We start from the raw sequence: 53652 nt of genomic DNA, 5'->3' as shown, positions 1-53652 counted from the left end.
GGGATGGAGCAGTCTGGTAGCTCGTCGGGCTCATAACCCGAAGGTCGTCGGTTCAAATCCGGCTCCCGCAACCAATTCTACTAGTAGGTATTACCTTACTAATTTATATCGCGCATTCTAAGTAATGCGCGTTTTGCGTTTTAGACTATGTAGTTTAATTAGGTCAGTTTACTGACTCGCAACCAAGCTTGGCCCTAGGCCACACAGTTTTATGCTTTATTGGTGTGACGCCCCGCTTGGTTCGGGGCGTTGTTGTATCTGCACCTTGCGATTTGTGGCAATTGTCATCAAATTAAAACTTAAACTCAGTATTTTAGGGCTATAAGCCCTTTTTTTGTTTGTATGGAGGATTTTCGTGACAAAACTTGAACAAGATTTAGTAACCATGTTAACGCCTGCGGTAGAAATGTTAGGCTTTGAATTGCATGGTCTTGAATTTGTGCAAGCGGGTCGCCATTCTACCTTAAGAGTATATATTGCTCATGAGGATGGGATCTCAGTTGATAACTGTGCGGATGCAAGTCGCCAAATTAGTGCGATTTTAGACGTCGAAGACCCAATTACAAATGAATATGATTTGGAAGTATCGTCTCCTGGTGTTGATCGTCTATTATTCAAACAAGATCACTACGAGCAGGCGCAAGGAGAGGAAGTACGCGTGCGTACTAAACTTCCACAGGATGGTCGTCGTAATTTTAAAGGCGACTTAGTAGCAGTTAGCAGCGATATGATCACACTATCTAGCGATGGTGCAGAGCATCTGATCATGCTTAGTAACATCGAACGTGCGAATTTAATCGCGAAGTTTTAAATTCGAGTGCGAAGGAATAGGGCAAGCGAGGCATTACCCATGGCAAAAGAGATATTATTGGTTGCTGAAGCCGTTTCCAATGAGAAAGCGGTTCCAAAAGAAAAGATTTTTGAAGCTCTAGAGTTCGCTTTAGCGACAGCTACAAAGAAAAAACACGATGGCGAAATTGAAGTACGCGTAGCAATTGACCGTAAAACCGGTGATTACGATACGTTCCGTCGTTGGCAGATTGCCGCTGTATTAGAAGATGGTTCTTTAGAGAACCCATACAGCGAAATCACTCTAGAAGCAGCACAGGTTGAAGAACCTGATTTGCAAATGGGTGATTATGTTGAAGAGCAAATCGACTCAATCAAATTTGACCGTATTACAACACAAATGGCTAAGCAAGTTATCGTACAAAAAGTACGTGAAGCTGAGCGCGCTTTAGTTGTTGAAGCATACAAAGATCAAGAAGGCGAGCTGGTAACGGGTGTTGTTAAAAAAGCAACTCGCGATGCAATCGTACTTGATTTAGGTAACAACGCAGAAGCGGTAATTTATCGTGATGACATGTTACCACGTGAAAACTTCCGCCCGGGTGACCGTATCCGTGGTCTTTTATATGAAGTTAAGCCTGAAGCACGCGGTGCACAATTATTTGTAACGCGCTCTAAACCTGAAATGCTAATGGAATTATTCCGCATTGAGGTGCCAGAAATTGGCGAAGAGATGATTGAATTACGTGCAGCAGCACGTGATCCAGGTTCACGCGCTAAAATTGCTGTTAAATCTAACGACAAACGCATTGACCCAATTGGTGCATGTGTTGGTATGCGTGGCGCACGAGTTCAGGCTGTATCGTCAGAACTTGGCGGTGAGCGTGTTGATATCGTACTTTACGATGACAACCCGGCACAATTTGTTATCAATGCAATGGCGCCAGCAGAAGTTGCTTCAATCGTAATGGATGAAGACACTCACTCAATGGATATCGCTGTAGAAGCAGATAACCTAGCGCAAGCAATTGGTCGTAATGGTCAAAACGTTCGTTTAGCAAGTCAGTTAACTGGCTGGGAACTAAACGTAATGACTGTTGAAGACATGCGTACTAAAAATGAAGCTGAATCTGATAAGTTACTTAACTTATTCACTGAAAATTTAGAAATTGATGATGAGTTTGCATCATTACTTATCAACGAAGGTTTCTCGACACTTGAAGAAGTGGCGTATGTACCAGCGTCTGAATTTTTAGAAATTGATGGTCTTGATGAAGAGACTGTAGATTTACTGCGCTCACGCGCAAAAGATGCATTGACAACTAAAGCACTTAAAACGGAAGAAAGCTTAGATGGCGCAGAGCCAGCTGAAGACTTACTTGCGCTTGAAGGTTTAGAGCGTCACTTAGCATTTGTTATGGCAAGCAAGGGTGTTGTTACACTTGAAGACTTGGCAGAGCAAGGTATTGACGAATTAGTTGATATCACAGAACTTTCATCTGAAAAAGCGGGTGAACTGATTATGGCTGCACGAAACATTTGTTGGTTTGCAGACGAGTAATTTATTAACGGAGGTATTACACACTATGGCAGAAGTAAATGTTGAAAAACTAGCCGGCGATATAGGTACGACTGTTGATAAATTGCTACAGCAGTTTTCACAAGCAGGTATCACTAAGCAAGCAACTGATAACGTAACAGAAGCTGAAAAAGCAACGTTACTTGATCATTTAAGCAAGCATCATGGCGGTACAGGTTCAGATGGCCCAGCGCGTATGACTTTACAACGTAAGAGCAAAAGCACTTTAAGTGTTACGGGCTCTACTGGTAAAGCAAAAGATGTTCAAGTTGAAGTTCGCAAAACACGTACTTACGTGAAGAAAAGCGCAATGGAACAAGAACAAGAGCAAGCTCGCTTAGCTGCTGAAGAAAAAGTGCGTCTTGAAGAGCAGCAAAAAGCTGACCAAGAAGCCGCAGAATTAAAAGCGAAACAAGAGGCAGAACGCAAAGCGAAAGAAGAAGCCGACCGTAAAGCCAAAGAAGAAGCTAAACGCAAAGCTGATGCAGAGCGTAAAGCGAAACAAAAGCAGATGACCCCAGAGCAAAGTGCTAAGTCTGAGAAAGATCGCATAGAAGCTGAGCGTCTGCAAAAAGAAGCAGAAGAGGCCGCATTGAAGAAAGCTGAAGAAGAAGCGAAACGTCAAGCAGAAGAAGCAAGAAAGCTAGCTGAAGAAAACTCGGCACGCTGGAAGAAAGAAGAAGAAGAACGTAAGAAACGCGAAGAAACAGCGGATCACCATCTTACGACTTCTACTTATGCACGTGAAGCAGAAGATGTTGCCGATGCTCGTGATGAGCAAGGTACACGCCGTGCTAAGAAAAAGAAAAAAGCGCCAGCAAAAGATAAATTTGCAGCGTCAAGAGGCCGTAACAAGTCTAAGTTAAAAGCACCTGCATCATTACAACATGGTTTCCAAAAACCAACTGTTGATGTTAAAAATGAAGTGCGTATTAGCGAAACAATTACAGTAGCTGAGCTTGCATCACGCATGGCCGTTAAAGGCGCTGAAGTTGTTAAAACAATGATGAAAATGGGTGACATGGTTACTATTAACCAAGTGATTGACCAAGAAGCTGCACAATTAGTTGCAGAAGAAATGGGTCACAAGGTTATCATTGTTAAAGAAAACGAATTAGAGCAAACAGTACTTAATGACCGCCACGAAGATGGTAAGTCAGAGCCACGTGCTCCAGTAGTAACTGTAATGGGTCACGTTGACCATGGTAAAACATCAACTCTTGATTACATTCGTTCTGCGAAGGTTGCTTCTGGCGAAGCCGGTGGTATTACACAGCATATTGGTGCATACCATGTTGATGTAAACGGTCACATGATCACCTTCTTAGATACACCAGGACATGCTGCATTTACTTCAATGCGTGCTCGTGGTGCTAAAGCGACTGATATCGTAATCCTAGTAGTTGCAGCAGATGATGGCGTTATGCCACAAACTAAAGAAGCGGTACAGCATGCTCGTGCAGCTGGCGTTCCTTTAATCATCGCAGTAAACAAAATGGATAAAGAAGGCGCAGATCCAGATCGTGTTAAAAACGAACTTGCTGTACTAGACGTTATTCCAGAAGAATGGGGCGGCGATACGCAGTACGTTCATATCTCAGCTAAAACTGGCTTAGGTATTGACGACCTTCTTGAAGCAGTATTGAACCAATCTGAACTTCTAGAGCTTTCTGCACCTACTGAAGGTATGGCGGCTGGTGTTGTTATTGAATCTCGTCTTGATAAAGGCCGTGGTCCAGTAGCATCAGTACTTGTTCAATCTGGTACGCTTAACCAAGGTGACATTGTATTATGTGGTCTTGAGTATGGCCGTGTTCGTGCAATGCGCGATGAAAACGGTAAAGACATTAAGTCAGCTGGTCCATCTATTCCAGTTGAGATTTTAGGTCTTTCTGGTATTCCAGCTGCAGGCGACGAAGCGACTGTAGTTAAAGATGAGCGTAAAGCGCGTGAAGTTGCTTTATACCGTCAAGGTAAGTTCCGCGATGTTAAACTAGCACGTCAGCAAAAAGCTAAGCTTGAAAACATGTTTACTAACATGACTGAAGGCGATGTTTCTGAAGTTAACGTGGTACTTAAAGCAGACGTTCAAGGTTCTATCGAAGCAATCTCTGATTCACTAACTAAACTTTCTACTGATGAAGTGAAAGTGAAGATTGTTGGTTCAGGTGTTGGTGGTATTACCGAAACTGATGCAACACTAGCTGCAGCGTCTAACGCAATTGTAGTTGGCTTTAACGTTCGTGCTGATGCTTCAGCTCGTAAAGTTATCGAGACTGAAAACTTAGACCTACGTTACTACAGCGTAATCTACAGCTTGATTGACGAAGTTAAACAAGCAATGTCAGGTATGCTAGCGCCAGAGTTTAAACAAGAAATCATTGGTCTTGCTCAAGTTCGTGACGTATTCAAGTCTCCAAAAATTGGCGCAATCGCTGGTTGTATGGTTACTGAAGGTGTTATTAAACGTAGCGCTCCAATCCGTGTACTACGTGAAAACGTTGTTATCTATGAAGGTGAACTTGAGTCACTTCGTCGCTTTAAAGACGATGTTGCTGATGTTCGTAACGGCATGGAATGTGGTATCGGCGTTAAGAACTACAATGACGTACGTGTTGGTGACCAAATCGAAGTATTCGAAACAGTTGAAGTACAACGTACTCTATAATTGTTACTAGGGAGTATTGAACGCTCAGGTTAACGCCGGACGTTCTACACACCCTACGCTAAGATTTTAAATGGGGGCTTAGCCCCCATTTGCATATCCATTATTTAGTTAACTTATTATTTAATTTCAATAAGTTATTATTTTAGGACAAGTATAATGAGAGAATTTTCTCGCACTGATCGTGTTGCACAGCAAATCCAAAAAGAGATTGCTGTAATTTTACAACGCGAAATTAAAGATCCACGCTTAGGTATGGTGACAGTGTCAGCGGTAGAAGTATCGCGCGATTTATCTTATGCCAAAATTTTCATTACTGTGTTTAACACACAAGATGAAGACGCAGCAAAGCAAAGCGCAAAAGTACTTAATGAAGCAACGGGCTATATTCGCTCGTTACTTGGTAAGCGTATCCGTGCACGTATAATGCCTGAGTTAAAGTTTGTAGTTGATAACTCATTAATGGAAGGTATGCGTATTTCTAACTTAGTGGATTCTATTATCCGCGAAGATAACGCAAAGCATGTAGATGAAGACGTAGAAAGTGTTGATGCTGCTGATGTTTCAGATAGCGAAGAAGGTACTGATCACGTAGACGATACAGATAGCGAAGAAGGCACTGATACAGATGGCAAAGCGCAGTAAAGGCCGTGCAGTTGACGGTATTTTGTTGTTAAACAAACCTGAAGGCATTTCATCAAATAAAGCATTACAGCAAGCAAAAAGTGTTTATTTTGCGCAAAAAGCTGGGCACACAGGTGCTTTAGATCCACTTGCTACAGGTATGCTGCCAATTTGTTTTGGTGAAGCGACTAAGTTTACGCAGTTTTTACTCGATACAGATAAAACCTATATAGTTCGTGCACAACTGGGTGAGCGTACAACAACATCAGATTCTGATGGCGAAATTGTTAGCACTAAAGATGTGAACGTTACGCGTGAACAGCTAACAAAAGAAATAGCTGCTTTTGTTGGTGAGTCTGAACAATATCCGTCAATGTACTCAGCTCTTAAGTACCAAGGTAGACCGTTATATAAGTACGCGCGCGAAGGTATTGAAGTTCCTCGTAAATGCAGAAAAATAAACGTGTTTAGCTTATCGTTTGACGAATTTGATGAGCAAAGCAATGTATTACAAATGACGGCCCATGTATCTAAAGGGACCTACATTCGTACTATCGTTGATGATTTAGGCGAAAATCTAGGCTGTGGCGCACACGTTATTATGCTCCACAGAACCGCTGTTGGTCAGTATCCGGCAGATAAAATGGTCTCGCTTGATGAGATTGAAACGTTGCTTGCTAAAGCGAAAGAAGAAGAGCTTGCGCCTTCAACTTATTTAGACTCGCTATTGCTACCAATTGATACTGCTTTAACTGATTTACCCGTTGTTGAAATTACAAAAGAACAAGGGGGAATTTTTAGTCACGGGCAAGCTGTAGAATTATCAATCGCTTTACCTGATGGTGCAATTAAAGTTGTTGCGGATAATATATTTATTGGTACTGGTGAGCGCAACTCAAACGGTCATTTAAAGGTTAAACGTGGTCTTGCTAGTCAGCAAGACGATTACGTGAAGCCTGAATAAGCAACTAATGTGCCTAACGGTGGCTTATTAGTTGTAGTTGGGGATAATTAGCTTGTAGTTATTCCTACAGTTGGTAGAATACGCCCGCTTAATCGTTTTGGCTGAATTAGTGATCGGCTAAGACACCTTTTAAATTTAATTTTTGGAGTTACTATGTCACTAAGCAATCAAGAAAAAATCGATATCATTGCTAAATTTGCACGTGCAGAAGGCGATACAGGTTCATCAGAAGTACAAGTAGCATTACTTACTTTTGACATCAACAAGCTTCAAGGTCACTTTGCTGATCACAAGCATGACTTCCACTCACGTCGTGGTCTGCTTCGTAAAGTAAGCACTCGCCGTAAACTACTTGATTACCTTAAAGGTAAAGACATCACTAGTTATACTGCGTTAATCAAAGAACTTGGCCTACGTCGCTAAGAACTAGATTATAGAAAAAGGAGCTTTTTAGCTCCTTTTTTTGTGCCTAAAATTTGTGTTTGAAAATAAAACAAATATATAAACCTATTGAATTATATTGTAAAACTCCTATTTCATAGCTTATCAAGCATCGTTGTATTTACCCACTCATTAGCCCAGCTTAAATCTAGTAGCTAGACTCGCATTTTGAAGCAGCTTTGGTATATACTATGCGCGTAGGTAAAAAGGTTTATCTACGCTTATTCACATCATTGCCAATTGTAGTACTTAATTGATTTCCAACTGAATACAATTATGTACTGTAATTGGTACTTTGATGACAACTTATTAGAATACATTTAAGGAATATTTTAAGTGCAAGCAATTATTAAAGAATTCAAACTAGGTCAACATACAGTGACTCTAGAAACTGGTGCAATCGCTCGTCAAGCAGACGGCGCTGTACTTGCAAGCATTGGCGACACTTCAGTTTTAGTAACTGTTGTTGGTAAGCGTGAAGCACAACCTGGCCAAGACTTTTTTCCACTAACAGTTAACTACCAAGAGCGTATGTATGCTGCTGGTCGTATCCCAGGTGGTTTCTTAAAGCGTGAAGGTCGTCCTAACGATGGCGAAACACTTATTGCACGTCTTATTGACCGTCCAATTCGTCCACTTTTCCCAAGCGGTTTTGTAAACGAAGTACAAGTTATTGCTACTGTTGTTTCTGTTAACCCTGAAATCCAACCTGATATGGTTGCGATGATTGGTACTTCAGCAGCACTTGCTATCTCTGGTATCCCGTTCAGTGGTCCAATTGGTGCATCTCGCGTTGGTTACATCAACGGCGAATACGTACTTAACCCTACATTAAAAGAGCTTGAAGAAAGCCAACTTGATTTAGTGGTAGCCGGTACTGATAAAGCGGTACTTATGGTTGAATCAGAAGCTAACGTACTTGCAGAAGACGTAATGCTTGGCGCTGTTGTATATGGTCATGAGCAATCTCAAGCGATCATCACTGCAATCGAAGAATTTAAAGCAGAAGCAGGCAAGCCTACTTGGGATTGGACTGCACCAGCTAAAAACGTTGCACTAGAAGATAAAGTTGCAGCAATTGCTGCTGATAAAGTAGGCGCAGCTTACTTAATCACTGATAAAGTAGCGCGTAAAGAAGCACTTGGCGTAGCTAAAGATGAAGTTGTTGCAGTGTTAACAGCTGAACTTGCTGAAGGCGAGTCTTTAGATAAGCAAGAAATTGGTAAAATCTTCGGTTCACTTGAGAAGAAAATCGTTCGTGGCCGTATCGCTTCTGGCGAAAAACGTATCGATGGTCGTGAACCAGATATGATTCGTGCACTAGATGTAATGACTGGCGTATTACCGCGTACTCACGGTTCTGCTATCTTTACTCGTGGCGAAACTCAAGCGTTAGTAACAGCTACACTTGGTACAGAACGTGATTCACAGTTAATCGACGATTTAACTGGTACTCATAAAAACCACTTTATGCTTAACTACAACTTCCCTCCATTCTGTGTAGGTGAAACTGGTTTTGTTGGTTCTCCTAAGCGTCGTGAAATCGGCCATGGTAACCTTGCTAAGCGTGGTATTGCTGCTGTAATGCCAACATTGACTGAATTCCCATATTCAATCCGTGTAGTATCTGAAATCACTGAATCAAACGGTTCATCTTCAATGGCTTCTGTATGTGGTACTTCACTTGCACTTATGAATGCCGGTGTACCAATTAAAGCGTCTGTTGCCGGTATTGCGATGGGTCTAGTTAAAGAAGACGATAAATTCGTTGTTCTTTCTGACATCTTAGGTGATGAAGATCACTTAGGTGACATGGACTTTAAAGTTGCTGGTACAGCTGCAGGTATCACTGCACTTCAAATGGATATCAAAATCGAAGGTATCACTCAAGAAATCATGCAAATTGCGCTTAAACAAGCAAAAGCTGCACGTTTACATATCTTAGAAGTGATGGACGAAGCAATTTCTGCTCCTTCTGAAGAGCTATCAATGTTTGCTCCTCGCATATACACAATGAAAATCCCACAGAAGAAAATCGCTGAAGTTATCGGTAAAGGTGGCGCAACTATTCGTCAGCTTACTGAAGAAACTGGTACAACGATTGAAATCGGTGACGACGGTACAATTAAAATTGCCGCTACTGATGGCGAAAGTGCAGCTAATGCAATTAGCCGTATTGAGCAATTAACAGCTGAACTTGAAGTAGGTACTATCTACGAAGGTAAAGTTGTACGTATTGTTGATTTCGGTGCGTTTGTAAACATTCTTCCTGGTAAAGATGGTCTAGTACATATTTCTCAAATTAGTACTGAGCGCGTTAATAACGTGGCTGATCACCTTTCTGAAGGTCAAGAAGTTAAAGTTAAAGTACTAGAAGTAGATCGCCAAGGCCGTGTACGTCTAAGTATTAAAGAAGCAATGGAATCAGCAGCACCTGCAGCTGACGCGCCAACTGACGCGTAATTGTTAACTTATTAATCTAGTTATATTAGCTAGATGATAAAAAAAGGGGCTGTTTAGCCCCTTTTTTTATGCTTTAATGAAACCTTATTGGACAAGGTCTGTCTTATATTAATCGCGATATATCTTGGTATTAAGGATTTTAATGATACTCAAACATTTAGCTTTGGCATCTTTTGCTATTTTGTCTTTAAGCGCTTGCCAAACTACAACAGAATCAGAACCAACCCCGATTGTTAATGTGCCATTTACTGCACCTTTAGCCTCTGACTTTAGAAGTGAAATTGCTATTGCACGCTACTCAGAGTTATTGAATAGGGCTGACTTAAGCGAAGAGCAACAAGCTAAGCTTTATTACGACCGTGGTGTACTTTTTGATAGTCTAGGTATGACCACTCTTTCGCGTATTGATTTTAACCGCGCAGTAAAACTTAAGCCTGATTTAGCTGAAGTGTATAATTTTTTAGGTATTCAACATACGCTTATGCAGCAGTATGAAAAAGCCTATGAGTTTTTCGATTCAGCTCTAGAACTTGATGAAGAGCATGAATACGCCTATTTAAATCGAGGAATTGCACTGTATTACGGCGATAGAGCTGGCCTTGCTAAAAATGACTTTAACGAGTTTTTAGCCCGTTCTCCTAACGATCCGTACCGTGTTTTATGGGTTTATTTAGCCCAGGCACACGAGGATAAAGTAACCGCACTTGATGCACTTAAACAAAATGCGACTGCGCTTGATGATTCGCAATGGGCGTATCAGTTAATTTCTCTTTATACGGGCGATATGAGTGAACATGCATTTTTATCAGGCATTAGTGATGGTGTTAGAACTGAGCAAGAATATGCGCAGCGTTTATGTGAAGCTTATTTTTACCTAGCTAAAATGCATCAAGCAGCGGGTGAGCTTTATTTAGCATCCGATTATTTTAGGCTTGCGCTTGCGACTAACGTGCACGAGTTTATTGAATATAAATATGCGCGTTTAGAACTTGAGTTGATGGAAGGTGTTGACGCAAGTTAAGCGTTTTAAATTAATAGGTGTATTACTATGTTGTTTGTTAATTACAGGCTCGAGTAATCACCTTGGCGCTATTGGCTTTTGGCATGTTTTAAATACAAAAGCCAATGTTCTACAAAGTTATTGGAATTCACCAGCTTATTTTTCTGATCACCTAGAGCAGTTACCAAAGACCTCTTTAGCTATACTTGCTCGCAGTAAAATTTCCTCAGCACAATATATGTATTCTCTTAAACTTATTAAAAGCAGTCAGAGTGATACTGCAAAACAATTTTGGCTCTCAGCTATAAATGACTTAACAATCCCAGAGCGTAAAATATTAGCAACAAAGTTACTTGAGCAATCACGTTGGAGCGATTTAGAGTTACTCGCTAGTAAAAACAAATTACCAGCAGGGGATGTGCTAAATCATCTAAAACTTCAGTTAAAAACACCACAGAGTAAAATATCTACCGCGTTTATCCACGATCTTGGTTTTTCATCTTTAAAAAATATAAGTAAGCCTAATAAGCAATGTATGTTTAACGTGCTGACTATGAGCGATCATCGTAGTGGCTTATATAAACTTACAGAGTTTATTAATGCTTATAATAAACAACCAGAGCCCCGTGAAAATATTTTTTGCTTTTCAAAACCAGTTTACGTTGCAGGTATGCTTGAGTGCAAAAGTAGTACTAGTCAAATAGCAAAGTGTGACTGGCAATTATCTAAACTTAATAGCCAGCTTCCTAACAATTTTGATTTTATAGTGATGATGCCTAAAGATGGAACGGCTAATGTCACGAAGGGAACAATGCTAATAAACTCAAAAGCAAAATACAGTATATTTTTGCATGAGCTGATGCATTTTAACGGTTTTGAAGATGAATACGCTTTGCCTAAAACTAAGCAAGCATGGTTGTGTGCAAAAACGGGTTTTGTTGCACCTAATTTATTTATTTCTCATGGTGAGTCGCCGCCAACAGGTTGGCATAAAGCAAAGAGTTGCCAGGTAGGGGGTATTGCTTATAAACCTAGTGAAAATTGGTCTATTATGCAATATCAGCAGTTAGGGCTCTCAGCGCAGTATAGACAACTTTGGTTGAAACATTTAGATATGACCAATGGTAACTTTCATCATCACCCTGGCGCGCTTACATTTGCAAATAAGGCCATATTAAATTAACAATTATCAGTATTAATTAATTGTTTTTTTAGGCTTAATAAATTGTTAGTTCTTGTTTAAAAAACACCCATATAGAACCGCTTTTTATAGACAAAATCAGTGTTTTTCAGTATAACTATAGTCATTAATGTCGTTTAAAAACAGGCAGTAAAAGCATCACTTAGTATTAAAAAGAGATGCCCTGATAAACTTATGATAATAAAAGGCCCTACATTATGACTTTGCTCTGGATACCCTTGTTATCCTTAATTGGCAGTGTTATTTCTGCATGCACAGGTAAGTTATCTCGCAATTTAAGCACTAGTTTAACGGCTCTTGCGCCTTTGACGGCTTTGGGGATTACTCTATACCATGCACCTGCCGTTTTAGCGGGCGAAACCATTCGTTATTCTTTAGCTTGGATCCCGTCAATAGGACTCGATTTATCTCTGCGGTTAGACGGCCTCAGTTTATTGTTTATGTTTATGATTTTAGGCATAGGCTTGCTCGTTATCCTCTACACGCGTTACTACCTAAGCGCTAATGACTCAATGGCTAAGTTATATAGTTACTTAATGCTATTTATGACTGCAATGCTTGGTATTGTTATGTCTAACAACGTCATTCAACTGTGGTTGTTTTGGGAATTAACGAGCATCAGCTCATTTTTATTAATTAGTTTTTGGTGGCATAAATCAGAAGCGCGAAAAGGCGCACGTATGGCGCTTGCTGTAACAGGCGCGGGCGGCTTAGCGTTACTTGCTGGATTGATGCTATTAGGTGATATTGTTGGTAGTTACGACCTAGATGTTATTCTAGCGAGTAAAGCAATAATTCAATCTCATGATTTATACGAAGTAGCATTGGTATTGGTGCTACTGGGTGCGTTTACTAAATCGGCACAATTTCCATTTCACTTTTGGCTTCCTCATGCAATGGCAGCGCCTACGCCAGTAAGCGCGTATTTACACTCTGCGACGATGGTAAAAGCCGGTATATTTTTGTTAGCACGTTTTCATCCTGCTTTAGCTGGCACCGATACGTGGTTCTTGCTCGTTGGGTTAACGGGTTTAGCTACGTTGTTGTTTGGTGCTTATATAGCATTATTCAAACACGACTTAAAAGGCTTGTTAGCCTATTCAACAATAAGCCATTTGGGTTTAATAACGCTATTACTCGGACTTGATACTGAGCTTGCGACTGTTGCTGCTATTTTTCATATAATTAACCATGCAACGTTTAAAGCGTCGTTATTTATGGCCGTTGGTATTATTGATCACGAAACGGGCACGCGCGATATGCGTAAATTAAATGGTATGTGGCGATACTTACCATACACTGCAACGCTTGCGATGGTCGCGGCGGCTGCAATGGCAGGAGTTCCTTTACTAAATGGCTTCTTGTCTAAAGAAATGTTTTTTGCAGAAACGCTACACCAGCAAGTGCTTGGTTCTATGTCGTGGTTAATTCCAGTACTGGCAACTGTTGCAGGTGCATTAGCTGTTGCGTACTCAGCACGCTTTATTCATGACGTGTTTTTTAATGGTGAACCAATTGATTTACCTCGTACGCCGCATGAGCCACCGCGCTATATGCGTGTACCAATAGAAATACTCGTTGTGATTTGTTTGTTAGTGGGTATGTTCCCGCACTTTACAATTGATGGCATTTTATCTGCGGCGTCTTTAGCTGTACTTGGAAAAGAAATGCCAGTGTACGAATTGGCTATCTGGCATGGGTTTAACTTGCCTCTACTAATGAGTGCGATGGCGATTGCTGGCGGCTTATTTATTTATATTAATCGTAAATATCTATTTCAATTTCAAGCATCGTTACCACCTTTAAACGCTAAAAAAACGTTTGAACGTGTGATATTAAGCGTTATTGCTTGGTGTCAGTCAAAGGTAAGCAGTACAGAAAATGGATCGCTGCAGCGCTACCTTGTAATTATGTTAGCGGTGGTATTACTGTGTGCGGGTTGGCCATTATTTGAAATGCAACAACTTGCCGGAAGCATGCCACTTACCCCTGTTGATGTGCACAATGCAATTGGTGCAGGCTTATTGATTATTGGTGCTCTTGCTACCGTTATTTGGCATCGCTCTCGCATGGTGTCGCTATTAATGCTCTCAATTGTAGGATTAATGGTGTCGGTTGTATTTACACGCTTTTCTGCTCCAGATTTAGCGCTTACGCAGCTAACTGTTGAGGTTGTTACTATTATTTTACTTATGCTGGCATTGTTTTTCTTGCCTCAGCATACGCCAAAAGAATCAAGTTCATTACGCGTACTTCGAGACTTAGCAATAGCCTCTACACTAGGTGTAGTGATAGCGAGTATTTGTTATGCATTACTTACACGCCCGCTAGATTCAATCTCAGACTTCTTTATTGCTAACGCTAAAATTGGTGGCGGTGGTACTAACGTAGTTAACGTTATTTTAGTCGACTTTAGGGGCTTTGATACGCTTGGTGAAATTACCGTATTAGGCATTGCCGCATTAGGTATATTTAAAGTACTTTCTCGAATCCCATTATTTATGCCAGCGAGCGACAGCGAAGGGCGCCCATGGGCTAAAGAACGTCATCCAATATTACTGGCGAGTATTTCACAAAGTTTATTACCGCTTGCGTTATTAGTTTCTGCATATATTTTCTTACGTGGACATAACTTACCTGGTGGTGGCTTTATTGCAGGACTGGTAACGTCAATCGCGTTTATTTTGCAATACATGGCGCATGGTACAGCATGGATAAACGAACGCTTTGATGTTAATTATCGCAAAATTATAGCTTCAGGCATTGGTATTTCTTTGTTTACAGGTGTGGGTAGTTGGTTCTTCGATAAGCCATTTTTAACAACTTGGTTTGACTACTTTGATATTCCGTTTGTCGGTAAAACAGAGCTTGCCAGCGCGATTGCATTTGACCTAGGTGTTTACTTAACTGTTGTAGGCGCTACGTTAATGATTTTAGCAAGCTTAGGTAATATGACAGCAGATACCCAGAAAAAAGAGGTAAATATTTAATGGAATTATTGTACGCATCTTGCGTTGGAGTATTGGTCAGTTGCGGTGTGTTTTTACTGCTAAGAGCTCGTACGTTCCCTGTAGTACTTGGGCTTACTATGATTTCATACGCTGTTAACTTATTTTTGTTTTCAGCAGGTCGCCTTACTATTAATAAAGCGGTAGTACTTGGTACTGGCACAGAATACGCCGATCCTCTACCTCAAGCATTAGTACTAACTGCAATAGTGATTGGTTTTGCGATGACCGCATTTGTGGTTATTTTGGCAATACGTGGGCGCGCCGATTTAGGTAGTGACCATGTTGATGGTTATGTGCCTAACACCTCTGCAGATAATAAGGAGCAAAAATGATCCAACATTTAGCTTCGCTACCTATTTTATTACCTATGTTGACGGCAGTTATTTTATTGCTGCCGCCATGTGGTAAAAGCGTCAAAATTCGCCGCTTAGTTTCAATTGTAATGGCAATAGCTACTTTTGCCATTAGTGTGCTTTTACTTGTACATATTAATAATACGGGTATTAATGTTTACGCTATTGGTAATTGGTCTGCACCATTTGGGATAGTCTTAGTCGCTGATATGCTATCTACCTTATTGGTTACGTTAACTTCACTTTTAGGTTTGGGCGCTATTTTATATGGTAGTGCTGGCGATGATGAAAAGGGCAGCTTTTATCATCCACTTGTTCATTTTTTAATATTGGGTGTAAATGGCGCGTTTTTAACTGGCGATTTATTTAACCTATTTGTATTTTTTGAAGTGTTACTGATTGCATCATATGCACTGTTAATGCACGCAGGTGATAAACAAAACACTCGTGCGGCACTGCAATATGTAATATTAAATTTAGTTGGCTCAAGCGTATTTTTAATCGGTTTGGGTATTTTGTACGGTGTACTTGGTACGCTTAATATTGCAGATATGGCGCAAAAAGTATCACAGCTTTCGGGAGATGATGTATACCTAGCAAAAGCAGGTGGTTTATTACTATTAATTGTATTTGCTTTAAAGGCCGCACTATTACCTCTGCATTTATGGCTTCCAAATACGTATTCAAGCGCTAAACCTGTGGTTGCTGCATTGTTTGCGATTATGACCAAAGTAGGCGTTTACGCCATGCTTCGTGTTTACACGGTGATATTTGGCGAACAAGCAGGAGCGCTTGAACATATGGCGCAGCCTTGGCTTTGGGGCTTAGCAATTGCCACCATTATAGTGGGTGCCATTGGTGTTATGGCAGCGCAAGACTTACGTAAACTCACCTCTAACTTAGTATTAGTATCGGTAGGTACGTTAGTTGCGCTAATTGCATTGCAAAATGTAAATGCCACTGCTGCACTTTTATATTATTTAGTGCATTCAACACTTGTTAGTGCTGCACTGTTTTTACTAGCAGACTTAGTTTCAATCCAGCGCGGTAAAGTTGGTGATAGGCTAGTAGCGGGTCGCTCTGTTAAACAACCATTTTTATTAGGTGTGTGCTTTATTGTTGCGGCATTAACTGTAGTTGGTATGCCGCCACTATCAGGCTTTGTAGGTAAAATTTGGATACTTAAAGCCACATTAAATAGTGAGCAAGCTTTACTATTTTGGCCTGTATATTTAGTAACAAGCTTTGCGTTATTGGTAGCGCTTTCGCGTGCTGGCACGACCTTGTTTTGGGAGCATAAAAGTAAAAATAGCGAAAACGCAGATTGTGCAAATGCACACCCGTTGCAGGTAATTGTAATTATAGGTTTACTTGCGTGTTCGCCATTGCTCGTTATTTTTGGCGGACCAATAAGTGAATACATGCTAGGTGCTGCTACTCAGTTACATGATATAAGCGGCGGTATTAATGCTGTACTTAAAGGAGGCATGTGATGAGATTACAAGCCCGTTTTCGTTGGTTACCAACGCCATTTCGTAGCTTATTTTTGTTTATGGTTTGGCTATTGTTAAATAATAGCGTGTCGGTAGGGCACTTAGTATTAGCGACTATTTTTGCAATACTTATCCCAATATTAAGTTTTTCGCTTCGCGAGCCTCAGCCACTAATTTTAAAGCCGGGCTTGGCTCTTAAGCAGTTGCTTATTGTGCTGTACGATATTGTCGTAGCAAATTTACAAGTGGCTTTACTTATACTTGGGCCATCTAAAAATTTGCGTCCGGCATTTATAAAAGTACCGATAGATTTAACTCATGATATGCCAATTACCATATTGGCCAGTAGTGTATCGCTTACACCCGGTACAGTGAGTGCAGAGGTTTACCCAATTGCTGAATCGTTACCTGAGGGTGAAGAGCCAACACAACGCTACTTATTAATACATGTGCTTGACCTTAAAGATGAAGAAGCACTTATCAAACAAATAAAACAACGCTACGAAGCTCCACTAAAGGAGATATTTCAATGTTAGACACCGTATTACTCATTGTTTTTTCGATGATTGGCTTATCATTATTGCTTAATTTATGGCGATTGATCATTGGTCCATCAGTGCCTGATCGTGTTTTAGCGCTCGATACAATGTACATTAACGTCATTGCACTGATTATTTTATATAGCATTAGTATGGATACAGGGCTTTATTTTGAAGCTGCACTGCTTATTGCCATGCTAGGTTTCATAAGTACAGTTGCAGTGTGTAAGTATTTACTACGTGGCGATATAATTGAATAAGGTGAAAACATGATCAGCGAATGGGTTGTATCAATATTATTGTTATTTGGTGGTACGTTTATTTTAATTGGCTCAATAGGCTTAGTTAAACTACCTGACTTTTTTATGCGTTTGCATGGGCCAACTAAAGCAACAACGTTGGGTATGGCAAGTATGCTAATTGCAGCTATGGTTTATTTTGCAAATTCAGGGCATGGCCTAAGTGTTAAAGAAATACTCATTACTATATTTTTACTAATTACGGCACCGATTAGTGGCTACATGCTAATAAAGTCAGCTATTCATCATAAGCTAAAAGCCAAAGAAGGCACTAAAGGCCTAGATAATGTAGAAGACGATTAACATAAAAATATATTTATAAAAGGCCGAATAAATTCATTTTATTCGGCCTTTTTAGTGACTGCTTGTACCCTTTACAAGACTAATTAATAATGTAACTATAAAACGATTATTTATATGAAAGGATATTATTATGGGTAAGGTACTACTTTTATCATTACTGATTTTTTCTAGTAGTTTGTATGCTGAACAAAATATTAAGCAGCAAAAAATAGATGAACTTATTAGTGTAATGAATTTAGATTCAATGGTTGACTCTATGTACGGCCAGGTTGAAGGTATGATGAAAGGCATGTCAGACCAAATGGGCGTTAAGCCTTCTGAACAGGCAATTTTTGATAAGTACTACAGCGACATGACGACGGTATTAAAAACCGAAATGAGCTGGGCCAAAATGCAGCCGATGATGATTAGCGTGTACGACAAACATTTTAGTGAGCAAGAAATTGCCGATATGTTAGCGTTTTATAAAACAGATACAGGGCAAAAAATACTTGAAAAAATGCCTGTTGTAATGCAAGAGTCTATGCAAATGTCACAAAGCTTAATGAAAGATGCTATGCCTAAAATACAAACTTTAGCGCAGCAACTAAGCGACGAATTAGAGCAAAGCCGTAGCGAATCAAACTAGGGCAGCGCATGTTTGGTATTTATGCTGCGTTATCGCCTATTTATGGGGAATAACCACACTACATAGGCTCTGCCTTGCCTAAAGACCAAACAGTCTGCTGTAAATTAAACCACCAATGATCAACACGCCCTTAGATTAATACGCGCCTTACTTAGGCGCTTCTCTCCTGAATTACACCCCCTCCAGATAATACACGCCCGATATCAGCTTAAGTTAATTATGTTTGTGTCATTATATCAATGAGCAACAATACTTAATCAATTTGAGGGATTAAATTCTGCGTTAACAGCGTTAAAAAATTTCTGATATACGAATGCATGGATGCAGAAGCAATTAGTGATAGCAACTAAATAACGAAACCTTTGCCTTGTTATCAACACTATTTTCTTGTCTTAAATTGGTTACTTAATTAAGCGAATTGGTATTATTTTATTAGTTTTAAAATAGTCATTGACCTATGTGTTGCACCTAGGTTTATTATGAAGCTACTGAAACACGACGGAGCTAAATTATGTATGTTAAACAACTCGCCAAGTTAATGGGCGTGACTGCCGATACTGTTCGTCATTACACACGTGTTGGGTTACTTTATCCAATACGCAGTGAAGAAAATGGCTATCAAGAGTATACAAAGCAAGACCAGCAGCGTTTAAAGTTTATTATTAGCTCTCGTCAACTTGGTTTTTCACTCAAAGATATTCAACACATTATAGGCGAGTCAGAGCAGGGGAATTGTCCTTGTCCGTTAACGCGTAAACTCATTACTAAACGCCTAGAAGAAACCGAAGCACTATTTCAAGAAACATTAAAATTACGAAACAGAATGCATGCAGCTCTGGAGCAATGGGATACATCAGCCGATGGTGCAAATGCCAGTGACGTGTGTAGTTTAATAGAATCTTTTGTTGATCCAATAAACGATTCTGCAAATAAGGAGCAGCGTAATGACGACTAATACAAAAGACACCGCGCAAAACTTTATTATTGAAGGCGCTAATTGCGGCAGTTGTGTGGCTAAAATTGAAAAAGCCCTTAATAGCGTGCAAGGCGCGCAAAACGTGGAAATGAACTTTGCTGAGCGTACTGTCCGTGTAGAAGGTAAAGCCCGCGAAAGCACGCTTATTAAAGCAGTCGAAAACATTGGTTATTCAGCTAAGCCAATGAGTAACGAGTCTGATCAAGATGCACTTGATGAAAAAGCAAAGTCGGACGAGGCACATTACAAAAAGCTAATGCGTAATATGATATTAGCGTTAGGGGTCGGTGCACCGTTAATGATATACGGGCTTATTTTTGACATGAGTGTGACCACCGACACACAACGAATAGCATGGTTTTTAGTGGGTATAGTCACGCTTGTGGTTATGGCTATATCAGGTAAACAATTTTACAACGGTGCATGGCAGGCATTCAAAAACCATGCTGCCAATATGGATACATTAATAGCGCTTGGTACAGGTACTGCGTGGTTGTATTCAATGTTTGTGGTAATAGCACCAAACTTATTACCACAAGTCGCAAGACACGTATATTTTGAAGCGTCATCGATGATCATCGGTTTAATTAGTTTAGGGCTCGCTTTTGAAGTAAAAGCACGTGGGCGCACCTCACAAGCAATTAAACGCTTAATTGGCCTGCAACCAAAAACTGCACGCGTAATTCGCGATGGGCAAGAGCAAGACATCGACATTAGTGATGTGGTAAAAAATGATGAAGTACGCGTACGCCCGGGTGAAAAAATCCCTGTGGATGGCGATGTTATTGAAGGCAGCAGTACGGTTGATGAGTCAATGCTTACTGGTGAGCCAATGGCCGTCCGCAAAAAAACGGGCGATAAAGTTGTTGCCGGAAGTATTAACAAAAGTGGCACTTTATTATTTAAAGCCACGCACATTGGTAGCGAAACCACACTTGCCAATATTATCAATATGGTAAAGCGTGCACAAAACTCTAAGCCATCAATAGGGCGCTTAGCTGATGTTATATCAGGAATATTTGTACCAACAGTTATGATTATTGCAGTACTTGCGGGCCTTGCATGGTTAAACTTTGGACCTGAGCCATCAATTGCCTATGCCGTTGTTGCGGTAACCACTGTACTTATTATTGCTTGTCCTTGTGCGCTAGGACTCGCAACCCCTATGTCGGTTATGGTGGGTATTGGTAAAGCCGCAGAGTCAGGAATATTAATTCGAAATGGTGAGTCGCTGCAAACAACATCTAAAATTACCACCATGATTTTAGATAAAACAGGCACTATTACTCAAGGCACACCGCAAGTTACCGATGTAGTTACGTTTAATAACAGTGATGAAAATACAGTAATGCAACTTGTTGCAAGCCTTGAAAGTAGCTCAGAGCATCCACTGGCAGAAGCAATTACGGCATACGCTAAAAAGCAGGGCTTAGCTTTAAGTAAAGTAGCCGACTTTGATGCCATTACAGGTAAAGGTGTAACTGGCAGTGTTGACGGGCAAACATTGTTGTTTGGCAATAAAGCGCTAATGGATAAATACGATGTAGCCGTTGATGATGCAACCGAGCAAGCTCAAACACTTGCCAGTGATGCTAAAACGCCCATGTATTTTGCAAGTAATAATAAGCTTCAAGCTATTATTGCAGTAGCAGATCCTATTAAAGAGGATTCAGTTGAAGCTATTAAACGCTTGCAAGATAAAGGTATCCACCTAGTTATGCTAACAGGTGACAACAAAGTCACTGCACAAGCCGTTGCTAAACAAGTTGGTATTGATGACTTTATTGCAGAAGTAATGCCCGATGATAAAGTAAACGAAGTAACAAAACGCCAAGCAAACGGTGAAATAGTGGGTATGACAGGTGACGGTATTAACGATGCCCCCGCACTTGCGCAAGCAGATGTAGGGTTTGCAATTGGCACTGGTACCGATGTTGCAATAGAAAGTGCAGACATTACCTTAATGCGTGGTTCGTTACATGGCCTTGCTGATGCAATTGCAGTGAGTAATGCAACTATTTCAAATATTAAACAGAACCTATTTGGTGCCTTTATTTATAACGTGGCGGGTATTCCGATTGCAGCCGGCGTGTTGTATCCATTTTTTGGAATACTACTTAACCCTGTTGTTGCCGGTGCAGCTATGGCACTTTCATCGCTTACAGTGGTAAGTAACGCTAATCGCTTACGTTTTTTCAAACCAAATAAATCGTAATTTAAGCTAAGGAGTACATTATGTTGATGATTAATATAGGTGGTGCACTGTTAATAGCCGCAATTATTTATTGGTTTTGGCTATACAAACCAGAGCAAACACAAAGTGATGACAACAAAGTAACGATAGTCGTTGATAACGGTGTTTATAAGCCAGGACACATTAAAGTGGCAGCCAACAAAGAGGTTGTACTTACCTTTGATAGAAAAGACAGCGCGCCGTGCGCCGAAACAGTGGTATTTCCACAGCTTGATATAAGTAAAACTCTGGCAATGGGTGATGGCAATACAGTTAAACTACCCGCGCTTGAAGCCGGTGAGTATGACTTTCATTGCCAAATGCAAATGTATAAGGGCAAGCTAGTTGCTCAGTAACCTGAACTAAGTAGGTGTTGGGGTCGTATAGTTGCCTTATAAAAGTTACGAGTAAGAGTCGCTATATTAAATGAATAAATTAAACCCTAAAAAATTATTGAATAGTAAATGGACCGCAACACCTTCTATAAATAAAGAAAAACACTTCATTATTGTTGAGGTAGAATTTGATGAAGATGGCAATGTAATTGAGTGTATTACCGAGGCTGTTATGTCAAAAAATCAATATCCAATTAGTTGGCGAGATTTAAAAGATAACCAAAAGTGGCTACAAGGGTGGAAGTAGTTCAAATCTATATACTTTACCTCCCACTAGGGCGTGTTGATCTTTGTGGATTGAAATTTGTTCAAACTAGGGGCGATTAAATCGCGGCGCGAGGTTTGTAACCTAGTGGGCTAAGTAAAAACCGAGCAACAAAGAGTTGATCGTCCCTAGAAAGAACCCAAAGGGCAGTGCATGTTTGGTATTTATGCTGCGTTATCGCCTATTTATGGGGAATAACCACACTACATAGGCTCTGCCTTGCCTAAAAACCAAACATACTGCTGCAAATTCACCCACCAAAGATCAACACGCCCTAATAGCGGCACATTTGCAGATAGCTGGAACACGATATAGGTTTGCTTAACTCAAGCGAACCTATATTTTACGGTGCATTAAGTTATGAACTCAATGCTATAACTTAGCTCATATATCACATTCTTTCTGAGTAATTCGCCATTTGGCAACAAAACAGTTAATTTCAAAATATCCTTTAAAAATTTTTATAATAAATCTCAAAAATAATGTAACTGACTAATTATAAATGAATTAATTTTTTAATAGCCGCGAATAAATCCTATGCTACTTCCATGTTCATATTCAGTTTATTTTGAAGACTAACCCAAACGCCCCCCTTATTGGCTTTTTAGCAAAAGTGTGTCTTTTTAATTAAATTTAACTAATTGATTTATAATGGCTTATTGTTTTTAGTTAAATGGCTGTTGCTAAATAGCAACAATAAGACCTCCCCAAATTAAGCTTCTCTCGTTTTATGTCGTTTAACTCATTGTTTTTAAATAATAAATAAAAAGTGGCACCGAAGTTGTTATACCTAGAGTGTATTAAGCAAAACGTGATGAAAGCCAAAGGCCTTAGTCGCAACAACCCAATGAAGGAATACTATTATGAAAACATTTCAATCAACACTAGTACTAATGGCGCTAGCTTCTTCATCAGCGGCTTTTGCAGCAACAGATTTTGATACGCTAGACGTAGATGGTAATGGCGCAATCAGCCAAGCCGAAGCATCAGTGGATGCTGAGCTTTTAAGCAAGTTTGAAGAACTCGATACAAACCAAGATGGTGAGCTATCTGAAGATGAGTTTTCTAAGGCCTAAAATTAAAGCCTTAAGCAGTTAATGCTCTGTAATGTTATCTAAATTCTGAGTTGCCAAAGACAACCTAAGTAGGCAAGGGAGCCTACTAAAAAGAATAACCAGGAAGTGACTAGAGAGCACTATAGAGCAAATTTATTTGGGACACCGCATACTATTGAAGGATTAAATTATGAAAAAGCTATAATCAACATTTGTACTTATGGCTATTGTTTCTTCGTCAGTAGTATTTGCAAACACAGACTTTGAAACACTCGACGCAGACGACAACGCTTCAATTAGTCGCTCTGAGGAATCGGCGCAAGTGATAGAGCAATTTGACGAGCTGAATGTTCAAAGTAGCGGTGGTCCGACAGAAAATGATTTTTTTGAATATTAATTTATAAACACTTTACTCCTAAAGGATCTTTGAAAAGGACTTCTTACCTCTAATCAGGTCACCCCTAATCAGGCTCAAAGCCTAAGGAAACGATTATGAAAACACTACACAAAACTTTAGGGCGTATTGATCTTTGTGGATTGAAATTTGTTCAATCTAGGGGAGATTAAATCGCGGCGCGAGGTTTGTAACCTAGTGGGCTAAGTAAAAACCGAGCAACAAAGAGTTAATCGTCCCTAGAAAGAACCCAAAGGGCAGCGCATGTTTGGTATTTATGCTGCGTTATCGCCTATTTATGGGGAATAACCACACTACATAGGCTCTGCCTTGCCTAAAAACCAAACATACTGCTGCAAATTCACCCGCCAAAGATCAACACGCCCTACCACTTGTAGCCCTTGCTTCTTCTTCAGCGGCGTTTGCTGCGGTAGATTTTGATTCTTTTGATACTGATGGCGACGGCGTAATTAGTAAAACAGAAGCCCAAGTAAACTCGCAACTAGTACAGCTTTTTGATCAATTAGATGCAGATGGAAATGGCGAATTATCTAAAGAAGAGTTTTCGAAGGTTCAGTAACAGGCTCTATATTTAAGTTAGTCGTAAAGCCTTACCAGTCATACTCACAAAGCAGCTAAGTAATTAATACTTAGCTGCTTTTTTGTGCATTTAATTTAATATATTACTTTTTAGTCACCAAAGTAGTGCAAAACTCGAGTTTGAATATCATTAAATTGCTGATTGTTAAGTTATTTTATTATTGGTTTTAAACTTGCAAATCTATTTATAACTTAGGTTAATGAGTATTTAAAATGGCGCGAATGAGTTATATCAGTAGTGTTGAGCGCTACCACGAATATGAGCATGTAATACACAGCTTACTTGAATCTATTTTGATGAGTATTGAGGATGGGTTAACTAAAGAGCGTGATACCCGCTACCTGATTAAGCAGTACCCATTTTTAGAATTACAATATTGTTTAAATGCAGAAGGTTTGCAGCAGGGTAATAATGTCTGCTTTAAACGGGCATATAGCAAAAAACTAGGTGAAAGTGGTAATCAACAAGACTTAAGCGAGCGACCCTATTTTTTGAACGCTAAAACAAGTGATAGAGTGTGCTTTACTGATCCCTACATTTCTATAGCGACTAACCATTTATGTATATCGGCGATTAAAGAACTAAAAAAACCAATTAATAATCAACATTACTTGGTTGTCGATGTGAGCTTAACGCAGCTTATTGAGTTTGTAATGGGTGATACTGCGCGCGCTAATATGTCGCCTTACTTTAAAGCGGGTTACGGTATTATTGTGGCGTGCTTATTTTGCTTAGTATTATTTTTACTGAATATCGTTTTTAATGATATATACGCGCTATTAACCCATGTAGATACCTCATCAGATCCACTTGAACCCTTTAGTATCATTATTTACATCACCTTGGCATTAGCAGTATTCGATTTAGGTAAAACAATACTCGAAGAAGAAATCCTTATGCATAAGGATATTTTTAGGCACTCGTCTACGCGGCGCACTATTACACGGTTTATATCTACTGTGTTGATTGCTATATCAATTGAGGCGTTGTTAACTATGTTTAAAGCGGCGCTGGGGCAATCGGAATATTTAATGCCTGCAATAGCGATGATGCTTGCAGTAGTGGGGCTTTTAATTGCACTAGCTATTTATGTTTATTTAGGAGCAAAGGCCGAAACGCTATTAATGCGGGCTCGTTTAAAACAAAAATCCTCCAAGTAGGAGGATTTTTATATTACATAACTATTAATAGTTATTTATTGCTTATCTTGCGCGCGTTTGGCTTTAAAGTCAGACTCGCTCGTCCACTTTGGCCAATCGCCATTGTTTGCAAGTTGAGTGGCTATATCAACAATAAGATCTATATCTTGCTTAACACCACCTAACGACCAATCAGCTGAGTAGTCGTCTGCTTCTTTATGGTACTTATGCGCAATGTACTCAGGATCGGTATCGCCCAGGCTCATAAATAATAAACTAGGGACGCCTTGCTTAGAAAGTGAGAAATGATCTGATCTAAAAAATAAGCCATTTTGCGCTCGAGGATCCATTTTAACAACACGGCCTTGTGATTTTGCAGCCTTTGCTAAATAGCTTTCCATTGTCGATAAATCTTTACCGTATTGTAAAATGTAGTCAGTGCCATCAAGCACGTTCATGCCATCAATATTTAATAGACCGACCATTTGTTTTGTAGGTACAACCGCACCCGATGCAAATTCTTCAGAACCAATTAACCCCGTTTCTTCTGCTGTAAAGTTAGCAAAAATAATTGAGCGTTTAAATGGTTTTTGCTTGTTCATTTTGTTCATGATGCGTGCTATTTCAAGCGTGGCTGCAGTGCCTGAAGCGTTATCTACTGCGCCGTTATAAATCTTAGGGCCAGTATCGGTTTGTTTAGTACCAAAGTGGTCCCAGTGGGCGCTAATAACAACGTATTCGTCAGGTGATTCGCTACCTGTAATTTGTGCAACTACGTTATGCGATTTTGCATGGGATACTTCGTTTTTAAAGGCAAGGTTTGCTTTTAAGTTAAGTGGCGTCGCTTTAAAGTCATCATTTAATGCTGCTTGTTTTAAATCTTGATAGTTAAGCTTTGCGGCGTTAAACATTTTCTCAGTCGCATCAAGTGTTAGCCAGCCCATAACCGGTAATTTAGACGCGTTTAAATTGTTATCCATTAACGTGTATTTGGTGCCGGTGTTTGAACTTTCAACTACGCCCCAAGGGTATGCCGCAGGTGCTGTTTCATGAACAATAAATACAGCCTTTGCACCTTGGCGAGCGGCTTCTTCATATTTATAAGTCCAGCGACCGTAGTAGGTCATTGCATTGCCAGTAAAAAGGGCATCGTTTTGAGTAGCAAAGCCTGGATCGTTAACTAGCACAACTACTGTTTTACCAGTTACATCAATATTTTTATAGTCATTCCAGCTATATTCTGGCGCATTAATACCGTAGCCCGCAAATACAACGTCAGAGCTTCTTACATCAATTAATGGCTGAAGTTGCTCGGTACGTGCGGTAAAGTCTTTGCCTGATTCAAAGCTCAAATCACCTACCTTTAACTGCATGTCCTGATTAGCTGTCACCATTGCCATTTTTACAGGCTGTAAGTATTTACCTTTATAAGCACCGGTTAAACCCAGCGCTTTATATTGCTCGCTTAAGTAGCCTACTGTTTTCACTTCGCCATGAGTAAGCGGGCCTCGGCCTTGAAAGTCATCAGAGGCTAGCGTTTTAATATGCTGTTTAATATTGCTAAGGCTTACACCTGCTGTATTTTCTAATGGGGTTTGTTGGCTTGCGGGCTCTGAGCAGCCAAAGAGTGCAACTAGCAGGCTTAGGCTAGCGCTTTTTAAAAGAGTAGATGCCATAGTCTTCATATTGTTATTTAATTAGGCTTTCAATATAAAGGAAGCACCGCAGCGATGTCGAATTTTTATAGAGAACTTTTCATTCAATTGCAGATTGATTTTATAAGGTGTATAAATAACGAACAACCTAAAGGAGCACATAATGAGCCAATGTAAAAAAAGTGGGTATTTATTTATAGCTAGTGGCATTGCATTTTTTGCTGCTGCAATATTAGCTGAGCAGGAGACATTTTTTGTGCTGTCTGCTTCTTTTATAATATTGGGCACTATAAGTATAAAAAAAGCGGCTTAATAACCGCTTAGTTTTTTTAGCTAAATATAAAGCTTAAATACAATACTTGGCACTAAAAGCAAAAAACCAGCATTAGCTGGTTTTTTAGTATAAGTTGCAGTTAGCTTTATGCGTCTGCAAGCTTTACGCGGATCTTACTTTTATCAACAGTAGATTGGTTAAGTGCTTTAATGGCGCTTTTACTTTCTATGTCGTTTGGCATTTCTAAAAAGGCAAAGCCTTTAGATTGGCCAGTTTCTTTATCAAGTACCAAGTTGCAGGTAGTCACTTTACCGTGCTCTGCAAATAAAGTACGAAGCTCATGCTCAGTGGTAGCACGAGACAAGTTACGAACTAATAGTTTCATAATGAACCTAAATAATTATGTCAGTACTAATTATCTCAAGTAACTCAGCTTTAACCTAATTTTATTTTAAAACATATATAAATAAACGTTCTATAGGAATAATTGTTTGTATCACACTGAAAAAACATAGCTTTTATAATTTTAAATAGATTGCCATCAAATTGGTCATGTTAATTGGTAATTGAGTTGTGGTTATTTGCATAGTTAATTGGTAAGTTTATATTTTATTAACTTACTATTAACTATAAAGCTAACAATGCCTAAATATAATCTTAAACTGTGTAATGTAATTACAACCGCACTTCTATCTTGTTTAGTTGTTGGTTGTGGCAGCTCTGGCTCTGATTCTACGGTGCAAAATAATGAAGCGATTACTTTACAAACTCCTGCAATAATTGGTGGTAATAGCCGAGGCGAAGTTATTAGTGATAGTAATGATGCAATAACAGGCTCATTAACCATTACTGATCAACAATCCGGTGAGGCTGCTTTTATAGCACAAGAAAATAGCGCTACAAGCTATGGTTTTTTTAGCTTAAATGCTGGTGGAGATTGGTCATACACACTTGATGATTTAAACGCTTCAATAACATCTTTAAGTGAAGATGAAACACTGCAAGACACAATAACAGTAAACTCTTTAGATGGTACTGGCGCACAAATTATCATAACAATTGTTGGTGCACCAATAACTCAAGCTGATGGCTTTGAGAGCATCTCGCACGTGTTATTGCAATCAGATGGCGTAGATTCGGGACTTGACGCATACACACTTATTGAAAATGCATTCGGCGAAGGGTCAATTGAATCTCCAGACTTATACGCTGGTAATCATGAAAGTGTTGTCCATATTATCGAAGATACCGATACGATAATTGGTAGCCATTTTGTATTTTTAGCCCACCGAGATGATGACCAAGATAAAGACAAAGGTGCAAGTGACAGACAACGCAACGAAATAAAAACCTACGATAAATCACCACAAGAAACACTGGCGTTTGAGGGGGAGACATTTCAATACAGCTGGAAATTTAAAGTAAGTAGCGAGCTTGAGCTTACGAGTAAGTTTAGCCATTTTTTTCAAATAAAAGCCCGTAACGAAAGTAACGACAACACCAATGGTAATGACGATCAGCCTATTATTACGCTCTCGGGTGCGCAAAAAAACAGTACAGGCAATCAACTGCAAGTGCGGTATAGCGCAGGCTTTGACGAAAACGGTAACAGCACGGGTCTTGATAAAAACTTAATTGAAACCGACTGGTCTTTAATAACAGATGAATGGGTCGAGGTATTTGTACAAGCTACATTTAGTGAAAGTGGTAAGCTTGATATGACATTAACGCGCTTAAGCGACAACGCAGAGATATTTAATATAAGCGAGCAAAACATAGATATGTGGCGCGGCTTTAATGATGATGATTTTGCTCGTCCTAAGTGGGGAATATACCGCTCAATTGTTGAAACCGACAGCCTTCGAGTTGATGAAGAACGTGTTAGGTTTGCTGATTTTTCTATCACAAGAGGTAAGTTAGCGCAGTAAACTATTTTATCAATTAGCATGAAAAAGCCGTTAATAATTATGCATTATTAACGGCTTTTTTTATTCTTTGATAAAAGTGGTTATTTTACTTCTTTGCCCGCTGCTTGTTGATCAGCATGGTAGCTTGAACGCACGAACGGGCCAGAAGCCGCGTGAGTAAAGCCAATTTCGTCTGCATACGCTTTTAAGCCGTCAAACTCTACTGGTGGCACGTAGCGTTTAACCGGTAAGTGATGCTTAGAAGGTTGTAGATATTGGCCTACAGTTAGCATGTCAACGTTGTGTGCACGTAAATCGCGAAGTACTTCTTCAATTTCGCTAATTTCTTCACCTAAACCAACCATTAGGCCTGATTTAGTTTTTACTTCTGGGTGAGCTTCTTTAAAGCGACGTAGTAATTCTAATGACCATTTGTAGTCAGCACCTGGACGAGCTAGTTTGTATAAACGTGGCGCAGTTTCAAGATTGTGGTTAAACACATCTGGTGGCGTCTCGATTAATATCTCTAGTGCGCGGTCCATACGACCACGAAAATCAGGTACTAAAATTTCGATAGTGATAGTTGGATTATGTTTACGAATCTCGCGAATACAATCGGCAAAATGCTGTGCACCACCATCACGTAAATCATCACGGTCAACTGAAGTGATTACAACGTAGCTTAGCTTCATATCTTTAATAGTAAGTGCTAGCTTTTCAGGTTCAGTGGCATCAGGTTTTAATGGGCGACCATGAGCAACATCACAAAATGGGCAACGACGAGTACAAATAGCACCTAAAATCATAAAGGTAGCTGTACCGTGGTTAAAACATTCAGACAGGTTAGGGCACGAAGCCTCTTCACATACCGAGTGTAAGCCATGCTTACGTAGCGCTTTTTTAATGCCGTCAATGCGAACGGTTGATTTAGGTAAGCGAATTTTTAACCATTCTGGCTTACGCAACATTTCAGTTTTTTCTGTAGGTAAAACTTTTACTGGGATCAACGCCATTTTTTCTGCGTCGCGTAGTTTTACACCTGGTTCCATTTTGACTGGTTTATTCATTCGTTTTCAAACCCTTCAGTATGCTTAACCTGTGTTGCATTAAGCTTCTTGATCATGTGTTTCACCAATCCTTCACCTGCACTTTCTAGGTTTTGAGGACCATCTAATTCTTTAGTTTGCACCATATTCATGCCCGCATAACCACATGGGTTAATGCGTAAAAATGGACTTAGGTCCATGTTAACATTTAATGCTAAGCCATGAAACGAGCAACCACGACGAACCCTTAACCCAAGGGATGCAATTTTGCTGTCGTTAACGTAAACACCGGGTGCATCAGCTTTAGCATAAGCTTCAATACCATACTCGGCGAGTGATTCAATAATGCACTCTTCAAGCCATGTAACCAGTTCACGTACACCAATCTTTAAACGACGTAGATTAAATAATACATACATCATTTGCTGGCCAGGGCCGTGATAAGTTACTTGTCCGCCACGGTCAACTTTAATCACCTCAATGTCGCCAGGAGCTAGTAAGTGTTCGTCCTTACCAGCCTGACCTTGGGTGAATACACTCTCGTGCTCTACAAGCCAAATTTCATCTGGCGTATTTTCATCACGGGTGTCGGTAAAGTCCTGCATTTTTTGCCAAATTGGCATATAACGCTGACGACCCAGTTGGCGTACGATCAAAGTGTTTTCGTTCACAACAAATCTCAACTATGGCTTAAAGCATGTGGCGTACGTCATCAATATTGCTGATCACGTTGTAAATTTCTTCAATGTGTTTGCCACTAGTAACCGTTGCTACAAGGCTTACTGACTCGTAATTACCTTTGCTGCTTGGTTTTACTTTAGGGGCGTAATCGCCAGGTGCTATTGGTTGTAACTTAGCTAAAATTTGATCAGTTAAGTTTACATTAGCTAAACCCATTATTCTGAATGTAAATGGGCAAGGGTACTCTAGGTACTCATCAAATTTAGTATCTTTAACAGGTTGAACCACGACGGTGACTCCTCATACAAAAGTGTGGACTCTATGCAAGCTCGAAGCTTAATACAGATAGGCAATTAGCAGTCTTGCTTATATGGGGCACATTCTAACATTTTTCAAGCAAAAAAAAACGCCTCACAGTGGAGACGTTTAAATTAGTTACCCTAGTTAATAGGGGAGCTATAAATTACTGCATGATCTGTAAACGTAAGTAATCATAAATTTTGCTAAAGAAGCTGCCTTCTTCCACTTCTTCAAGTGTTACTAGTGGGTATTGAGCAATATCTTCGCCCTCTAGTTGTAAGAATAACGTACCGACTTTAGTACCTTTAGCAAGTGGTGCTTCAAGTGTGTTATCTAGCTCAAAGTTAGCTTTAAGGTTTTTATGCTGACCACGTGGGATAGTAATCGGTGTATCTTCTAAAATACCTAAAGATACATTTTCTTTGTTACCCATCCAAATACGTTGTTCTGCAAAGCTATCGCCTGCTTTGTACGGAGTAATTGTTTCATAAAAACGAAAACCATAGTTAAGTAGTTTTTTACTTTCTACTTTACGAGCTCGTTCGCTGGTAGTACCCATAACAACAGCAATTAAACGCATATCGTTTTTAGTTGCTGAGGTAACTAGGCTGTAGCCAGCTTCTGATGTATGACCAGTTTTAATACCGTCAACATCTAAGCTTTCGTCCCACAATAATGAGTTACGGTTATATTGCTTAATGCCGTTATAAGTAAACGATTTTTGCTTATAAAGTGCATATTCATCTGGCACATCACGAATAAGTGCAGCACCAAGTGTCGCCATATCGCGAGGCGTTGTGAAGTGCTCGTCAGTATCAAGGCCGTGGCTGTTGATAAAGTGGCTGTTGCTCATACCTAATTTAGCAGCATGGGCATTCATTAAATCAGCAAATGCGCTTTCGCTTCCAGCAATATGCTCAGCCATTGCAACACATGCATCATTGCCTGATTGGATAATAATACCGTGGTTAAGCTGATCAACGCTAATTTGTTTACCTACTTCAATAAACATCTTTGAAGATTCTGGAAAGTTTTTAGCCCATGCTTTTTCGCTTACCGTTACCATATCGGTAGTGGCAATATTACCTGCTTTAATTTCAGTACCAATTACATAACTGGTCATCATTTTAGTTAAACTTGCAGGTGCTAGCTGTGTATCGGCTTCACCTTCAGCAATAACTTTACCTGTTGTAAAGTCGACTAAAAAATAACCTTTTGCATTAACTTGAGGTGGTGCCGGAATAATTTGGGCGCTGGCTGAAAATACGGCGGCTGTACAAACTAGGCCGCATACACCTTTGAGGATTTTATGTTTAATAGATTTCATCATACTCATTAATGGTTAAAGTTAAAGATTCGCGTTACGCCATTCTAAAGGTCTTACTGAGTGTAAAGCAAGAACGCGTTTTGAAATTGATTTTGTTTTAATTTTTTTAATACTTCGTCTGCATGAGGGGTGTCTTTTATTGGCCCTAAATGCAGTCTGTAAATGTCGTCTTTTTGAACGATATTTGTTGGTAATTTGTATTGATCTCGCAATGTACTGGCAAGTGCTTCAATATTGGCAAGTGTACTACCTGCAGCTACTTGAATATAGGTTTGACGCGCAGTTGCGCCGGCAAGAGTAACGGCCTCTAGCTTAACCTTTGCTGTACCATGAGTGTAGTAGCCAAGCTTATAAGCGGCTGCGTACGAAAGGTCAATCACTCTATCGTCATGAAACGGGCCCCGGTCGTTCACGCGAACGATTACCGATTTACCATTTGCTGTATTGGTTACTTTAACAAAGCTAGGTAGCGGCAGCGTTTTATGCGCTGCGGTCATGGCAAACATATCGTACGTTTCACCATTTGAGGTGTGATAACCATGAAATTTACGACCATACCAAGAGGCAATGCCTTCATCACTAAAGCCTGTCTCATCAAGCATGGGCGAATAACTTTTACCAAGCACTGTATATGGGCGACTAGCGCTGGCACTTTTAGTTACTTCGGTAACTATAGCGTCTTGCATCTCAAGTGTAGTCGGGGCTCTAAGTGGTGCTGCATCGTGGCGCATGCTATAGCGACTACCAGAGCCACTGCTACAAGCACTTAAAAGTAAAATTAATAATGTAGTAAATATAAGCTGATTAGTGTGTCGCATTATTTTAAAAGCATCCTTTTATCTGTCGCGATTGACATAATAATGCCAAATCCTGCCATTAACGTTACCATCGATGTGCCACCATAACTAATCAGTGGTAAAGGTACGCCTACAACAGGTAATAAACCCGATACCATGCCTATGTTTACAAATACGTACACAAAAAAGGTGAGGGTGAGTGCGCCTGCGAGCAATTTACCAAATGCATCTTGTGCATTAACAGCAATGTATAAACCACGGCCAATAATAAATAAATAGAGACTAAGTAAAACACATACGCCAAATAAACCAAATTCTTCGCTTAAAACCGAAAATATAAAGTCGGTGTGGCGCTCTGGCAAAAATTCTAATTGCGATTGCGTACCAAGCAGCCAGCCTTTACCTTCTATACCGCCTGAGCCAATAGCAATTTTAGATTGAATAATATGATAACCCGAACCGAGCGGATCGCTCTCAGGGTCTAAAAAGGTGAGTACACGCTGCTTTTGATAATCGTGCATACCGTAGTGCCAAAATGGCCATGCGGCAAGCGCTACAATAGAGCTTAAAAAGCCGATTAAACGCCAACTTAATCCAGACAAAAACAAAACAAATATACCTGAACTTGCAATAAGTATAGCGGTACCTAAATCGGGTTGTTCTTTAATTAATAATGTAGGGAGCATTACAATCATAAAGCCAATAATTAAGTGCATTGGCCGAGGAGGTAAGTGATTTCGCCCTATATACCAAGCTACCATCATGGGGACTGCCAGCTTCATTAATTCTGCAGGTTGAAACCGTGTCACCCCTAAATCGAGCCATCGCTGTGCGCCTTTTGAGCTTACGCCAAATAAAAGTACACCCACTAGCATTAATAAACCAACGCAATAAAGTGGGATCACTAAACGCTTTAATGTGGCAGGCGAAAACTGGGCCAAAACAACCATAGCAACAACCGCACCGCCCATACGAGTCATGTGCCTAATCATCATTGAAGAGTCTTGGCCGCTTGCGCTGTAAACAACCATTATGCTACCAGCCATCATTATGAGTAATGCAATAAGCAGTGGTAGGTCTAGATGCATACGCATCCAAATAGAGCGTTTATCGTGCAAAGCGGTCATGGTGTATCGTTCCTTGCAAGATTAACTGGATTGGCTGCAAAGTAGTAATCCATAAGTTGGCGAGCAATTTGAATACCACCGTGGTTGTTTTCTAATACAACAGAAACCACAATTTTAGGATCGTTGTAAGGTGCAAACCCTACGTAAATTGTGTTGTCACGCTGGCGCTCTTTAAGCGATTCTGCATCGTAGCGTTCACCTTGGGCAATACTAACTACCTGTGCAGTACCCGTTTTACCAGCCGAGTCGTAGTTAGTGCCTTTAAATGCTTTGTGCGCTGTGCCTGATATTTTTTGAACTGTATTATGCATTGCATCTAACGATACTTGCCAATGGCGTGGATCTTTTAAAATAACAGGGGGTTTTTCTTCGTTGTTAATTTGCGTTATGTCGCTATCTTTTTTTATTACTTGCACCAAATGAGGTGGATGATTAATACCACGATTAACTAATATGTTAGTCGCATTTGCAATTTGAATTGGTGTAGCAGTCCAGTAACCTTGACCAATACCTACCGAAATAGTATCACCACGCCACCAAGACTCTTTAAAGCGTCCTTCTTTCCATTCTTTTGAAGGTAGAATAGCAGTAGTTTCTTCATGAATATCAATACCTGACAAATCGCCGTAGCCAAAACGGGCCATAAAATCACTGATTTTAGTAATGCCTAATCGATAAGCCGCATCGTAAAAATAGGTATCGCACGACTCTTCAATCGCCTTGTATACATCCACATGACCATGGCCCCAACGTTTCCAATCTCGCCATTTGTGTTCAACATTTGGAATTTGAAAAAAACCAGGATCCCACATTGATGTTGATTCATTTACTATATTTTCTTCAAGCGCTAATACAGCCATTAAGGGCTTTACCGTAGAGGCAGGCGCATAACGACCTTGCGTAGTGCGGTTTATTAGCGGACGGTCTTGGTTAAGTAACGCTTTATAATTTTTGCTGCTAATGCCGTGTACAAATAAATTTGGGTCATAACTTGGGTTTGAATAAAGTGCCAGCACGCCACCATCTTTTGCATCCATAACTACAACAGCGCCACGCATATCTTTAAGCCCATGCTGTGCAATTTGTTGCAAGCCAATGTCTAAGGTAAGTACTAAATCGCTACCAGGTTGTGGCTGGGTCATGCTTAGAGTGCGAATTACACGGCCACGGTTATTAACTTCTACCCGTTGTGAGCCCACTTTACCGTGCAATGTCTCTTCATAGTATTTTTCTAATCCGAGCTTGCCAATATCATATGTAGCACGGTAATTGGTTGCACGATCTTCTTGTTCTAATTGGTTTAGCTCTTTTCTATTAAGCTTGGCAACATATCCAAGCGCATGCGTTAGCGTGTCGCCAAATGGGTAGTAGCGAGCCAGACGTGCCTCAATACTAAAACCAGGAAATTTATGCTGATTAACCGAAAATTTCGCCACTTCTGTTTCGTCTAAGCGGGCTTTTAGTACTTGCGATTTAAAACGACGGGTGTGTTTTATATCTTTTAAAAAGTCTTGTTTGTCTTGCTCTGTAATCGCAATTATTTTACTTATTTTATCAAGCGATTCGTCAAGGTCGTCTACTTCTTCGGGGATGACTTCAAGGTTGTAAACAGGTTTGTTTTCAGCAAGTAGCACACCGTTACGGTCGTAAATTAAACCACGGTTGGGTGCAATAGGAATAACTTTAATGCGGTTATCGTTGGAGCGGGTTTGGTAGTCTTGGTGATCTTCTACCTGAATAGTATAAAGATTAGAAAGTAGTACAGCGACTAATCCTAATACAAAAACAAAACCCACGAATGCTCGCCTAGCAAATAAGTTTGCTTCTGCGGAGTGGTCACGAATAGTGGGTCTATGTTTTAGCATGGCAAGGGGTTACTCGCGATGATAAGGATGGTTGTTATTTAAGCTCCAGCCTCGATAAAGGCTCTCTGCAACAATTATACGCACCAAAGGGTGCGGCAATGTTAAATTAGATAACGACCATTTTTGCTCAGAAGCTGCAATGCACTCTGGAGCAAGTCCTTCAGGTCCGCCAATAAGTAAACTTACATCGCGGCCATCGAGTTGCCATTTTTCCATATTTTTAGCAAGTTGGTGAGTATCCAGCGCTTTCCCTGTTACCTCTAACGTTACAATACGATTGCCTTTTGGAATAGCCGCTAATGTTTTTTCACCTTCAATGTGTAAAATACGTTTTATATCTGCATTTTTACCACGTTTTCCGGCTTGAATTTCAATTAACTCTAGGGCCATATCTTTAGGGAAGCGGCGCTGATATTCTGCAAATCCCGTTTCTACCCATGCTGGCATTTTAGTACCAACAGCAATCATTTGTATTTTCACGTATTACTTCCAAGCATTGTCTAAAATGAGTGAGCGTTTAGCCCCACAGTTTTTCTAGATCGTAATAGCTACGTGCTTCGTTTTGCATCACGTGTACAACCACATCACCTAAATCAACCAGTGCCCATTCGCCGTCGCCTTCACCTTCATAACCTAATGGCTCTGAATCTGCATGACGCGCTTCTTTTGCTAAGTGATCGGCAATTGACTGTACGTGGCGTTTAGAAGTACCAGAACAAATTACCATGTAATCTGTGATATCTGATGTTCCAGTAACGTCAATATGAACGATGTCACGCGCTTTCATATCGTCAATTTTGTCCATAGCAAAGGCGAGTAGTTGTTTTGAATCCAAGGTTTTGTCTCAATTTAAAAATTTAATGGCGCGCATTTTAACACGCTAGGAGTTTTTAAGCATCAATTTGATAGAGCTGATGCACTTCTATGTAATGACTCACTGCATCGGGCAATAGTTCATTCTTTTTATTACTTTTTTTCAGTTGTTCGCGAATGGTGCTTGAGGCCGCATCGAGCATTTCGCCCGGTAAAAAATAAAGTTTACCTGCAAGTGAGTGTTTAAGTGCCGCTACTTCGCCGGCATTTGCGCGTTGCATATAGCTTTTGAGCTCACCTGTTACAGTGCAATGTTGAGCAGGGCGCTGGTACACCACAATATGGCAAAGCTGCGTTATTGCCTTCCACTCAAACCACTTATCTAGGTTGTTAAATGAGTCCATACCAATTAAAAATAAAATAGGTGTAGTGGGGTGCTCTTTACGAAGTTCTTGTAAACTCAGCAACGAATACGATGGACCGGTTCGATTGAGTTCTCTTAAATCGAGTTCAAAATGAGGATAATGAGCAATAGCTGCGTTGAGCATATTAATTCGGTGCTTCGTACTAATACCCGGAGCTGCTTTATGTGCAGGTAATGCACAGGGCATAAAATAAAGCGTATCTAAATTAAACGCATTTACGCATTGCTGCGCCATATTTAGATGGCCTAAATGGACTGGGTCGAAAGTGCCACCAAAAATTGCGATCATTTAACACCCATTAGCTATTTATTAATTAACCGCGTGGCACGGCATAGGAATGTTGAGCGGCTGGCAAAATTTAATACAAATATGAGCAAGCGCTTGGTAAGGTGCAATTAAATTACCTTGCTTGTAACTGGCATCAAACAACGCAACATCACTGTTTATTTGTTCTAGTGTGTGCATGTTTAAACGGTTAATAGCATTTTGAACTGGACCTTGTTGGTTTTTCCAAATTGCTTTTTGTTTAAATAAATTAGCGATAGGTTCGCCATTTAATAAACCAAGTTGCACACTTATAAGTGTATTAAGCTCTTTGGTTATAGCCCACAATATGCTCACGACTTCGGTGTTATCACTGGCAAGTTTGTTTAATACTTTTATAGCTTGTTTGGCGTGACCATTTAATAGCGCATCGCTTAAATCAAAAATATCAAACTTGGCTTGGTTTAACAGACCTTGCATTACTAATTGCTGAGTAATTAATGCATTGCCGTGCAGTAGCGAGAGCTTCTCAAGTTCCTGAAAACAGGCTAACAAGTTGCCTTCGGTGGCATTTATTAAGCTTACTTTGGCGTCGCTTTGCATATTAAGTGATAAACGTTGGCATTGCTCATCAAGCCATCGTTTTACATGAGAGCCCGTAAGCGGGTAGCAAGGTACAAATACACCTTGCTTATCAAGAGCTTTAAACCATGCTCCACGTTGTACTTCTTGGCTGGCTTTAGCGCCTTTAACAATTAAAATAGTATCGGGATTAACCAGCTCAACTACTTTTTTAAAGGTGTTGCTGCCAATAACGCCTGGCTTTTGTTGGTTTAAATCAAGCTCAATAATAGTGCGGGCGCTAAACAGCGACATACTTTGGTACTGGGCTATAATTTCTTGCCAATCGAATCCTTGCATTAAAGTAAACTTAATTACTTCATCAAAACCTTGTTGCTTAGCACTGTCGCGAATTTGTTGTACGCACTGCGCTTCTTGAAAAGGCTCTTCTCCAAATACTAAATAAAAGGGCTTTAGCCCTTTATTTAATTCACTCGGTAGTTGATTAGCGTAGCAGCGCATTATAGTTGCGACAGCTCTCTAACAATACGACGACTGGCTTGCTCACGAATTTCGCTAATAAGTAGCTCAAGCTCTTTTGCTTTTGCTAATGCATGATCCGGATCGTCTTGGTAATTACGGTAAAGCTCAAAACGTTTTTCTATCGCTTTTTCACCTGGGCGTTTAACCACATACGATACGCCATAAGCGAGCTCATATTCAGCAACTTGGCCGTTTTGAAACAGCGAAAGTGTTTGGCGTTCAATGCTTTCTTTGCGTAAATACAATTGGGCTTTATCTTTAGCTGACGATACTAACTCTACGTTACTCGCTTTAAGTTCTTTTTTAAGCTCAGTGAATAAAGTCGACTTTTCGTCATCGCCTACAAGTGTTAGCTGTTTTAAGCTATCAGGCAGGCTAGAGGCTTTTTTTAAATGAAAGCCACAGCTTGATAACAAAAAACAGACTAGCACTAAGGCTAGTCCATTTTTAATGGCGTTAAATGCAGCCATATTAGTTAGCTACCACGTTAAGTAGTTTGCCTGGTACGTAAATGATTTTACGAATGGTTGAGCCATCAGTAAATTTAGTTACGTTAGATTCTGCAAACGCAAGGGCTTCTACTTGCTCTTGAGTTGCACCAGCTGCCACTGTTAACTTAGCGCGAAGCTTGCCGTTTACTTGTACGATGATTAGTTTTTCATCTTCAACAAGTGCAGACTCGTCAACTTTTGGCCATGCAGCATCTAAAATTTCGCCTTTTTTACCAAGCTCTTTCCAAAGCTCATGCGATAAATGCGGAGTAATAGGTGCAAGCATAATAACTAATGCTTCAAGTGCTTCGTTAGCAATCGCTACATCTTGTTTGTCGCTCAGTGGTGCTTTTAATAACTTATTAGAAAGCTCCATAATAGCTGCAATAGCGGTGTTAAAGGTTTGACGACGTTCAACATCATCAGTCACTTTAGCAATTGCTTTGTGTAAGTCTCGACGTAGTACTTTTTGCGGATTAGTTAGCGCTGATTTATCAAGTGCTTGGTAACCTACTGTTTTAACGTCTACCGCGTACTTCCATACACGTTTTAAGAAACGATGCGCGCCTTCAACGCCTGAGTCTGACCATTCAAGCGTTTGCTCTGGTGGTGCTGTAAACATCATGAATAAACGCACTGTATCTGCACCATACTGGGCAATTACATGTTGTGGGTCTATACCATTGTTTTTAGACTTAGACATTTTGCTCATGCCTGATGAGAATACCGGCTCGCCGTCTTCCTTGTGCCATGCTTTAGTAACGCGGCCTTTTTCGTCGGTTTCGGTATTAACATCAGTTGGCGAAATCCAAATGTCGCCGCCTTTTTCATCTTTACGATAAAATGTTTCAGCAAGTACCATACCTTGACAAAGTAAGCGGTCAAACGGCTCGTCTGAATTAACTAAACCAAAGTCACGTAATAATTTATGGAAAAAGCGTGAGTACAATAAATGTAAAATTGCATGCTCAATACCACCAATGTATTGGTTTACTGGTAACCAGTAGTTAGCAGCCGCTGGATCTAGCATGCCTTCGTCGTAGCGTGGGCTACAGTAGCGTGCGTAATACCAAGACGATTCCATAAAGGTGTCAAACGTATCAGTTTCGTGAAACGCAGGTGCGCCATTTACTGTTGTTTTAGCCCACTCTGGGTCTGCTTTAAGTGGTGAAGTTACACCGTTCATTACCACATCTTCTGGTAAGCGAACTGGTAGCATATCTTCTGTTGCAGCAAGTTCTTTACCATCTTCATCGCTAAGCATTGGAATTGGAGAACCCCAATAGCGCTGACGGCTCACACCCCAGTCACGCAGGCGGAAGTTTACTTTACGCTCACCAACACCGAGTGCTTCTAATTTATCGGCAATCGCTTTAAAACCAGCTTCAAAATCAAGGCCGTTAAATTCACCCGAATTTACAAGTACGCCTTTATCGGTAAATGCTGATTCTTTTAGGTTTACTTCAAGATCTGAACCTTCAGCAGGCGCAATGACTTGTTTTATATCTAGGCCGTACGCTGTTGCAAACTCAAAGTCGCGTTGATCGTGTGCAGGTACTGCCATTACAGCGCCTGAGCCATAATGCATTAATACAAAGTTAGCAACCCAAATTGGTACTTGCTCGCCCGTTAATGGGTGAGTGGCGTAAAAGCCTGTTGCTATGCCTTTTTTCTCCATTGTTGCCATGTCTGCTTCGGCAACTTTGGTGTTTTTGCATTCTTCAACAAACATTGCAATAGCATCGCTATTTTTAGCGGCTTCTTGCGCAATATGGTGACCACCAGCAACAGCAACATACGTAACACCCATAAAGGTATCTGGACGAGTTGTGTATACGCTAAATGTTTCGTCGTTATCGGTGCGTTTAAATTCAATATCACACCCTTCAGAGCGGCCAATCCAGTTGCGCTGCATTGTTTTAACTTGCTCTGGCCAATCTTCTAACTTGTCTAAATCGTCAAGTAGCTCTTGTGCGTAGTCGGTAATTTTAATAAACCACTGTGGAATTTCTTTTTGCTCAACCACAGCGCCTGAACGCCAACCACGACCGTCAATAACTTGCTCGTTAGCGAGTACAGTTTGATCCACTGGATCCCAGTTAACTGTCGACATTTTTTTATACACTAGGCCTTTTTCGTAAAGCTTAGTGAAAAACCACTGCTCCCACTTGTAGTATTCTGGATGACATGTCGCAATTTCGCGATCCCAGTCATAACCAAAACCTAATTGCTTAAGTTGGGTACGCATGTAATCAATATTTTCGTATGTCCACTTAGCTGGTGCTGTTTTGTTTTTAATAGCAGCGTTTTCTGCAGGTAAACCAAACGCATCCCAACCCATAGGTTGCATTACGTTTTTGCCTTGCAGGCGCTGGAAACGAGAAACAACATCACCAATGGTGTAGTTACGCACATGACCCATATGCAGTCGACCACTCGGATAAGGGAACATAGAAAGGCAGTAATACTTTTCTTTGCTCTCATCTTCAGTGACTTTAAATACCTGGTTTTCTTCCCAGTAGCTTTGTACTTTTGACTCTATATCTTGCGGGTTATATTGCTCTTGCATCTATGGTTCCAGACTTCTTGCAAACTAATAAAAAATTGCCGTTAGGATACCCCAAATAAAACACTATTCACAGCGTCAAAAACATGCTTTTATTAAATTGTAACTTTCAGTGCAGGTTAACCTGCCTTTTTATAGTGTGGTTAGCTAAAGACATAAGTTACAGACTGATTTAACAGCAATTTTGAAGGAGTAAAAAATGACTGATTACAAAACATGGCTTAGCAGTTTTACCCATTGGATAAAAGATGTGAAAGAACATGGTTTAAAAGATGTGGTTTCTGGGTTTGTTGAATCTGAGCAGGCGCTTAAAGATTTAAGTCAAGAAAGATATGAGCTCTACAAAAGTTATTTAAAGAATGATATTGAACATATAGTAGAGAACGAATCACACTATAATTCGCTTGCATGGCAAGAGCTTAAAGAGTCTCTTTGGTTTGAACTTTCGCACATAGAAGATAAAACTCAACTTGAGTGGCAATCTCTTAGCCAAGATTTTAAGCACAATGGTGTGTATCACGCAGGCGAATGGATAGCCATGGGCACATTAGTATGTAAGAATTGCACCCATAGTTACGATGTTTATCACGCTACACAAATTACACCGTGTATTGAATGTGATGGAATCTATTTTAGTCGTAAGGCACTGCACCCTTAAATATAAGTATTAAGTGGCTGCGGGCCACTTAATACGCCCAAAGGCCAGCGAATATGCTGGTAAAAAAAGAAGTTAGAATGACGAAAAAATTGCTGCCACTATCTGTTTCAAAACTCGCACCGAGTATTTCTACTAATCACGTAAACACGTGTATGAACAATCCATACCCAGAGCAACTTACGTTTATAGGCCAACAACGCGCCCAAAGTGCTTTAGATTTTTCATTAGGGATGGAACTGCCGGGTTACAACGTTTATGTAATGGGCGAGGCCGCTCACGGGCGCTTTACGCTTGTTAAAGATAAACTTAAACAACACGCAAAAGACCGCTCAACGCCAAACGAATGGTTATACGTAAACAATTACGATGACCACAGAGAACCTATTGCGCTGTTTATGCAACCAGGTCAAAGCAAGCAACTTAGTGACGATATAGATTCATTTTTAGATGAAGTACTCGACACCTTTCCTGCGGCATTTGATAACCCAGCGTATCAGCGTAAGAAAAAATCAATCGATCGTGAATTTAACGATGCCTACGACAGTGCTATTACCGCAGTAGAAATTGCGGCGTTTGAGCAAAGCGTTGCATTAGTTGAAGAAAAAAATTCAGTAGGGTTTGCACCACTTGTAGATGGTAAACAATTGAGCGACAGCGAATTTGGCGAACTTGAAGAAACGTTACGTGAAGAGTTTTTTGAAAAAATTGAAAAGCTAGAAGATGCATTAATAGAAGCGTTAATAGAGCTGCCACGTTGGAAACGCGAATCAAAAGAAAAACAACGCAATCTTAAAAAGTCGACTGCAGAGCAAGCCACTAAACCACTTTTAAAAGACTTAGAACATAAATATGCCACGCATATTGGTGTACTGCGCTATTTAAAAGATATACGCGTTGAAATTATAGACGCGGTACTTGAATGGCTAGATGACGAAGATGAAAGTGAAGAAAGCAAAGAAGACTTTGATCGCAAAGGCATGCTTACCGACTTTTTTGCACCTAACATTTTAGTTGAGTTTAAAGAGGACGACGCAGCACCGGTTGTGTACGAGCCTAATCCAACGTTTGGCAATATATTTGGCAAAATTGAGTACTCAACATCGCAAGGCTCTTTAATTACCTGTTATCGCTCAATTCAGGCTGGTGCATTGCATCGTGCTAATGGCGGCTATTTAATTATGGACGCTGAAAAAATCATGGCAAACCCACAAGTGTGGGATGGTTTAAAACTCGCGTTAAAAACACATCAAATTAAAAACGACTTACCGTATCAAGACAGCACAGTAGGGACGAGCTTTACACTTCGCCCGCAGCTTATACCGCTTGATGTTAAAATTATTTTATTAGGTTCGCGCGAGTTGTACTACACCATAGGTGAGTACGATGAAGAATTTGCAGAGCTATTTAGAGTATTAGCTGACTTTGATTACTACTTGCCAAGTAGCGATAAATTGCAATACCAGTTTATTACTAAAGTAACCGAGTATTGCGAGCAAACATTAAAGTGCACTGCAACGCAGGCTGCTATGGTGCGTTTACTTAAATTTAGTTACCGCCAAGCTGAGCATCAAAATAAATTATCAGCGCGTTTTGCTGATGTACTTGAACTTATTGCAGAGGCCAGTTACTACGCAAAACAAGACAAATTAGCCGTTATTGACGCGCACCATATTGACGAAGCCATTGAAGGCAAGCAATACCGTACCGGCCAAATTAGCGAAAATATGCTCAGTGATATAAAAGAAGGTCACACACTTATTGCAACCGACGGCCAAGCCATTGGTAAAGTAAATGGCTTAACCGTATTACACATTGGCGATACCTCATTTGGTACCCCTGCGCGTATTACGGCAACGGTTTATGCTGGCGCCGATGGCGTAATAGATGTTGAACGCGAAGCTGAGCTTGGTAAAGCAATTCACTCAAAAGGTGTTATGTTGCTTACCGGTTATTTAGGTAATAAATATGCGCAGCACTTTAGCTTAACGCTTAGCGCTAATATTGCCATTGAGCAAAGCTATGGTTACATAGATGGCGATAGCGCATCTTTAGCAGAGCTGTGTGCGCTTATTTCGTCTATTACAAGCCTACCTATTAGCCAATCAATTGCGCTTACAGGCTCTATAAACCAACATGGTGATGTACAAGCCATTGGTGGTGTAAACGAAAAAATAGAAGGCTTTTTTAAACTGTGTAAAATGCGTGGTTTAACAGGTTCGCAAGGCGTTATCATTCCTAAATCAAACCAAGTTAACTTAGTGCTTGATGACGAAATACTTAATGCGGTTGAAGCGGGTAAATTCAATATTTACGCAGTTGAAACCGTAGACCAAGCGCTTAACTTGTTAATGGATATAGAAGCTGGCGATATTATTGATGACCAGTATCCAGAAAACTCAGTAAACGGTATTGCACTTGCTCGCCTCAAAGAGATTGCCGACATAGTAAACGGCGATGATGACGAAAAAGACGAAGAGCCAAATAATGAAAAGCTAGACAACGAAAAAGGTTAATGATGATTAATATAATTTTGGCGGTAGTTATCGCCATTTTTTGTTTTTTAATATTTCAAAATAGTAAAAAAGCAAAACAACAAGCAGGCATAAATGCACAAATAGGTGCAGACTATTTAGCCGCTAACGCAAAGGTAGAAGGCGTAGTAGAAACGACTTCTGGCTTGCAGTATAAAGTAATCCATAAAAGCGAAAACGAAAACACACCAACCCCAAAAAGTATGGTTAACGTGCATTACCACGGCACACTAATCGACGGCACTGTGTTTGACAGTTCAGTAGAGCGTAAAACACCGATTAGCTTTGGTTTACACCAAGTTATTAAAGGTTGGACTGAGGGTTTACAACTTATGAGCCCCGGCGATAAATACACGCTATATGTACCGCACCAATTAGCGTACGGCGAAAAACGTGTAGGGAGTATTCCTCCTGCCTCAGTACTTATATTTGAAGTAGAGTTACTGGCAATTGAGTCTTAGTGATCAAATAACAAGGAAGTAAATTATGAATAAAGACGAATTACTTAAAATAGCTAGGGGGGATATTAACTTTACCTTTCAATCTATTATTTATGCATTAGCGCTATGCTTACTAGTTGCAGCTGTTTTTTTACTAGAAATGAGCGTTAACCTACAAATGGGTTTAATAGTTTGTATTATCGGTGTGTTTGGAATGACTATTTATAATAATTTAAATACTCGCCTAAATGCGGCGCTTGCACTTATTGCGCTCTCACAAGATAACCAAAGCACTAAGTAAGCAACGAGTTAGTTTAATAGATTGGTATAAGCCCTACTTTAATAAAGTGGGGCTTTTTGCTTTTAGCTAACAATAAAATTTACTCAAGAATTTTAATACGAGGTCGATACCTATAAAAGAGACAAAGCTATTTTAGGGATAAAATAATGAAGATTTCACTGACTCCCATCCCATACCAAGTACACAGCTCAAATGCTCAAACTTTAGCGCAATCAGATAAACTACCTGTTGAAAAAGCGAGTGAAGAAAAGAGCGAGGAAGAAAATGAGGAAGAGCCAAAATATGTGTTATCAAAGTTTCTAGATACCAAAGCGCAAGAATATAGTGAAGATAACGCTACGTTTGGCAATCAATATAAAAACCTAGAAAAAGTATACAAGCACTTCGCTGGGCGAGTTATTGCGCTGCAAGAGCAAATTAATAAACTTAAACAAAGCCCCGTACAACGTAGTTTAACTATAAATACTTCTGCAAGTGAGTTAGATAAAAGTGATGCAAATTCAGTTTTAGATGCTGACCACCTAGGTGCAAAAAAATATAAAAACACACAGCAACAAGAGCAGATAGATATGTTAGAGCTGCAATTAGGGGAGTTAAAGTCAGAGCAAGCAGCAATAAAACAACAAATGGTTGAGCTGGTTATTAGTGAAATGAAGAGGCGGGGCGACGACTATACTATTTAGCGCCGCCAACATGCTGGTGGGCTAGCTTTTAAGCTCAATTTTACCCACTTCAAGTTTAAACCTACCTTCTTGCTTGCCTGCAATCATAAAGCCTAGCTGTTTTATATCGTCAAAATCAATAATAACCTGCTGCTCAAGCACGCGGCCGCGATACGTTAAAGTAAAATCACTCGGAGCAAAGTTTATATCTACCCATTCATTTTTTACTGTTTTAAATGAGTGGGTGTACGCTGCGCCATCAAGGTAATTGGTAGTTCTGAGCCTAAGCTGATAGGTTTGTCCATCCCCTTTAACGCGCAGTGCTATAGCTTTAGTATTTTGGCTTTGTGTATTTAGCTCTGTACGTATTGATGCAAAACCGCCGTTATTATCAAGCGAAACATTGCCTGTAAAAAGCAAACTTTTTTGAGTTTGAGTGAATTGGCTATTAGATACACCGCCCATTACTGAGTCATTAACAACGTACCAGCGCTGATTTGCATTCGCTTGTGTACTTACAACTAATAAATTAAATACAAAAAGTGACGATAGTTGCTTTGTTGTCATACGTGTTTCCTAATTGGCATTAAGTAAGTGGAGTACTTATAACTAATACGCTTTAATAATGTATTTGTTCACTAATTTAAAACTAATTATTTTTACGAGCCCACTTATCCATTATTTTATTAAATAATATTTCATCATCAGTTTGCTCGCCAGGGCAGGTCTGCGCGCTACCTTGAGGCATGCCATTACTACCAAATACGGTTGAAGTATCAATTAAATAGCATTTACCGTTAAATTTTTCTAATCGTCGTGTGCCTATTGTATTTTGGCTAATAACTTCCGATTTTTGTGATTTAACCGGTGATTTAATTGTGGGCGTGGCAGCTATTGCATCATCAGTACTATCTGAGTTATCTGCTTCGCCAAACGTGACCATTTTTTTATGCGTTAAGTTATTTATAGGTGCGCCATAAATAGGCGCATACGGGTTAAGTTTTTTAAACGTTTGCGTGTTGGTATTAATGGTGTGGGCAGGGGGTTGAGGTTTATTTGTAATAGTGAGCTTTGTTACTGTTGTTGTTTTTGGTTTTTCGTCACGTTGTTTGGGTGCTTTAGTAACTTGTGTTTGAGTTGTAGGTGTTTTATTAGTGCTTATAGATTCAGGTACTTTTTTTACCTCTAACTTTGCAGGCTCAGCAATCGGTGCGTTAGTGGTGGTGTTAACGGTGCTTAACTTAGGTTGCGTTGATAAGTTAACCATTACATAAGCGTTTATTACGGTGTCTTTTTTTGTTTGAGGTTCTTCAACTTTTATTTTTTGCGAAAGTAATTTATGTGAAAGTAATAAGTATAGCAACACGCCATGTATACATAACGAGATAACCCACGGCCACGCATTCCCTTTATTCACATCAAACCCTCAACTTAATAGTGCTGTTAAGAGTCAATAAAATACATTTAGTTCACCTAAAGTTAATGTGTTTTACTTTGTAGCTTTATTGCAGATACAACAAAACTATTTTGCAGTTTTTGTGGTTTTTGCATGTGCTTGGTTACGTTATTATGAGCGCAATCAAACTTAGGAGGCATTATGACATTACTTTTTGAACCAATAGAACTTGCAGGTAAAACATTAAAAAACCGTATTGTTATGCCCCCAATGACTCGCTCGCGTTCAACACAGCCTGGCGATATAGCTAACGACTTAATGGCAACATATTACGCACAGCGCGCAAGTGCCGGGCTAATTGTAAGCGAAGGCACACAAATTAGTGAACTTGGCAAAGGCTACGCTTGGACTCCGGGTATTTATTCAAATGAGCAAGTTGTAGGTTGGAGTAAAGTAACCAACGCAGTACATAGCGCTGGTGGCGTTATGTTTGCTCAGCTTTGGCATGTTGGCCGTGTAACTCATAGTGACAACACCGGTGGCGTGCAGCCTATTTCAGCCTCGGCCATTGCTGCAAAAGACGTAAAAGTATTTGTAGATACAAACGGTGCACCGGGGTTTGTAGACACCCAACTCCCACGCGAAATGAGCAAACAAGATATTACGCATGTCATAGGCGAATTTCGCCAAGCTGCTAAAAATGCAGTTAATGCAGGATTTGATGGCATAGAGCTTCATGCTGCAAATGGTTACCTTATTAACCAATTTTTAGACTCAGAATCAAATGCTCGCACCGATGAATATGGTGGCAGCGTGCAAAACCGTATACGCTTTTTAATTGAAGTAGTAAACGCTGTTATCGACGAAATTGGTAGCAGCAAAGTAGGCGTAAGACTAGCCCCGTTAACAACTCTTAATGGCACTGTAGACGAAAACCCTGAGGAAACTTATTTAGCGGTTTCTGAGGCATTGAATAAAGCCGGTGTAGGTTACATGCATATAGCCGAAGCCGATTGGGATGACGCACCTTTAATGAGTGTTGAGTTTAAACACGCTATTCGTAAAGCCTACAGCGGTGTATTAATTTACGCAGGCAAGTACACCAAAGAGCGCGCAGACAATGCACTTAGCGAAGGCTGGGCCGACATAATTGGCTTTGGTCGCCCATTTGTATCAAACCCAGACTTACCAGCACGCTTAAAGCAAGGCAAGCCTCTTAACAACCACAACCCCGACACTTTGTTTGGTGGTGCAGAGCAAGGCTATACCGATTATCCAGTTACAAATTAAATTTATATATAAATAAGGAGCTGTAGCATACAGCTCCTTATTTGTTTTAATTACACTGAGAGTACTTACTTAATTGCAGTAATAAACTCTTCGTCAGAATACAAGTTCTTAAGTAATTTTTGAACAAGCTCTACATAGCTTCGTTGACCATTTGGGATTGCAATTGCGCCAATAAATGAAGAGTCGAAATCATGTTCAGCTGAAATTACTTTTTCAAATAAAATTGCATCATCCTCTGAAACAACAAAATTTACTTTTATAAATGAATTCCCCTCTGAGAACCCTGTTACATCAATATCTTGGTCAATAACCTTGCCAGTCACTTGCTTTTTAGCAACACCAGACCAAAGTTTAGCCAGTTTTAATTCTTGTATTAAAGCGCTCTCAATATATTCACCATAGCTGTTGCCTACAGATGAAACAAGAGGAGAGCCTCGAAGTGATATCTTATTTAATTTTTTTTCAGATTCAATTTTTCCGACTGAGACTGGTGTATTAGACTCTTCTTTTAGTTTAGAAACGTTGCTGATATCTGCACTATAAGGTGGAACTTGAATGGTACATGCACTTAAAAATAAAGCCGCGATTAAACCTAGTGAACTTTTATACTTCATTTTATTTCTGTCCTTATTTATAAATTTGATTGATCAAGTTCTACAACTAGTTTGTTAAATGCTTCTTCTGTTGCACGTTTTGCAGATAAAGAAAAATCATTTTTAAACTCATCAAATTCAGCTTTGCCAAAACCTTTAACTTCACTATTCCATGCTATATCGCCATTGTTATTTAAAGTTTTACAGTTTAGCGTGAAAGTAAATTCTGTAGGAGGCCATGTGAATAAGCTATCTGAGCTAGATTGCGTTGTTATTGTCGGTATGAATACATACTCAATTTTTTTATCTTTTAAAAATGTACTATCAGTTAATGATTCAAGCTTATAAACGTTTTCAAATTTATTAGAAAGCACAGTATACAGCGCTGCTTCTGTGTCTTTATAAGGTTTGTAACTAACATTATCGCCACCACCGCCAGGTGTTTTTACTTGTTTTTTTATATCATCTTCAGAAATATAATAACCCACAACTGATGCTGATTTATTTTCTGTAACCTGAAGTTTTTCAGTGTCTGGATTTAAACTTATCTGGTGGGCACAGCCACTCAAAATAAGGACCGAAAACAAGAAAAACACATTAGTTAATAACTTCAAAATATACTCCATATATTTAATTTTTAGTGTGAAAGCAGTTTCAGCATCAATATATGTTCAATAGTTACTTTTGTAAATTATGTTAACTTTATATTTGTAAACGGTTGTAACTTTTAGTGTTTGTGGGGGGCGGTTTTCTTAAAAATAAAGCAGAGTTAATCTTGAGCAAAAAATAAAAAACGCGTAAGTTAACCGGGTTACCTATTTTAATAACAAGAAAATAAATGAAAGCCAAAGAGATAGAACAATTAGAATTATCAAACTCTGAAACCCGAGAAGTTGTTACCCCCTACGCCTTTAAAATTGACAGTGCTTTACTGGGCTTGCCTTTAGCTACGCCAATTCGGCGTGCACTAGCGATTATTATTGATGTTGCACTGATATTTTTAGCGGCCAAGCTTAGCGCGGCTTTAATAGCATTTGTTGCTGCAATGGCTTTTTATAAAGGTACGGCACAGCAATACCTTCCAAAAATATCGAATGTGTGGCGAAGAATCTTAAAAATAACGGCAGCAAGTATTTTATTTGTAAGCGCACTTACTGTGCTTTCAATTGGCATTGATTACCTAGAAGACGATAACGCTGATCAAGCTTTAGCTGTTCAGGGCGTAAAAATACAAGATGAAATTCAGCTTACTCCCACAGAAAAACAACAGGTAAATACTTATTTAGCGCAAACAGCCGATGACAGCTGTGAGGAACCTTGCCAACAAAACGCGCTTGATAATTTAATCGGGCAAGTACCTAAATTAGCAGAAATGGACGACCTACAAAACCCACAACTTGCTACCGTACTTTTACAGCTACTAGTGCTCAGTGAAAATAACGAAATAAAGCCTGCGCAGTTAATAGAAGAAAAACCTGCACAAACAACCACAAATAGTATTTTGCAGTGGAGCAAAGGCATTATTCAAGACTTGGGCTTAGGTTTTGGCTGGGCTGCAGTTTACTTTACGTTGTTCTCGTTACTTTGGCGCGGCCAAACACCGGGTAAAAAGGTATGTAATATTCGTGTTGTCGCCCTAAGCGGCGAGCCATTAGGTTTATTAGACTGTTTTGGGCGCTACGGCGGCTACGGTGCCGGCTTTGCTACGGGGTTATTAGGGTTTTTACAGATATATTGGGACCCAAACAGACAAGCCATTCAAGATAAAATATCAGCGACTGTGGTTATTAAAGGCGACTTGAATCAAGTTGTAAATGTTGAAACGGTAGAAGAGACTGTAAAAAGTTAAGTTTGCTCTTATTAATTACAAGGATGGTTATGAAAGCTTTATTAATGGCGTTTAGTTATCTGTATTTTATTACAGCTTCGTATGCGTCAGAAAATATTGTGTTAGCAAAAAAACATCAGCTTAAGTCTATTATTTTAGGTGAGCAGCGCAGTTATAGTGTTTATTTACCGCCAAGCTACAAGCAAAACCTCGAACGAGTATATCCTGTTATTTACTTGCTTGATGGCGACCCAACCCATTTAAAAGCCTTAGCGGGGCTTGTTGAAGCACTCAGTACTGAGCGGCTAGAAAAACAAATTCAACAAGCAATTATTGTCGCTGTTCCTAATAGTAAAAATGCGATAAGAGAGCGCGACTTTACCCCTACCAATGTCGATTGGACTTTTAACGGCAAGCGACTCGAAAAATTTGAAAACATTGGCAATGCCGCAAACTACACCGCTTTTTTTGAAAAAGAACTTATTCCATTCATTAATAAAAATTACCGTACATCAAATAAGCGGGTATTAATTGGGGAATCTTTCGGTGGCTTGTTCGCAAGCTATGTTTTACTTACCAATCACTCTTTATTTACTGATTACTTAATTATTGATGCAACCTACCTTTGGGATAATAATTATCTCAATCGTTATTTTGACGAACAACAACTTATAAACAAGCAGCTTAAAGGCAATGTATATTTTACTTTTGCTAATAATGCAGCTTTTGGTGAAATTGGAGAGGCTAATTATAAATGGGGCTTAGAGCTTGCTAAAAAACTAAAAGCGCACCCGAGTAATAGTTTATATATAAATCAACGTTACTTTGAAGAAGAAACTCATGGCACGGTGGCAGCGCTTAGTTGGTATTATGGTTTAAAAAGCTTATTACAAAAATAAATTTTAATTTATATACTAGGTTAGTGAAAGTAGTGATTTTGGGTATATTGTTAACGAAATTTAGTAGTGAAAAATTAAAAGGGAATTAAATGAGTAATAATTTTAATGAGGCTATAAAGGGCTTTTTTTGGGGGATAGGGTTTGTAATAGCAACACTCGGTGGTATCAGTGTGTACGCGCTAACAATAGCCTCAGAAGTTGATAGTGGCTTTAAAGAGCAGGTATCAAATAAAGCATTGGAGGGCACTGACGACTTAAATAGTGATTATAAACTTACCCTTTCTGATATTTTTAAAGAAAATGGGCGAGTAAGAATAACTGCTGAGTTAAAAAATATCACCAATGAAAGCATATATGCAGGTGGTGTTATAGCATCTACATTCGATAAAAACGGAAAGTTTGTTGGTAATTGTTTAGGTAAAAGCGATGACATTTTTATAGAACCAAATAAAAGTAGCTATATTGATATTCATTGTAATCTACTGAGGCCACAGGTGAGCAGAGTACACTCAGCAAAGCTAAAGTTTAAGTGGTTTTGATAGTTGTTGTAAACTACCCCCATAGAAAGCAAAAAGCATAACGAGTAGTTATGACTAAAAAGTTATTTAGTTGGGAGCTAGGACGCCAATAGTCGGGTTACGATAAAATGTTACTATGCTGTATGCTAACCCCATTTAAATTTGATACTTAATTAAACTCCCGCAAGTAAGTGAAATAAAGTCGCATACCGATAAAGTTAAAGTCGGTCGGCATTTTAGGCTCAATCTCAATATTGTACTGAGGTATGCCGTTAAAGGTGGTGAGTTTATCTGTGAAAACCCAATTATAAATTACAGTCGAGTTTAACTTTTTAAACCTGATATTGAGCAACACCAAGCATTAAAAATAGAACAAAGCTCGTTATATTTTTAGCATAGGCTGGATTAAAAAGTAAATTTGCGTAGGTTGGGTAGAGCGAAGCGAAACCCAACAATAAACACCTTTTTTAAATAGCTGTCCACC

The 53652-nt window shown here is 39.7% G+C and carries 53 protein-coding genes and 2 pseudogenes; 36 read left to right on the top strand and 19 right to left on the bottom strand.

Annotated features, from left to right (window positions below; all coding sequences use genetic code 11):
- The first annotated feature begins 355 nt into the window (after positions 1-355).
- The 24 genes and pseudogenes from rimP (at position 356) to I6E85_RS13185 (ending at position 25431) form a co-directional block, all read left to right on the top strand.
- The gene (gene rimP, locus I6E85_RS13300) at positions 356-811 is read left to right on the top strand and encodes a ribosome maturation factor RimP (protein ID WP_002958482.1); all 456 of its coding nucleotides are present in this window, start codon (positions 356-358) and stop codon (positions 809-811) included.
- Between the two features lie 39 nt (positions 812-850).
- Complete coding sequence (nusA, locus tag I6E85_RS13295) at positions 851-2350, top strand: transcription termination factor NusA (RefSeq protein WP_007585502.1); 1500 nt, start codon at positions 851-853, stop codon at positions 2348-2350.
- Positions 2351-2375: 25 nt separating this feature from the next.
- Positions 2376-5036, top strand: coding sequence for a translation initiation factor IF-2 (gene infB / locus I6E85_RS13290; protein ID WP_007585504.1), 2661 nt, complete (start codon positions 2376-2378; stop codon positions 5034-5036).
- 156 nt (positions 5037-5192) lie between these two features.
- Complete coding sequence (gene rbfA, locus I6E85_RS13285) at positions 5193-5678, top strand: 30S ribosome-binding factor RbfA (protein WP_007585506.1); 486 nt, start codon at positions 5193-5195, stop codon at positions 5676-5678.
- Positions 5662-6621, top strand: coding sequence for a tRNA pseudouridine(55) synthase TruB (gene truB, locus I6E85_RS13280; RefSeq protein WP_197237002.1), 960 nt, complete (start codon positions 5662-5664; stop codon positions 6619-6621). Before rbfA ends, truB begins: the two co-directional genes overlap by 17 nt.
- A gap of 153 nt (positions 6622-6774) precedes the next feature.
- The gene (rpsO, locus tag I6E85_RS13275; protein WP_007585509.1) at positions 6775-7044 is read left to right on the top strand and encodes a 30S ribosomal protein S15; all 270 of its coding nucleotides are present in this window, start codon (positions 6775-6777) and stop codon (positions 7042-7044) included.
- Between the two features lie 354 nt (positions 7045-7398).
- Positions 7399-9525: a polyribonucleotide nucleotidyltransferase gene (gene pnp, locus I6E85_RS13270; protein ID WP_007585511.1), complete on the top strand. Its 2127-nt coding sequence runs from the start codon at positions 7399-7401 to the stop codon at positions 9523-9525.
- A 142-nt stretch (positions 9526-9667) separates the two neighbouring features.
- Positions 9668-10546 carry a lipoprotein NlpI gene (gene nlpI / locus I6E85_RS13265; protein WP_024608885.1) on the top strand — a complete coding sequence of 293 codons (879 nt, stop codon included), beginning with the start codon at positions 9668-9670 and terminating at the stop codon, positions 10544-10546.
- Positions 10533-11708, top strand: coding sequence for a hypothetical protein (locus I6E85_RS13260; protein WP_024608884.1), 1176 nt, complete (start codon positions 10533-10535; stop codon positions 11706-11708). Before nlpI ends, I6E85_RS13260 begins: the two co-directional genes overlap by 14 nt.
- Positions 11709-11923: 215 nt before the next feature.
- Positions 11924-14716, top strand: coding sequence for a monovalent cation/H+ antiporter subunit A (locus I6E85_RS13255; protein WP_024608883.1), 2793 nt, complete (start codon positions 11924-11926; stop codon positions 14714-14716).
- Positions 14716-15069, top strand: a complete 354-nt coding sequence (locus tag I6E85_RS13250) for a Na+/H+ antiporter subunit C (RefSeq protein ID WP_010554685.1) — start codon at positions 14716-14718, stop codon at positions 15067-15069. The genes I6E85_RS13255 and I6E85_RS13250 overlap by 1 nt, the downstream gene beginning before the upstream one ends.
- Entirely contained in the window at positions 15066-16583 is a 1518-nt protein-coding gene (locus tag I6E85_RS13245) for a monovalent cation/H+ antiporter subunit D (RefSeq protein ID WP_101164004.1), read from the top strand. Before I6E85_RS13250 ends, I6E85_RS13245 begins: the two co-directional genes overlap by 4 nt.
- Positions 16583-17119 carry a Na+/H+ antiporter subunit E gene (locus I6E85_RS13240; protein WP_007585523.1) on the top strand — a complete coding sequence of 179 codons (537 nt, stop codon included), beginning with the start codon at positions 16583-16585 and terminating at the stop codon, positions 17117-17119. Before I6E85_RS13245 ends, I6E85_RS13240 begins: the two co-directional genes overlap by 1 nt.
- The gene (locus tag I6E85_RS13235; RefSeq protein WP_007378493.1) at positions 17113-17382 is read left to right on the top strand and encodes a K+/H+ antiporter subunit F; all 270 of its coding nucleotides are present in this window, start codon (positions 17113-17115) and stop codon (positions 17380-17382) included. Before I6E85_RS13240 ends, I6E85_RS13235 begins: the two co-directional genes overlap by 7 nt.
- 9 nt (positions 17383-17391) lie before the next feature.
- A complete protein-coding gene (locus I6E85_RS13230) occupies positions 17392-17724 on the top strand; it encodes a Na+/H+ antiporter subunit G (RefSeq protein WP_007585525.1) in 333 nt (110 codons plus the stop codon).
- A 130-nt stretch (positions 17725-17854) separates the two neighbouring features.
- Positions 17855-18352: a DUF2059 domain-containing protein gene (locus tag I6E85_RS13225; protein WP_024591619.1), complete on the top strand. Its 498-nt coding sequence runs from the start codon at positions 17855-17857 to the stop codon at positions 18350-18352.
- Positions 18353-18863: 511 nt separating this feature from the next.
- A complete protein-coding gene (locus I6E85_RS13220) occupies positions 18864-19307 on the top strand; it encodes a MerR family transcriptional regulator (RefSeq protein ID WP_024591618.1) in 444 nt (147 codons plus the stop codon).
- The gene (locus tag I6E85_RS13215; protein WP_101164003.1) at positions 19297-21543 is read left to right on the top strand and encodes a heavy metal translocating P-type ATPase; all 2247 of its coding nucleotides are present in this window, start codon (positions 19297-19299) and stop codon (positions 21541-21543) included. The genes I6E85_RS13220 and I6E85_RS13215 overlap by 11 nt, the downstream gene beginning before the upstream one ends.
- 20 nt (positions 21544-21563) lie before the next feature.
- Positions 21564-21917, top strand: coding sequence for a cupredoxin domain-containing protein (locus I6E85_RS13210; RefSeq protein ID WP_007378488.1), 354 nt, complete (start codon positions 21564-21566; stop codon positions 21915-21917).
- A 70-nt stretch (positions 21918-21987) separates the two neighbouring features.
- Positions 21988-22203, top strand: coding sequence for a TIGR02450 family Trp-rich protein (locus I6E85_RS13205; protein ID WP_007585532.1), 216 nt, complete (start codon positions 21988-21990; stop codon positions 22201-22203).
- Positions 22204-23084: 881 nt separating this feature from the next.
- Entirely contained in the window at positions 23085-23297 is a 213-nt protein-coding gene (locus tag I6E85_RS13200) for a calmodulin (RefSeq protein WP_007585535.1), read from the top strand.
- Between the two features lie 199 nt (positions 23298-23496).
- Positions 23497-23673, top strand: a complete 177-nt coding sequence (locus I6E85_RS13195; protein ID WP_231621058.1) for a calmodulin — start codon at positions 23497-23499, stop codon at positions 23671-23673.
- 388 nt (positions 23674-24061) lie between these two features.
- Positions 24062-24250: pseudogene (locus I6E85_RS13190) on the top strand (EF-hand domain-containing protein); the annotation flags it as partial.
- A gap of 233 nt (positions 24251-24483) precedes the next feature.
- Positions 24484-25431: a PDC sensor domain-containing protein gene (locus tag I6E85_RS13185; RefSeq protein ID WP_024591129.1), complete on the top strand. Its 948-nt coding sequence runs from the start codon at positions 24484-24486 to the stop codon at positions 25429-25431.
- Positions 25432-25466: 35 nt separating this feature from the next.
- Here the strand turns inward: I6E85_RS13185 and I6E85_RS13180 are convergent, their stop codons facing one another.
- A complete protein-coding gene (locus tag I6E85_RS13180) occupies positions 25467-27086 on the bottom strand; it encodes a M28 family metallopeptidase (RefSeq protein ID WP_101164086.1) in 1620 nt (539 codons plus the stop codon).
- A 142-nt stretch (positions 27087-27228) separates the two neighbouring features.
- On the opposite strand from I6E85_RS13180, the gene I6E85_RS13175 reads away from it, so the two are divergent.
- Positions 27229-27378 carry a hypothetical protein gene (locus I6E85_RS13175; RefSeq protein ID WP_007585545.1) on the top strand — a complete coding sequence of 50 codons (150 nt, stop codon included), beginning with the start codon at positions 27229-27231 and terminating at the stop codon, positions 27376-27378.
- 106 nt (positions 27379-27484) lie between these two features.
- Here the strand turns inward: I6E85_RS13175 and I6E85_RS13170 are convergent, their stop codons facing one another.
- On the bottom strand, positions 27485-27724 hold the full coding sequence (locus I6E85_RS13170; protein WP_007585551.1) for an RNA-binding protein: 240 nt from the start codon (positions 27722-27724) through the stop codon (positions 27485-27487).
- A 256-nt stretch (positions 27725-27980) separates the two neighbouring features.
- On the opposite strand from I6E85_RS13170, the gene I6E85_RS13165 reads away from it, so the two are divergent.
- Complete coding sequence (locus tag I6E85_RS13165; protein ID WP_024591127.1) at positions 27981-29267, top strand: VCBS domain-containing protein; 1287 nt, start codon at positions 27981-27983, stop codon at positions 29265-29267.
- 80 nt (positions 29268-29347) lie between these two features.
- Here I6E85_RS13165 and lipA read toward each other — a convergent pair whose 3' ends face one another.
- From lipA to leuS, 13 genes are all read right to left on the bottom strand, one after another.
- The gene (gene lipA, locus I6E85_RS13160) at positions 29348-30313 is read right to left on the bottom strand and encodes a lipoyl synthase (protein ID WP_197237001.1); all 966 of its coding nucleotides are present in this window, start codon (positions 30311-30313) and stop codon (positions 29348-29350) included.
- On the bottom strand, positions 30310-30963 hold the full coding sequence (gene lipB, locus I6E85_RS13155; protein WP_010554695.1) for a lipoyl(octanoyl) transferase LipB: 654 nt from the start codon (positions 30961-30963) through the stop codon (positions 30310-30312). Before lipB ends, lipA begins: the two co-directional genes overlap by 4 nt.
- Before the next feature lie 19 nt (positions 30964-30982).
- Complete coding sequence (gene ybeD, locus I6E85_RS13150) at positions 30983-31261, bottom strand: DUF493 family protein YbeD (RefSeq protein WP_002958517.1); 279 nt, start codon at positions 31259-31261, stop codon at positions 30983-30985.
- A gap of 175 nt (positions 31262-31436) precedes the next feature.
- Entirely contained in the window at positions 31437-32600 is a 1164-nt protein-coding gene (locus tag I6E85_RS13145; RefSeq protein ID WP_010554697.1) for a serine hydrolase, read from the bottom strand.
- Between the two features lie 53 nt (positions 32601-32653).
- The gene (locus I6E85_RS13140) at positions 32654-33418 is read right to left on the bottom strand and encodes a septal ring lytic transglycosylase RlpA family protein (RefSeq protein ID WP_101164087.1); all 765 of its coding nucleotides are present in this window, start codon (positions 33416-33418) and stop codon (positions 32654-32656) included.
- Positions 33418-34524, bottom strand: a complete 1107-nt coding sequence (rodA, locus tag I6E85_RS13135) for a rod shape-determining protein RodA (RefSeq protein WP_007585558.1) — start codon at positions 34522-34524, stop codon at positions 33418-33420. The genes I6E85_RS13140 and rodA overlap by 1 nt, the downstream gene beginning before the upstream one ends.
- Positions 34521-36389, bottom strand: a complete 1869-nt coding sequence (gene mrdA / locus I6E85_RS13130; protein ID WP_024591126.1) for a penicillin-binding protein 2 — start codon at positions 36387-36389, stop codon at positions 34521-34523. The genes rodA and mrdA overlap by 4 nt, the downstream gene beginning before the upstream one ends.
- A gap of 9 nt (positions 36390-36398) precedes the next feature.
- A complete protein-coding gene (rlmH, locus tag I6E85_RS13125; RefSeq protein ID WP_007585562.1) occupies positions 36399-36869 on the bottom strand; it encodes a 23S rRNA (pseudouridine(1915)-N(3))-methyltransferase RlmH in 471 nt (156 codons plus the stop codon).
- 37 nt (positions 36870-36906) lie between these two features.
- Positions 36907-37224, bottom strand: coding sequence for a ribosome silencing factor (gene rsfS / locus I6E85_RS13120; RefSeq protein ID WP_007585564.1), 318 nt, complete (start codon positions 37222-37224; stop codon positions 36907-36909).
- Between the two features lie 55 nt (positions 37225-37279).
- A complete protein-coding gene (gene nadD, locus I6E85_RS13115) occupies positions 37280-37915 on the bottom strand; it encodes a nicotinate-nucleotide adenylyltransferase (protein WP_101164088.1) in 636 nt (211 codons plus the stop codon).
- Between the two features lie 21 nt (positions 37916-37936).
- A complete protein-coding gene (gene holA / locus I6E85_RS13110) occupies positions 37937-38974 on the bottom strand; it encodes a DNA polymerase III subunit delta (RefSeq protein ID WP_010554702.1) in 1038 nt (345 codons plus the stop codon).
- Positions 38974-39465 carry an LPS assembly lipoprotein LptE gene (gene lptE, locus I6E85_RS13105; protein ID WP_101164089.1) on the bottom strand — a complete coding sequence of 164 codons (492 nt, stop codon included), beginning with the start codon at positions 39463-39465 and terminating at the stop codon, positions 38974-38976. The genes holA and lptE overlap by 1 nt, the downstream gene beginning before the upstream one ends.
- A gap of 1 nt (position 39466) precedes the next feature.
- Positions 39467-42055, bottom strand: coding sequence for a leucine--tRNA ligase (leuS, locus tag I6E85_RS13100; RefSeq protein WP_101164090.1), 2589 nt, complete (start codon positions 42053-42055; stop codon positions 39467-39469).
- A gap of 196 nt (positions 42056-42251) precedes the next feature.
- On the opposite strand from leuS, the gene I6E85_RS13095 reads away from it, so the two are divergent.
- The 5 genes from I6E85_RS13095 (at position 42252) to I6E85_RS13075 (ending at position 46665) form a co-directional block, all read left to right on the top strand.
- Positions 42252-42710, top strand: coding sequence for a zinc ribbon-containing protein (locus tag I6E85_RS13095; protein ID WP_007585575.1), 459 nt, complete (start codon positions 42252-42254; stop codon positions 42708-42710).
- 77 nt (positions 42711-42787) lie between these two features.
- On the top strand, positions 42788-45223 hold the full coding sequence (locus tag I6E85_RS13090) for a Lon protease family protein (protein WP_197237000.1): 2436 nt from the start codon (positions 42788-42790) through the stop codon (positions 45221-45223).
- 2 nt (positions 45224-45225) lie between these two features.
- Positions 45226-45702, top strand: a complete 477-nt coding sequence (locus I6E85_RS13085; protein ID WP_007585579.1) for an FKBP-type peptidyl-prolyl cis-trans isomerase — start codon at positions 45226-45228, stop codon at positions 45700-45702.
- Between the two features lie 25 nt (positions 45703-45727).
- Entirely contained in the window at positions 45728-45982 is a 255-nt protein-coding gene (locus I6E85_RS13080) for a hypothetical protein (RefSeq protein WP_101164092.1), read from the top strand.
- A 146-nt stretch (positions 45983-46128) separates the two neighbouring features.
- Entirely contained in the window at positions 46129-46665 is a 537-nt protein-coding gene (locus tag I6E85_RS13075; RefSeq protein ID WP_101164093.1) for a hypothetical protein, read from the top strand.
- 21 nt (positions 46666-46686) lie between these two features.
- Here I6E85_RS13075 and I6E85_RS13070 read toward each other — a convergent pair whose 3' ends face one another.
- Together I6E85_RS13070 and I6E85_RS13065 are read right to left on the bottom strand one after the other, a co-directional pair.
- Positions 46687-47211 (bottom strand): CIA30 family protein, encoded by a 525-nt coding sequence (locus I6E85_RS13070; RefSeq protein ID WP_101164094.1) that lies wholly within the window; start codon positions 47209-47211, stop codon positions 46687-46689.
- Positions 47212-47293: 82 nt separating this feature from the next.
- The gene (locus I6E85_RS13065) at positions 47294-48061 is read right to left on the bottom strand and encodes a hypothetical protein (RefSeq protein ID WP_101164095.1); all 768 of its coding nucleotides are present in this window, start codon (positions 48059-48061) and stop codon (positions 47294-47296) included.
- Between the two features lie 180 nt (positions 48062-48241).
- Between I6E85_RS13065 and I6E85_RS13060 the strand changes: the two genes are divergently transcribed.
- Positions 48242-49330 carry an alkene reductase gene (locus I6E85_RS13060; RefSeq protein WP_101164096.1) on the top strand — a complete coding sequence of 363 codons (1089 nt, stop codon included), beginning with the start codon at positions 48242-48244 and terminating at the stop codon, positions 49328-49330.
- Positions 49331-49395: 65 nt separating this feature from the next.
- Here the strand turns inward: I6E85_RS13060 and I6E85_RS13055 are convergent, their stop codons facing one another.
- Both I6E85_RS13055 and I6E85_RS13050 read right to left on the bottom strand, forming a co-directional pair.
- Positions 49396-49944, bottom strand: coding sequence for a hypothetical protein (locus I6E85_RS13055; RefSeq protein WP_024591118.1), 549 nt, complete (start codon positions 49942-49944; stop codon positions 49396-49398).
- A 17-nt stretch (positions 49945-49961) separates the two neighbouring features.
- Positions 49962-50537, bottom strand: coding sequence for a hypothetical protein (locus I6E85_RS13050; RefSeq protein ID WP_101164097.1), 576 nt, complete (start codon positions 50535-50537; stop codon positions 49962-49964).
- 224 nt (positions 50538-50761) lie between these two features.
- Here I6E85_RS13050 and I6E85_RS13045 point away from each other — a divergent pair, with 224 nt between their 5' ends.
- From I6E85_RS13045 to I6E85_RS21005, 4 genes and pseudogenes are all read left to right on the top strand, one after another.
- Positions 50762-51772, top strand: a complete 1011-nt coding sequence (locus I6E85_RS13045) for an RDD family protein (protein ID WP_101164098.1) — start codon at positions 50762-50764, stop codon at positions 51770-51772.
- Positions 51773-51801: 29 nt separating this feature from the next.
- On the top strand, positions 51802-52650 hold the full coding sequence (locus I6E85_RS13040; protein ID WP_101164099.1) for an alpha/beta hydrolase: 849 nt from the start codon (positions 51802-51804) through the stop codon (positions 52648-52650).
- 89 nt (positions 52651-52739) lie between these two features.
- Entirely contained in the window at positions 52740-53189 is a 450-nt protein-coding gene (locus I6E85_RS13035) for an ATPase (protein WP_101164100.1), read from the top strand.
- A 107-nt stretch (positions 53190-53296) separates the two neighbouring features.
- A pseudogene (locus I6E85_RS21005) lies at positions 53297-53584 on the top strand (2OG-Fe(II) oxygenase).
- The last annotated feature ends 68 nt before the right edge of the window (positions 53585-53652 follow it).

Origin of the sequence: Pseudoalteromonas sp. NZS71 (assembly GCF_015864715.1) — a bacterium.
GTDB lineage: Bacteria > Pseudomonadota > Gammaproteobacteria > Enterobacterales > Alteromonadaceae > Pseudoalteromonas > Pseudoalteromonas arctica.
The sequence above is the reverse complement of the archived record's forward strand: the minus strand, read 5'-3'. Positions and strand labels throughout refer to the sequence as shown.

Excerpts from the sequence above, each read along its gene's own strand:
- I6E85_RS13180 (WP_101164086.1), bottom strand. The coding sequence starts at position 27,086 with ATGGCATCTACTCTTTTAAAAAGCGCTAGCCTAAGCCTGCTAGTTGCA.
- I6E85_RS13230 (WP_007585525.1), top strand. The coding sequence starts at position 17,392 with ATGATCAGCGAATGGGTTGTATCAATATTATTGTTATTTGGTGGTACG.
- I6E85_RS13060 (WP_101164096.1), top strand. The coding sequence starts at position 48,242 with ATGACATTACTTTTTGAACCAATAGAACTTGCAGGTAAAACATTAAAA.
- I6E85_RS13165 (WP_024591127.1), top strand. The coding sequence starts at position 27,981 with ATGCCTAAATATAATCTTAAACTGTGTAATGTAATTACAACCGCACTT.
- truB (WP_197237002.1), top strand. The coding sequence starts at position 5,662 with ATGGCAAAGCGCAGTAAAGGCCGTGCAGTTGACGGTATTTTGTTGTTA.
- I6E85_RS13040 (WP_101164099.1), top strand. The coding sequence starts at position 51,802 with ATGAAAGCTTTATTAATGGCGTTTAGTTATCTGTATTTTATTACAGCT.
- I6E85_RS13220 (WP_024591618.1), top strand. The coding sequence starts at position 18,864 with ATGTATGTTAAACAACTCGCCAAGTTAATGGGCGTGACTGCCGATACT.
- I6E85_RS13090 (WP_197237000.1), top strand. The coding sequence starts at position 42,788 with ATGACGAAAAAATTGCTGCCACTATCTGTTTCAAAACTCGCACCGAGT.
- I6E85_RS13250 (WP_010554685.1), top strand. The coding sequence starts at position 14,716 with ATGGAATTATTGTACGCATCTTGCGTTGGAGTATTGGTCAGTTGCGGT.
- I6E85_RS13195 (WP_231621058.1), top strand. The coding sequence starts at position 23,497 with ATGGCTATTGTTTCTTCGTCAGTAGTATTTGCAAACACAGACTTTGAA.
- I6E85_RS13085 (WP_007585579.1), top strand. The coding sequence starts at position 45,226 with ATGATTAATATAATTTTGGCGGTAGTTATCGCCATTTTTTGTTTTTTA.
- I6E85_RS13240 (WP_007585523.1), top strand. The coding sequence starts at position 16,583 with ATGAGATTACAAGCCCGTTTTCGTTGGTTACCAACGCCATTTCGTAGC.
- I6E85_RS13075 (WP_101164093.1), top strand. The coding sequence starts at position 46,129 with ATGAAGATTTCACTGACTCCCATCCCATACCAAGTACACAGCTCAAAT.
- infB (WP_007585504.1), top strand. The coding sequence starts at position 2,376 with ATGGCAGAAGTAAATGTTGAAAAACTAGCCGGCGATATAGGTACGACT.
- I6E85_RS13215 (WP_101164003.1), top strand. The coding sequence starts at position 19,297 with ATGACGACTAATACAAAAGACACCGCGCAAAACTTTATTATTGAAGGC.
- I6E85_RS13045 (WP_101164098.1), top strand. The coding sequence starts at position 50,762 with ATGAAAGCCAAAGAGATAGAACAATTAGAATTATCAAACTCTGAAACC.
- leuS (WP_101164090.1), bottom strand. The coding sequence starts at position 42,055 with ATGCAAGAGCAATATAACCCGCAAGATATAGAGTCAAAAGTACAAAGC.
- I6E85_RS13035 (WP_101164100.1), top strand. The coding sequence starts at position 52,740 with ATGAGTAATAATTTTAATGAGGCTATAAAGGGCTTTTTTTGGGGGATA.
- I6E85_RS13255 (WP_024608883.1), top strand. The coding sequence starts at position 11,924 with ATGACTTTGCTCTGGATACCCTTGTTATCCTTAATTGGCAGTGTTATT.
- nlpI (WP_024608885.1), top strand. The coding sequence starts at position 9,668 with ATGATACTCAAACATTTAGCTTTGGCATCTTTTGCTATTTTGTCTTTA.
- lipA (WP_197237001.1), bottom strand. The coding sequence starts at position 30,313 with ATGAATAAACCAGTCAAAATGGAACCAGGTGTAAAACTACGCGACGCA.
- I6E85_RS13245 (WP_101164004.1), top strand. The coding sequence starts at position 15,066 with ATGATCCAACATTTAGCTTCGCTACCTATTTTATTACCTATGTTGACG.
- nadD (WP_101164088.1), bottom strand. The coding sequence starts at position 37,915 with ATGATCGCAATTTTTGGTGGCACTTTCGACCCAGTCCATTTAGGCCAT.
- rbfA (WP_007585506.1), top strand. The coding sequence starts at position 5,193 with ATGAGAGAATTTTCTCGCACTGATCGTGTTGCACAGCAAATCCAAAAA.
- holA (WP_010554702.1), bottom strand. The coding sequence starts at position 38,974 with ATGCGCTGCTACGCTAATCAACTACCGAGTGAATTAAATAAAGGGCTA.
- I6E85_RS13205 (WP_007585532.1), top strand. The coding sequence starts at position 21,988 with ATGAATAAATTAAACCCTAAAAAATTATTGAATAGTAAATGGACCGCA.
- I6E85_RS13185 (WP_024591129.1), top strand. The coding sequence starts at position 24,484 with ATGGCGCGAATGAGTTATATCAGTAGTGTTGAGCGCTACCACGAATAT.
- lptE (WP_101164089.1), bottom strand. The coding sequence starts at position 39,465 with ATGGCTGCATTTAACGCCATTAAAAATGGACTAGCCTTAGTGCTAGTC.
- mrdA (WP_024591126.1), bottom strand. The coding sequence starts at position 36,389 with ATGCTAAAACATAGACCCACTATTCGTGACCACTCCGCAGAAGCAAAC.
- nusA (WP_007585502.1), top strand. The coding sequence starts at position 851 with ATGGCAAAAGAGATATTATTGGTTGCTGAAGCCGTTTCCAATGAGAAA.
- I6E85_RS13070 (WP_101164094.1), bottom strand. The coding sequence starts at position 47,211 with ATGACAACAAAGCAACTATCGTCACTTTTTGTATTTAATTTATTAGTT.
- I6E85_RS13145 (WP_010554697.1), bottom strand. The coding sequence starts at position 32,600 with ATGAAATCTATTAAACATAAAATCCTCAAAGGTGTATGCGGCCTAGTT.
- I6E85_RS13170 (WP_007585551.1), bottom strand. The coding sequence starts at position 27,724 with ATGAAACTATTAGTTCGTAACTTGTCTCGTGCTACCACTGAGCATGAG.
- rodA (WP_007585558.1), bottom strand. The coding sequence starts at position 34,524 with ATGACCGCTTTGCACGATAAACGCTCTATTTGGATGCGTATGCATCTA.
- I6E85_RS13055 (WP_024591118.1), bottom strand. The coding sequence starts at position 49,944 with ATGAAGTATAAAAGTTCACTAGGTTTAATCGCGGCTTTATTTTTAAGT.
- I6E85_RS13140 (WP_101164087.1), bottom strand. The coding sequence starts at position 33,418 with ATGCGACACACTAATCAGCTTATATTTACTACATTATTAATTTTACTT.
- I6E85_RS13080 (WP_101164092.1), top strand. The coding sequence starts at position 45,728 with ATGAATAAAGACGAATTACTTAAAATAGCTAGGGGGGATATTAACTTT.
- I6E85_RS13235 (WP_007378493.1), top strand. The coding sequence starts at position 17,113 with ATGTTAGACACCGTATTACTCATTGTTTTTTCGATGATTGGCTTATCA.
- I6E85_RS13200 (WP_007585535.1), top strand. The coding sequence starts at position 23,085 with ATGAAAACATTTCAATCAACACTAGTACTAATGGCGCTAGCTTCTTCA.
- rpsO (WP_007585509.1), top strand. The coding sequence starts at position 6,775 with ATGTCACTAAGCAATCAAGAAAAAATCGATATCATTGCTAAATTTGCA.
- I6E85_RS13095 (WP_007585575.1), top strand. The coding sequence starts at position 42,252 with ATGACTGATTACAAAACATGGCTTAGCAGTTTTACCCATTGGATAAAA.
- I6E85_RS13175 (WP_007585545.1), top strand. The coding sequence starts at position 27,229 with ATGAGCCAATGTAAAAAAAGTGGGTATTTATTTATAGCTAGTGGCATT.
- I6E85_RS13210 (WP_007378488.1), top strand. The coding sequence starts at position 21,564 with ATGTTGATGATTAATATAGGTGGTGCACTGTTAATAGCCGCAATTATT.
- I6E85_RS13225 (WP_024591619.1), top strand. The coding sequence starts at position 17,855 with ATGGGTAAGGTACTACTTTTATCATTACTGATTTTTTCTAGTAGTTTG.